Here is a 56,962-nt window from a genome sequence, read left to right on the forward strand (position 1 = left end):
CTTGCAGCCGGGGCGGGCGAAGCCGTCGGGGCCGGCGAGGGACTTGCCGATGCGGCCGGCGCCGGGCTCGCGGTCTGCGCCAGAGCGCCTGACAGCCCATGCGACAAGGCCGCAGCCGGGATCAGCGCGGCCAAAGCGAGGCGACGAAAAGTGTTCATTTTATTCTCCCCGAGGCCCGCTTCGTCGGGGCCTCAATTCATCAAGGCCTTACCCACCAAGGCCTTAACCCGTCCGCGCGTCCCGGTTCGCGCGAACCGCGCCGTTCTAACACGCGAGCGCCGAATTCGTCCCATGACAGATGCGTCATGGCAGGCAACTTGCCCGATGTCCCGACCCGGGTGGCAAATCACTGGCCAAGCAGCCGAGGATCGCCATATAAGGCAGGCGAAATTCGGGAATTTTCATGAGCGCGCTGGCCAACCACGCATTTGCCAAGATGAACGGCATCGGCAACGAGATCGTCGTTGTCGACTTGCGCGATTCGGCGGCCAAGGTCACGCCGGACGATGCCCGCGCCGTCGCGTCCGCGAACGGCGGCGTGGCTTACGACCAGCTCATGGTGCTGCAGAGGCCGCGGCTCGACGGCACCGAGGCCTTCATCAGCATCTACAACAATGACGGCTCGGAGGCCGGTGCCTGCGGCAACGGCATGCGCTGCGTCGTGCGCCGCATCTTCGAGAAGACCGGGCAGACCAGTGCGACCTTCGAGACGGCCGCCGGCCTGCTCAATGCCTGGCAGGGTCCGGCGCCCGACCTCTACACAGTGGATATGGGCGCGCCGAAATTCGGCTGGCAGGACATTCCGCTGGCGGAAGAGTTTCGCGACACCCGCTACATCGAATTGCAGATCGGGCCGATCGACAATCCCATTCTGCATTCGCCCTCAGTGGTGAGCATGGGCAATCCGCACGCGGTGTTCTGGGTCGACGACGTCAACGCCTACGATCTCGGCCGCTTCGGTCCGCTCTTGGAAAACCATCCGATCTTCCCCGAGCGCGCCAACATCACGCTGGCCCATATCGTCGATCGCGAGCACATCACGATCCGCACCTGGGAGCGCGGTGCCGGCCTGACCAAGGCGTGCGGGTCGGCGGCCTGCGCCACGGGGGTCGCCGCCGCGCGGCTGAAGCGCGCCGAGCGCAAGGTCGAGATCACATTGCCCGGCGGCAAGCTCGGCATCGAATGGCGCGAGCGCGACGACCACGTGCTGATGACGGGCACCGCGACCTTCGAATATGAGGGCAGCTTCGATCCGGCGCTGTTCGCGCCGGTCGCCTGATGGCCGTCGACATCGTCACCTTCGGCTGCCGCCTCAACGCCTTCGAGGCCGAGGTGATCCGCAGCAAGGCGGAAGTCGCAGGGCTTTCCGACACCATCGTCATCAACAGCTGCGCCGTCACCAACGAGGCGGTGGCGCAGGCGCGCCAGTCGATCCGCAAGTTGAAGCGCGAGCGCCCCGAGGCGCGCATCGTCGTCACCGGCTGCGCGGCGCAGACGCAGGCTGCGATCTTTGCGGGCATGGCCGAGGTCGATCGCGTCGTCGGCAATGACGACAAGATGCGCGGCGAAGCGTGGCGGGAGACGCGCCACGCTTTCGATCTTGGCGCCAGCGAGAAGATCGCCGTCAGCGACATCATGGCGGTGAAGGAGATGGCGCCGCACCTCGTCGATGGCTATGCGAGCGGCCTGCCGCGCGTCTTCGTGCAGGTGCAGAACGGCTGCGATCATCGCTGCACCTTCTGCATCATCCCGTTCGGCCGCGGCAATTCGCGCTCGGTGCCGATGGGCGCGGTGGTCGATCAGGTGCGCACCCTGGTCGAGCGCGGCCATGCCGAGATCGTGCTGACCGGCGTCGATCTCACGAGCTACGGCGCAGACCTGCCCGGCGCGCCCAAGCTCGGCCTGCTGACCAAGCAGATCCTGCGCCATGTGCCCGAGCTCAAGCGCCTGCGTATCTCCTCGATCGATTCGATCGAGGCGGATGACGACCTGCTCGATGCCATCGCGGAGGATGCGCGCCTGATGCCGCACCTGCACCTGTCGCTGCAGTCGGGCGACGACATGATCCTGAAGCGCATGAAGCGGCGGCATTCGCGGCAGGATGCGATTGGCTTCTGCGAGCAGGTACGCCGCCTACGCCCCGATGTCGTCTTCGGCGCCGACATCATCGCGGGCTTCCCGACCGAGACCGAGGACATGTTCTCGCGCTCGCTCGACCTCGTCGAGCAATGCGGACTGACCTTCCTGCACGTCTTCCCTTATTCGCCGCGGCCCGGCACGCCCGCCGCGCGGATGCCGCAGGTGGCGGGGCCGGTCATTAAAGAGCGTGCGAAGCGGCTGCGCGCGGTAGGAGAGGCGGCGCTGCAGCAGCGGCTGCAAGCCGAGATCGGCGCAAGGCGCGATGTGCTGATCGAGAGCGAGGGGCAGGGCCGCACGGAGCATTATCTGCCGGTGGCGATTGCGGGCGAGCGGGTGGGAAGCATCGTGCGGCTGAAGATTGCTGGCATTGATGGCGAGCGGCTCACGACGTAAGCAGCTGCTCTCTTCCTTCTCCCCTTGTGGGAGAAGGTGGCGCGAAGCGCCGGATGAGGGGTTGTATCCGCGCAATCGCATTGAGAGGTCATGCGCGGAGAGAGGCCCCTCACCCGTCTCGCCGCTCTCGCGGCGAGCCACCCTCTCCCGCAAGGGGAGAGGGAAAACTACGACGCCCTGACCTGCCAGAATCGCAGCGTGCGCTTGGCGTTCTCCGCCGTCATTCTCGCAAAATGCCCCTGTGTCCTCGCGATGTCCGCGGGCGTCATCGCGCCTGTCGCGAAACGGCATTCGAGCACGGCCATGGTGGTCTCCCAGCTGAGCTGTGCGGCCTTGCACGGCACCAGCAGGCCGTCCTCGCGGAGACTCTGCATCAGCGGTCGGATCACCTCGACCGTCGATCCCGACAACGCCGCCAGCGCCGCCACCGTCTCCTCATAGCGCCGCTGTGTGGCGAAGCCGAGCAACGTCGCCTCGTCGAGCTGGCCGGTGGCCTTGAGGCCGGCGATGGCGCGCTTGGCACCTTCGAAATCGCGCACCGCCGACATTTCGCGTTCGGCGCCGATGGCGACGGCGGCGATCGCGCTCTGGATCTCCTCGAACAGATGCGGCGGGGCGCGCGACAACAGGCGGGTGCGCACGGCGTCCGTCGCCGAGCGCAGCAATTGGCGGCGCAGCTCCAAGGGCAAGTCGACGCGGACGCCGACACTGACTGCGAGCTCCGGATCGCTTTCGGCCTGGCCGACGATGATGGCGAACCCTTTTCCGGAGACGCGCGCGCCGGGATTGGCCGCAAGCCGCCGGCTGACGCTGGGGTAGCGGCGCGCCAGCAGCGCGTCGGTGACGATCTCCTTCAGCCACCAGCGGCCGGCGACCGCGAGCAGATGCGGCTCGCCCTTAGCTGATGCGATCTTCACCAGCTCGCCGTCGTCGAGGCGCGCGGATTCCTGCAGCACGGGGCCGGCGATGCGGATCTCGTCATTGTTGGCGAGGCGGCGGATCACCGACGGCGGCGCCTGCGCGACCGGCGCCAGCTGCGCGCTGATCTCGGCCAGCGCCACGCGCGCTGCCACATCGGCGATGGCGCGCAGCTCGATGGTGCCGATCAGGCGCTCGAGCACGTCGTCGAACAGCGCGATCTGCTCGTCGTCGAAATTGCCCGCGGAGGAGAGGAACAGCTCGGTGACGCGCCGGGCCGTCGCCAGGCCCTTTTCCGGCGAGCCGATCCGCAGTGCGGATTCGACCTCGTCGATGATCGATAGCCCGGAATTGGTCATCGCGCGCGGCTCGTCCTGAGCGGTTACGGAAGCTTGTTCTAAGCAACCGTTATCATTAGAGGCGAGCGCTGAAGGTTTCGTAAACCATGGCACGGTAGCCGAGCACAGCCGCTTCTCGACCGACCACCGCTCCTCATCCCGAGGAGCCCCGCGAAGCGGGCGTCTCGAAGGATGGATACGACCGCGATGCGCCTGCGGGGCCTCTATGGTTCGAGACGGCGCTGACGCGCCTCCTCACCATGAGGGTCTAAGAGATTACTCCCCGTTCCACCCGCAGGCCCGGAGCTTCTCGTGCATATGCGGCGGGGCCGGCGCCACCACGCGGACCGGCTCCTTGTTCCGGGAGATCGGCACCACGATCTCGCGCGAATGCAGGTGCAGGCGCGGCTCGCCGAAGCGCGGACCGTTGCCGTAGATGTTGTCGCCGAAGATCGGCCAGCCGCTCGCGGCCGCATGCACCCGCAATTGATGGGTCCGGCCGGTCACCGGTTCCATGGCAAGCCAGGTGAAACCGTCGCCCCGGCCCATCACCTTCCAGTTCGTGATCGCCTTCTGCCCTTCCGGATCCGGCTTCTGCCACCAGCCGCGTTCGGCATTGAGTCGGCCGAGCGGCATGTCGATGGTGCCTTCGTCCTCGGCAGGGCCCCCTTCGACCACGGTCCAGTAGGTTTTGCCGATCTTGCCGTGCTTGAACAAAAGGCCCAGCGATGCCGTCGCCTTGCGGTGGCGGCCGAGCACGAGGCAGCCCGAGGTGTCCTTGTCCAGCCGGTGGGCCAGCACCGGCGGTCGCGGCAGGCCGAAACGCAGCGCGTCGAAGGAATCCTCCAGATTGGGGCCACCCTTGGGGCCGCGATGCACCGGCAGGCCGGCCGGCTTGTCGATGACCAGCATCAGGCCGTCGCGATGGAGCACGCGGCCTAAGATCTCATCGGCGGTCAATTGGGGAACATCGAGCAATCGCAGGACTTTCGGTCAAGGCTTTCGTTTACGGGCCGGAACGGCTAACACGCCACCATGAACGATACCACCTCCGAGACCCCCAAGCTGAGCTGGTGGCGCCGCCTGTCCAATGGGCTGAAGCGCACCTCGTCCTCGCTCGGGACCGCGGTCGCCGACCTCGTCACCAAGCGCAAGCTCGACCGCGCCATGCTCGACGACATCGAGGACGTGCTGCTGCGCGCCGACCTCGGCACGTCAGTCGCGGTGCGCATTGCCGATGCCGTCGGCACCGGCCGCTACGACAAGGCGATCTCGGCGGACGAGGTCAAGGACGTCGTCGCCACCGAGGTCGAGAAGGTGCTGTCGCCGGTGGCAAAGCCGCTCGTGATCGATGCGGCAAAAAAGCCGTTCGTCATTCTCGTGGTCGGCGTCAACGGTTCCGGCAAGACCACCACGATCGGCAAGCTGTCGCAGAAATTCGCCTCTGAAGGCCGCAAGGTGATGCTGGCCGCCGGCGACACGTTTCGCGCCGCCGCCATCGAGCAGCTCAAGGTCTGGGGCGAGCGGACGAAGACGCCCGTCATCGCAGGCGCGCAGGGCTCGGATTCCGCAAGCCTTGCCTTCAACGCGCTCACCGCGGCGAAGGAGCAGAATGTCGACGTGCTGCTGATCGACACCGCCGGCCGCCTGCAGAACAAGGCCGAGCTGATGAACGAGCTCGAGAAGGTCGTGCGCGTGATCCGCAAAGTGGATGACACTGCGCCGCATGCCGTGCTGCTGGTGCTGGATGCGACCGTCGGCCAGAATGCGCTGTCGCAGGTCGAGGCCTTCCATCGCACCGCCGGGGTCACCGGCCTCGTGATGACCAAGCTCGACGGCACCGCGCGCGGCGGCATCCTGGTGGCGCTCGCGGAGAAGTTCAAGCTGCCGGTGCACTTCATCGGCGTCGGCGAAGGCGTCGACGATCTCGCGCCCTTCACCGCGCGCGACTTCGCCCGCGCCATCGCCGGAATCGAATAGCGTCATCCTTCGAGACGCCGCTTGCGCGGCTCCTCAGGATGAGGTCGTGCCACACATGAGGTCCTCATCCTGAGGAGACCGCGAAGCGGTCGTCTCGAAGGATGGGAGATACGGAAGAGAGAATGGACAAGACCCAGCCGCATCCGCTGTTCAAGCTCGCGACCGAGCTCGGTCCGCTGCTCGTGTTCTTCTTCGTCAACGCGAAGTTCAATCTGTTCGCCGCGACCGGCGCCTTCATGGTGGCCATCGCGGTCGCGATGGCCGCCTCTTACATCGTGACGCGCCACATCCCGATCATGGCGATCGTCACGGGGGTGATCGTGCTGGTGTTCGGCACGCTGACCCTGGTGCTGCACGACGAGACCTTCATCAAGGTCAAGCCGACCATCATCTACGGCCTGTTCGCCGCGATCCTCGGCGGCGGCCTGTTGTTCGGCCGCTCCTTCATCGCCGTGATGTTCGACCAGGTGTTCAACCTGACGCCGCAGGGCTGGCGCATCCTCACCTTGCGCTGGGCGCTGTTCTTCGCCGGAATGGCGGTGCTGAACGAGATCGTCTGGCGCACCCAGAGCACGGATTTCTGGGTGAACTTCAAGGTATTCGGCGTCACCCCGATCACGATGATCTTCGCCATCGCACAGATGCCGCTGACCAAGCGCTATCATCTCGCGCCGGTCTCGCTGGAGAGAAGCGAGGCCGAGGCGGGGGATGTGAGCAAGGGTTAGGCGAAGGACAGGCGAAGCGTCGCTCCACATACCGCTGTCATGCCCCGGCTTGACCGGGGCATCCAGTACGCCGCAGCTTCTCCGTATACGACTGGCGTCTCTGGAATACTGGATCGCCCGATCAAGTCGGGCGATGACAGTTGAGCGTGTGGTACGAGCGCGGCATCAGCTTCCTGCCTTCAGCGCCTTCTCCAGCTCCGGCATCAGCACGGCCTTGAGATTTTGCGGCGTGATCGGCCCGACCAGCTTGTAGACGATGGTGCCCTCGCGCCCGACGACGAAGGTCTCCGGCACGCCATAGACGCCCCATTCGATCGACGCGCGGCCGTTGGCGTCGACGCCGACGTGGCCGAACGGGTTGCCGTAGCGGCCGAGGAAGCGCCGCGCATTGTCGGCGGCGTCCTTGTAGTTGATGCCGACCAGCTGGAAGCGCTTGTCTTTTGCCATTTCGGTCAAAAGCGGCGCTTCGTCATGGCAGGGCACGCACCAGGACGCCCAGACGTTGACGAGGCTGACCTTGCCCTTGAACGCAGCCGGATCGAGTCCCGGCACCTGCGTGCCATTCTCTTGCAATCCCTGGAGCGGCGGCAGCACGGTTTGCGGTGCGGGCCGGCCGATCAGCGCGGACGGAATCCGCGAGGGATCGCCACTCCCGAGCCGGAACCAGAACAAAAGCGCTAGGCCGATGAAGACGATCAGCGGCAGCATCACCAGGAAGGTGCGGCGCTGCGGCGAAGCGGAGGCAGGCTGATCGCTCATCGCAGCTCCGTCGCGCTGCGGCCCGACCGGCGGGTGATGCCGCGCTGCTCCAGCTCGCGCAGGCGCTGCGTCTGGCTGCGATAATCGAGCATGACCCAGCCGATCAGGATCGCGACCACGAGGGCGACAGCTGCGTAAGACGCCACGATGAAAGAGGCATAAGGACCGAGCGACATCGTCATGCAGCCCCAGCTTCTTTGGACGCGTTGTCTTCACGCGAACCGGCGGCCATGTCGCTCGAAAACGCCATGCGGCTGGCCTGCATCATCTGCAGCGAGCGGACACGGCGGCGCAAAATCTCGTTGCGCATCGCGGCCAGGTGCAGCGTGACGAACAGCAGCGTGAAGGCGACCGCCATCACCAGCAGCGGAATCAGGAACGACTTGTCCAGCGCCGAGCCGCCCATGCGCATCACCGAGGCGGGCTGGTGCAGCGTGTTCCACCAATCGACCGAGAACTTGATGATCGGCAGGTTGATCGCGCCGACCAAGGTCAGCACCGCGGCGGCGCGCGCTGCACGCGAGGGATCGTCGACGGCGCGCCACAGCGCCATCAGGCCGAGATACATCAGGAACAGGATCAGCACCGAGGTCAGCCGCGCGTCCCACTCCCAATAGGTGCCCCACATCGGCCGGCCCCAGAGCGAGCCCGTGAGCAGCGCGAGGAAGGTGAAGGCGGCGCCGATCGGAGCTGCGGCCTTGGCGGCGACGTCGGCGAGCGGATGCCGCCACACCAGCGTGCCCAACGATGCGATGCTCATCACGCCCCACACGAACATCGACAGCCAGGCATTGGGCACGTGGATGAACATGATCTTGACGGTCGCGCCCTGCTGATAGTCATCGGGCGCGAGCGCAGCTTGATAGAGACCGATCGTGAGCAGGATGATTGTCGCGGCCGCCAGCCACGGCAACACCCGCGCTGTCAGCGCGAGGAACCGCGTGGGGTTGGCGAGGTCGATCAGCGTCATGGTATCCTGATAATCACCGGGGGCCGCTCAGGCAATCAGCACGAAAGCCCGTCGCGAAAGTTGATCCGGGTCAAGGTCCGTCGAGCCCATCTCAGTCGAGGCCATGCCGCAGGCTTGCTGCGGCCGCGAACGGGCCGATCACGAGGCTGACCAGCGACAGCGCGCACAGGATCGAAAACGGCGCGCCGAAGGTCATGGGACCGACGATCACCGCCTGCGAGGCCGCAACGCCGAAAATCAGCACGGGAATCGACAGCGGCAGCACCAGCACCGCCATCAACAGCCCGCCGCGATGCAGCGTCACCGCCAGCGCCGCGCCGATCATGCCGGTGAAGGTCAGCGCCGGAGTGCCCGCCAGCAGCGTCAGCGCCACCGCGGCCGTGGCGATCATGTCGAGGTTGAGCAACAGGCCGAGCACGGGGGTTGCGACAATCAGCGGCAGGCCGGCGGCGAGCCAATGCGCCAGCGCCTTGGCGGCGCAGGCGAGTTCCAGCGGCGTCCGGCTCATCGTGATCAGGTCGAGCGAGCCGTCCTCATGGTCGGCCATGAACAGCCGGTCGAGGGTCAGCAGGCTGGCTAGGAGGGCGCCGAGCCAGAGGATCGCAGGTCCGAGCCGCGACAGCAGCGCCAGATCCGGCCCGACCGCGAACGGCATCAGCACCACCACGGTCAGGAAGAACAAGACCCCGATCAGCGCTCCGCCGCCGACGCGAAGCGCAATCCTGATGTCCCGGCGGATGAGGGCGGTGAGGGCGGTCATGAGAGGCTTCCAGCTTCTGGGAACGCATCCGACAGCCACAGGCACACTGCGCTCCCTTCCCCCTTGTGGGGGGAGGGAATGGATAGAGCCGAGCCCGGCCGCTTGGAAAACTGAGGGTGCCTGAACTTCACGCCACACCCCCGATCCGCAGCTCCCGCGATTCGATCCCGAGCGGGGCATGCGTCGCCGCGACGATCATGCCGCCGCCGGCCAGATGCTCGCGCATCAGGCCGGCGAACATGTCCTGACCGGCGACATCAAGCGCATTGGTCGGCTCGTCCAGGAGCCAGACCGGGCGGCGGACCGTCAGCAGCCGCGCCAGCGAGAGCCGGCGGCGCTGTCCCGCGGACAGGAATCCGGCGGGCAGATGGATGGCGTGGTCGAGCCCCACCTTGGCAAGGCTCTCGACGGCATCGAAAAGCTCGCCGCCGAGAAAGTCAGCCCAAAACGTCAGGTTTTCGGCCACGCTCAGCGCCGGCTTCAGGGCATCGCGATGGCCGAGATAGTGGCACTGCTCCGCCAGGGTCAGCTCACTATGGCCCCCCTCCAGCGCGATCGTCCCGCCGGCCGGAACGAGCAGGCCTGCGATCAGCCGCAGCAGCGAGGTCTTGCCCGATCCATTGCGCCCCATCACCGCCACGGCCTCGCCCGACCCGGCCGCGAAATCGAGCCCGGCGAACACCTCGCGCCCGCCCCGCACGCATCTCAGCCCGTGACCTGACAGCCGCATGTCGCCTTGGTTCAGTCCGCTCACAGCCGGGCCTCAGGAAATCTTGGGGTAGCGCATGGGAATTTTTGGCTCGCGAATTGCTGCGGCACGATAGTGGCTGTGGCGGCGCGGTTAGAAAGCTTCTATAAGCCCGGAACTACTTGATGCAGCAACTCAACCTGCCCCTGCAAGCGGCCCAGCCTGATACGCTGACGGTGTTAAAATACCCTGCCGGGTATAACTAGCAATTGGGATCTCCTACATGACCTCGCTCGACAGCTTCAAATGCAAAAAGACTCTCAAGGTCGGCGCCAAGACCTATGTCTATTACAGCCTGCCCACCGCCGAGAAGAATGGTCTGAAGGGCATTTCGAAACTTCCCTACTCGATGAAGGTCCTGCTCGAGAATTTGCTGCGCAACGAGGATGGCCGCTCGGTCAAGAAGGAAGACATCGTCGCGGTGTCGAAATGGCTGCGCAAGAAGTCGCTGGAGCATGAGATCGCCTTCCGCCCGGCGCGGGTGCTGATGCAGGACTTCACCGGCGTGCCCGCGGTGGTCGACCTCGCCGCGATGCGCAACGCGATGCAGAAGCTCGGTGGCGAGCCTGAGAAGATCAACCCCTTGGTGCCCGTCGATCTCGTCATCGACCATTCCGTGATCGTGAACTTCTTCGGCGACAACAAGGCTTTCGGCAAGAACGTCACCGAGGAATACAAGCAGAACCAGGAGCGCTACGAGTTCCTGAAGTGGGGCCAGAAGGCCTTCTCGAACTTCTCCGTCGTGCCGCCCGGCACCGGCATCTGCCACCAGGTCAATCTCGAATATCTGGCCCAGACGGTCTGGACCAAGAAGGAGAAGATGACCGTCGGCAAGAAGACCGGCACCTTCGAGGTGGCCTATCCCGATTCGCTGGTCGGCACCGATTCGCACACCACCATGGTCAACGGCCTTGCCGTGCTCGGCTGGGGCGTCGGCGGCATCGAGGCGGAAGCCTGCATGCTCGGCCAGCCGCTGTCGATGCTGCTGCCCAACGTCGTCGGCTTCAAGCTGAAGGGCGCGCTGAAGGAAGGCGTCACCGCGACCGACCTCGTGCTCACCGTGACGCAGATGCTGCGCAAGCTCGGCGTGGTCGGCAAGTTCGTCGAGTTCTTCGGCCCCGGCCTCGACCACCTCTCGGTCGCCGACAAGGCGACGATCGCCAACATGGCGCCCGAATACGGCGCGACCTGCGGCTTCTTCCCGGTCGATGCCGCCGCGCTCGATTATCTCAAGACCTCCGGCCGTGCCTCGGCCCGCGTCGCGCTGGTGCAGGCCTATGCCAAGGCGCAGGGCCTGTTCCGCACGGCCAAGTCGCCCGACCCCGTGTTCACGGAAACGCTGACCCTCGACCTCGGCGACGTCGTGCCGTCGATGGCCGGCCCGAAGCGTCCCGAAGGCCGCATCGCGCTGCCGACCGTCGCGGACGGCTTCTCGCTCGCGCTTGCCAGCGAGTACAAGAAGGCCGAGGAGCCGGCCAAGCGTTTCCCCGTCGACGGCAAGAACTTCGACATCGGCCATGGCGACGTCGTGATCGCCGCGATCACCTCCTGCACCAACACCTCGAACCCGAGCGTGCTCATCGGCGCCGGCCTGCTCGCGCGCAATGCGGCTGCGAAGGGCCTCAAGGCCAAGCCGTGGGTGAAGACCTCGCTCGCGCCGGGCAGCCAGGTGGTCGCGGAATATCTCGCCAATTCCGGTCTGCAGCCCGATCTCGACAAAGTCGGATTCAACCTGGTCGGCTTCGGCTGCACCACCTGCATCGGCAATTCCGGTCCGCTGCCTGAGGAGATCTCGAAGTCGATCAACGACAACGGCGTCGTCGCGGCCGCCGTGCTCTCCGGCAACCGCAACTTCGAAGGCCGCGTTTCGCCGGATGTGCAGGCGAACTACCTGGCCTCGCCGCCGCTGGTGGTCGCCTACGCGCTCGCGGGCAGCGTCACCAAGAACCTCGCCACCGAGCCGCTCGGCGAGGGCAAGGACGGCAAGCCGGTGTACCTGAAGGACATCTGGCCGACGACCAAGGAGATCAACGCCTTCATGAAGAAGTTCGTGACCGCGTCGATCTTCAAGAAGAAGTATGCCGACGTGTTCAAGGGCGACACCAACTGGCGCAAGATCAAGACAGTCGAGAGTGAGACCTATCGCTGGAACATGTCTTCGACCTATGTGCAGAACCCGCCCTACTTCGAAGGCATGAAGAAGGAGCCGGAGCCGGTCACCGACATCGTCGAGGCGCGCATCCTCGCCATGTTCGGCGACAAGATCACCACCGACCACATCTCGCCGGCCGGCTCGATCAAGCTCACCTCGCCCGCCGGCAAATATCTCAGCGAGCACCAGGTGCGTCCGGCCGACTTCAACCAGTACGGCACGCGTCGCGGCAACCATGAAGTGATGATGCGCGGCACCTTCGCCAACATCCGCATCAAGAACTTCATGCTGAAGGGCGCGGACGGAAACATCCCCGAGGGCGGCCTGACCAAGCACTGGCCCGACGGCGAGCAGATGTCGATCTACGACGCCGCGATGAAGTACCAGGAAGAGAAGGTGCCGCTGGTGGTGTTCGCCGGTGCCGAGTATGGCAACGGCTCCTCGCGCGACTGGGCCGCCAAGGGCACGCGCCTGCTCGGCGTGCGCGCCGTGATCTGCCAGAGCTTCGAGCGCATCCACCGCTCCAACCTGGTCGGCATGGGCGTGCTGCCGCTGACCTTCGAGGAAGGCACCTCCTGGCAGTCGCTTGGGCTGAAGGGCGACGAGAAGGTGACCATCCGCGGCCTCGTCGGCGACCTCAAGCCGCGCCAGAAGCTGACCGCGGAGATCGTCTCCGGCGACGGTTCGCTGCAGCGCGTTTCGCTGCTCTGCCGCATCGATACGCTGGACGAGCTCGACTACTACCGCAACGGCGGCATCCTGCACTACGTGCTGCGCAAGCTCGCGGCGTAAACGCGGATTTGTGAATGATGGCTCACTGCGAAGTGAGTAGAAGCCTTAACGAAGGCGGCCTATCAAAGGCCGCCTTCGCGCGTTTGCGGTACGCTTCAGATGGGCCCGCCCGGCGGAAAACCTCCCTTTGGACGGTGGCCCGGATGGATGAATGTACCGCGCCCCGTAAGACTACGGTGACCATCCGGCGATAAGATTTCCCTCTGAGAGCAACGGTGTGCGGCGTTCGACATGACGACAATGACGGCTTCCCATCTGATTCCACGTTGGTCCGGCGCCCTCTGGTCGGGAGCTCTCGGCATATGTGCGATCATCGCCGTCATTCGTCCTGCCGAAGCTGAACCCCGCGCCGTCGTCGAATTGTTCACCTCGCAGGGCTGCTCCTCCTGCCCGCCCGCCGACCAGATCATCGGCGATCTCTCCAAGGACCCCTCCGTCATCGCGCTGAGCATGCCGATCGATTATTGGGACTATCTCGGCTGGAAGGACACGCTGGCGGATTCGCGCTTCTCTGCACGGCAGCGTGCCTATTCGCGCATGCGCGGCGACCGCGAGGTCTACACGCCGCAGGTCGTGGTCAACGGCTCCACCCATGTCATCGGCAGCGATCGCACCGGCATCGAGAACGCGATCGGCAAGACCGACAAGGGCACTGGCGTGATGAGCGTGCCGGTGACGATGTCGCTCTCGGGCAAGCAGATCAACGTGTCGGTAGCCGCAAGCAAGGAGCCCACGGTCTCGCGCGGCGAGGTCTGGATCTGCTCGATCGCGAAGTCGGTGCCGATCGCGATCACCCGCGGCGAGAACAAGGGACAGCAGGTCACCTATCACAACGTGGTGCGCAGCCTGCTCAAGGTCGGCGACTGGACCGGCCGTCCGGAGAGCTGGACGGTGCCGATCGAGAACCTCACGCGCGACGGCGTCGACGGCGCGGTGGTCTACGTCCAGGACGGCAGCCGCGAGAGGCCGGGCCCGATGCTGGGTGCGGCCTACACGTCGCTGCATTGAAGCAGGCAGAACGTCTCAGCAATTGATGCTCGTCATTCCGGGGCGCGCCTCTTGGCGCGAACCCGGAATCCATTTCTCAGCTTGTGTGATGGTAAATGGATTCCGGGCTCGCGCTTCGCGCGCCCCGGAATGACGGCAGACCGGAAACATCTCGGCACAAACAAAAAAGGACCAACTTGCGTTGGCCCTCCTTGTCGTGCGTACAGACCCGATCCTGTTCGACCCCGGGGGGCTGGGGGCTGAGGAATCCGGAACCGAAAGGACCGGGTCAACGCACGTCACCCTTTTCGCAGTGCAGGGCGGCAGGCGGTTGGCGGAAAAGCGGCGATACTATGATTCCTGCTAACGATCCCGTGACGGTTTGCCGCGACGGAGTTCCACCCTTGCGTGTGCCCTGATGCGACGCCGATTCGATAGGTCGAGCCCCTTGCGATGCGGAACGGTTGGCGCAATCATGCAATTGTCACGAACGCGGTTCCGGGACGATCTTGGCGGACGCGGGTAGCCGTGCGATGAGGAGGCGCTTCCCATGAGTCTGACGTCGGAGGATGCCGATCCGAGCGAGCAGCGCGCGGCGGCGCGTCCTGCCGCGGCGCATGCGCAGCCGAACCGGGTGACGTTCAACCGGCTCGAGCTGCACCGGATTCTCAATCTCTACGGCCGCATGGTCGCCGACGGCGAATGGCGCGACTATGCCATCGACTTCCTGAAGGACCGCGCCGTGTTCTCGGTCTATCGCCGCGCCTCGGAAGTGCCGATCTATCGCATCGAGAAGGACCCGCGCCTGGCGCGCAAGCAGGGCATGTACAGCGTGATCTCGGCGACCGGCCTGATCCTGCGTCGCGGCCACGAGCTCGAGCGGGTGCTGCTGGTGATCGATCGCAAACTGGCGGTGGTGTAGACGAACCATCGATCGTCATTCCGGGGCGCGACGAAGTCGCGAGCTGGTGCGCAATTGCGCACCCGAGAATCCATCCCTCCACCGCCCCTGCCGTTCAATGGATTCCGGGTTCGATGCTGCGCATCGCCCCGGAATGACGGATGAACTACTTCCCCGGCACCGTGCTTGCGCCCTCGCCGAGGTCGCGTTGCATCATCACGGTGTCCAGCCAGCGGCCGAATTTCAGCCCGACACTGGGATGTGTGCCGATCATCTTGAAGCCGCACCTTGTGTGCACGCCGATCGACCCGGCATTGGCGGAATCGCCGATGACAGCGATCATCTGGCGAAAGCCGCGCGCTTCGCATTCGACGATCAGCCGTTCCAGCAGCATTGAGCCGACGCCGCGGCGGTGGAAGGACGGATCGAGATAGATCGAGTTCTCCACCGTGAAACGATAGGCGGGCCGCGGCCGGTAGGCGCCGGCATAGGCATAGCCGGCCACGCGGCCGTCCAGCATGGCGACGAAATAGGGATAGCCGCCGTCGATCAGCGCGCGATAGCGGCGCGTCATTTCCGAGAGGTCGGGCGGCTCCAGCTCGAACGTCGCCGTGCCCTCGCGGACGGCCTGCTGGTAGATGGCGGTGACGGCGGGGAGGTCGGCCTCGGTGGTGGGCCTGATATCGGGTGCGGACATGGGGGAAGGATAGAGCGTTCCCTGAGGGGCCGGAAGAGGCTGCGCTGCCTCCACACCCGTCATTGCGAGCGCAGCGAAGCAATCCAGAAATGCATCTGCGGAGGGGCTCTGGATTGCGTCGTCGCATCGGCGCAAAATTGCTGCGCAATTTTGTCGCGAGCTCCTCGCAATGACGGGGAGAGGCCGTACCCTCAAAACAAAAACCCCGGCCTTTCGGCCGGGGTTCGTGTCCGTTCTCTCGTCTCAGAGCTTACTCGCGCTGGCCGAGGAGCTGCAGCAGCAGCGTGAACAGGTTGATGAAGTTCAGGTACAGCGACAGTGCGCCGGTGATGGCCGAACGCTCTGCGACGTCACCGCCGGCCGAGGCATAGCCGTAGATGTAGTCGTTCTTCAGCCGCTGGGTATCCCAGGCGGTCAGGCCCGAGAACACCAGCACGCCGACCACCGACACGATGAACTGCAGCATCGAGCTGGCCAGGAACAGGTTCACCAGGCTGGCGAGAACGATGCCGATCAGGCCCATGAACAGGAACGAGCCCATGCCGGTCAGGTCACGCTTGGTGGTGTAGCCGTAGAGGCTCAGCGCACCGAAGGTCGCCGCGGTGATGAAGAACACCCGCACGATCGAGGTGTGCGTGAACACCAGGAAGATCGACGACAGCGAGATGCCCATCAGCGCCGCGAACACCCAGAACAGGATCTGGGCGGTCGAGGGTGCCAGACGGTTGATGCCCGCCGAGATCACGAACACCATCGCGAGCGGCGCCAGGATGAACAGCCACTTCAGGGGGCTGACGAACATGGCGTAGCCGAACGGTGTCAGGAACACCTTGCCGACGCGGACGGCGTCCGCCGTCGGAACGTCGGTCACGGCGGCCATGTAGACGCCGAGCGCGGCAAGGCCGGTGATGGCCAGGCCAATGCTCATGTAGTTGTAGATGCGCAGCATATAGGCGCGCAGGCCGGCATCGACCGTCGCGGCGTCAACACGCCCGGCGGCCCTGCCGAAAGGAGAAGCGTAGTTACGGTCTAGGTCCGACATGGTCGAATTCCCGTTGGTTGGTCCGGTCCGGCACGAGGGTCGCCATGCCGCCGGTTCGTCAAATTCTATCTCGGAGACCGCTGCCAGCCGACTGAATTTTGGCTCACAATCGGGACTCCGAACCCATCCGATATGTGGGAAACTAACACATTCGCCGCAACCTTCCACGCGCGGCTGAATGTCGCCCTCGGCGTCAATCCTGACGCGAAGTTGACGGGGTAGCGTGGTTAATCGCGGAAACCGGGCCGATTCCGGGCAGCTCGATCAGCCGCTACATTTTGTCACAAATTTCGCAACACCGTCGCGGGCTTTTTGTTCAATGCCAGCAGCGTGCCGGCAAGCCCGAGCCCGACGGTCACGACCAGCGCGGCGGCGACCACGCCGGCGGCGCTGCCGGCCTGCCAGACGAAGCTCAGCGTCATCAGCCGCGTCACGATCAGCCAGGCCGCGATGCTGCCCGCGATCACCCCGAACACCGCGGTGGCAAGGCCGATCAGCAGGTATTCGAGGGCATAGGCGCCGAGCAGCCGCAGCCGCGTCGCGCCGAGGGTCTTGAGGATTACCGCATCATAGACGCGGTGGCGGTGGCCGGCGGCGAGCGCCCCGCCCAGCACCAGGATCGCCGAGATCAGCGTCACGGCGCTGGCGCCGCGGATCGCCAGGGCCAGATTGGTCACCACAGAGCCGACCGTCTCCATCACCTCGCGCACGCGCACGCTCGTCACCATCGGATAGGCGTCGGCGACCTCCTTGATGATCCTGCCGTCGCCCGCCTTTCCGCCCGCTTCCGTCAGCGTCGCGATGTGGGTGTGCGGCGCGCCCTTGAAGGCGTTGGGCGAGAACACCAGGACGAAATTGATGCCGAGACCCTGCCAGTCGATCGTGCGCAGATTGCTGATCTTGGCCGGAATGTCGCGGCCGAGCACGTTGACCACGACCTCGTCGCCGAGCTTGAGGCCGAGCCCGTCGGCAATCTTCTTCTCCAACGAGACCAGCGGCGGGCCGGAATAATCGGCGCGCCACCATTCGCCCTCGACCACCTTGGAGCCCTTCGGCAGCTCGGCGGTGTAGGTCAGGCCGCGATCGCTCTGCAGCACCCATTCGGAATCCGTGGTCGGCTTGAGCTCCTCGGCGCGCACCCCGCGCGCGGCGACGATGCGTCCGCGCAGCATCGGCACGTCCTCGATCCTGGCGCCGGGGGCGATCTGGCGCAGATAGCCATCGAACTGCTCGGCCTGCGCGCTCGGAATGTCGATGAAGAAGAACGATGGCGCCTGGTCGGGGAGCGCCGCCAGGAACTGCCGGCGCAGATTGCCGTCGATCTGGGTGATGGTGACGAGCACGGCGAGCCCGAGCCCCAGCGACAGCACGACGGACGGCGTCAGCGCGCCCGGCCGGTGGATGTTGGCGATCGCAAGCCGCAGCATCGGCAGCCGCGTCCGTGGCAGCCGTCGTGCGATCGTCATCAGCAGGGCGGCGATGCCGCGCAGCAAGGCGAACACGACCACTGAGGAGGCCACGAACACCGCGGCGATGCGCCTGTCGAACGACAGGCCGATCACGACCGCGATGAGGAGTGCGATCACGACGGCCATGAACACGAGATAGCTCGCGCGTGGCCGGTGCCATTCGGAGCTGATGGTGTCGCGGAACAGCGCGGCCACCGGCACGTCGTGCACGCGCGCGAGCGGCCACAGGCCGAAGGCGAGCGCGGTGAGGAGGCCGTAGAGGAAGGACAGCGCGAGCTCGTCGGTGTGCACGGCCGGCACCACCGGCAGCGGCAACAGCTTGCCGAACAGGCCAACGATCGCAAAGGGCATCGCGGCGCCGAGCGCCAGGCCGATCACGGACCCGATCGCGGCCAGCAGGACCACTTGCGCCAGGTAGATGCCGAACACGTCCCGGCCGGTGGCCCCGACGGCCTTGAAGGCGGCGATCACCTCGAGCTTGCGGTCGATGTGACTCTTGACGGCATTGGCGACGCCGACGCCGCCGACTAGCAGCGCGGCAAGGCCGACCAGCGTCAGGAACTGCGTGAAGCGGTTGATGTTGCGCTCGAGCTGCGGCGAGGCGTTGGAGCGGCTGCGGATCTCCCAGCCGGCCTGCGGCGCGGCGCTGCGCGCATCCGCGATGAAGGCTTCGGTGGCGCGCTCGTTGTTAGCAGCCTCCGGCAGCTTGACCCGGTAGACCCAGCGCACCAGGCTGCCGGGCTGGATCAGGCCGGTGGCGCGCAAGGCCGCCTCGCTGATCAGAAAGCGCGGCCCGAAGCCGATGCCGCCGGCCAGCTTGTCGGGCTCGGCCTCGACGGTGGAGCGGATCTGGAACGTTGCGGACCCGATCGTGACGCGGTCGCCGGTCTTGAGCGAGAGCCGCGCCAGCAGCGTCGGATCGGCGGCGGCACCGAACGCGCCGTCGCGTTCCGCGAGCAGATCGGACATCTCCAGCTGCGGCGCAAGCTTCAACTTGCCGAGCATCGGATAGGTGTTATCGACCGCCTTCATCTCGACCAGCGCCAGCTTGCCGTCAGCCGAACGCGCCATGCCGCGCAAGGTCGCAGCCGCCGACAGCGTGCCGCGCGAACGCAGGAACGCGACCTCTTCCGGCTTGGCCTCGCGCTGGAACAGCACGAAAGAGACGTCGCCGCCAAGCAGCGTGCGGCCTTCGCGCGCGAGACCGTCGCTCAGGCTCGCGGACACCGAGCCGACGCCGGCAATCGCCATCACGCCGAGCGCGATGCAGGCGATGAAGACGTAGAAGCCGCGCAGGCCGCCGCGCAATTCACGCAAGGCGTAGCGCAGCGACAGCGCGACGGCGTTGGGCTTCGGGAACGATTCGGCCGCGGCGCTCATGCGGGCGCAGACTGCGTGTCGATGCGCCCGGAACGCAGGCGGATGACGCGATCGCAGCGATGCGCGAGCGAGGAATCGTGCGTCACCAGCACCAAGGTCATGCCGCGCTCGGCATGCTTGCTGAACAGCAGATCGACGATCTGCTTACCGGTTGCTTCGTCGAGATTGCCGGTCGGCTCGTCAGCGACCAGGATCGCGGGATCCGGCGCCAGCGCGCGGGCGAGCGCGACGCGCTGCTGCTCGCCGCCGGAGAGCTGGGTCGGATAATGATGCAGGCGGTCACCGAGCCCGACCGATTGCAGCTCCTCTGCCGCGCGCTTGGCGGCATCGGGATTGCCGGCAAGTTCGAGCGGCACAGCAACGTTCTCCAGCGCCGTCATGGTCGGGATCAGGTGAAAGGACTGGAAGACGATGCCGACCTGGCGGCCGCGGAAGCGCGCCAGCGCGTCCTCGTCGAGGGCATTGAAAGGCGTGCCATTCACCACCACCTCTCCGCTATCAGGACGTTCCAGCCCCGCCATAACCATCAGTAGCGTGGATTTGCCCGAGCCTGACGGGCCGATCAGTCCGATCGTCTCGCTCCGGCCGACCCGCAGGCTGATATCCTTGAGGATGTGAACGCGTGCCGCGCCCGTGCCCAATGAGAGGTTGACGTTGGAGATGGCGATGGTGTCCGCGGTAGCGGCGAGCGAAGAGGGGTCGATGCGAGTGTCCATGGTCCGGTCATATGGCAAGTCCGCACGCGGGGTCGAGAGGCGTTACGGATTGTTCATGCACATAGCCGTGTTGATGCTCGCCGTCATGACGATGGCGAACCCCGCTTGGGCGGGTGCGACAAAACCGGTCAAGCTGGTCGTCCTCGGCGATTCCCTAAGCGCGGGCCTTGGCCTTCCGGCCCAGGAGGCGTTCCCCCAAAAGCTTCAAAAAGCCTTGCGGGCCAAAGGCATAGAGGTCGACATGACCAATGCCGGGGTGTCCGGCGACACCACCTCGGGCGGCCGCGACCGGCTCGACTGGTCGGTGCCCGATGGAACTGACGGTGTCATCGTCGAGCTCGGCGCCAATGACGCGCTGCGCGGCATCGATCCCGACGTGGCGCGCGCCGCGCTGACCGACATCGTCCAGCGGCTCAAGGCGCGAAAGATTGCGGTCATGCTCTGCGGCATGCTGGCGCCGCCGAATTACGGCGCCGAATACGCCGCGCGCTTCAATTCGATTTATCCGGATCTGGCGAAGACATTCGACGTGCCGCTCTATCCGTTCTTCCTCGAAGGCGTCGCGGCCGAGGCCAAGCTCAACCAGGCCGACGGCATTCATCCGACCGCTGAAGGCGTCGACATCATCGTCGGCAGGATCATGCCCATGGTGGAGGCATTCATTGGCACGATCGCTGAGCAACGGCGTTGAAAACCAGGCAGCGCTAACCCTAATTCCCAGGGTTTTACCGGGGTGAGGCGCGGTGTGCTTCGCAGAGTCACACAACTGCGATAGGAATCAGGGTACCGGTGATTCGTCGCCGGCTCTAATTTGGATATGGTTCTCGCTGTTCGAGCACCGTACCCAAGCATCGGGAGTGCGAAACGATGCCGCGTTTGTTCACGGGTCTGGAAATTCCGGCCGAAATTGGCCAGTCGCTTTCCAACTTGAGAGGTGGCCTCCCCGGCGCCCGCTGGATCGATCCCGAAAATTATCACGTCACCCTGCGCTTCATCGGCGACATTGACGGGGCTTCCGCCAACGAGATCGCTTCGATGCTGTTTCGCGTCGACCGCAAGCCGTTCGAGGTGAAGGTGCAGGGGCTCACCAGCTTCGGCGGCCGCAAGCCCCGCGCGGTGGTCGCCACGATTGCGCCGAGCAAGCCGCTGATGGAATTGCAGGCCGAGCTCGAGCGCATGATGCAGCGGATCGGCCTCGACCCGGAGGGACGCAAGTTCATTCCGCACGTCACGCTTGCGAGGCTGCACGATGCCTCCGACCGCGACGTCGCCGATTATCTCTCGCTGCGCGGCTATTTCCCGAGCAAGGCGTTCATGGCCGAACGCTTCGTGCTGTTCTCCTCGCGCGCGTCCACCGGCGGCGGCCCGTATGTGGTCGAGGATGCCTACGAGCTGTGTGAGTAATTTCTTTCTTAACCTCTCCCCGCTTGCGGGGAGAGGTCGGATCGCTCTCGCGATCCGGGTGAGGGGGGCAGGTCTTTCGATGGATCTCATACGCGGATAGAGCCCCTCACCCCGACCCTCCCAGCGCGAGCGAAGCTCGTCGCGCCCCCGTAAGAACGGGGCGAGGGAGAAGAAACGCGCATACCTCTGACCCCATTTCACGGCTTGCAATTTCCGTCCGTCTCTGGCGGTAAAGAGCCATGCTCTCCACCCCAAATCCCTCATTCCGCGAGGCCTATCAGGCCGAGATCGCGTCCGGCGCGATCGAGCCGGATCCCGCGCAGGCCGAGGTCGCCGAGGCCTATGCGGCGCTGGACCTGCGGCTTTCGACCTACAAGCCCACCCGCAAGCAGGGCCTGCTCAGCCGCCTGTTCAGCTCTGGTGACAAGGACGAGGCGCCGCGCGGGCTTTACATCCACGGCGAGGTCGGCCGCGGCAAGACCATGCTGATGGACCTGTTCTTCCAGCACTCATCGGTCGAGCATAAGCGCCGCGCGCATTTCCACGAGTTCATGGCGGACGTGCACGAGCGCATCTACGATTATCGCCAGAGCATCGCGCGCGGCGAGATCGCCGACAGCGACGTCATCGCTCTGACGGCCAATGCGATCTTCGAGGAGAGCTGGCTGCTCTGCTTCGACGAATTCCACGTCACCGACATCGCGGACGCGATGATCCTGGGCCGCCTGTTCGCCAAATTGTTCGAGCTCGGCACCGTCGTGGTCGCGACCTCCAACGTCGCGCCCGACGATCTCTACAAGGGTGGCCTGAACCGCTCGCTGTTCCTGCCCTTCATCAAGCAGATCACCGACCACATGGACGTCGCGCGGCTCGATGCGCGCACCGACTTCCGCCTGGAGAAGCTGCAGGGCGTGCCGATGTGGCTGACACCGGCCGATGGCGATGCGGATGCCGCGCTCGACCGTGCCTGGAAGCGGATGACGGGCGGCGCCAAATGCCGCTCGCGTGACATTTCGATCAAGGGCCGCATTCTGCACGTGCCGTGCTCGGCCCATGGCGTGGCGCGATTCTCCTTCGCCGACCTCTGCGAGCAGCCGCTCGGTGCATCCGACTACCTCAGGCTGGCGCACGACTATCACACCCTCCTGGTCGACCATATTCCAGTGATGGACCTCTCCCAGCGCAACGCGGCCAAGCGCTTCATCACCCTGATCGATACGCTCTATGACAACGCCGTGAAGCTGATGGCCTCGGCCGACGCCAATCCGATCTCGCTCTACCTCGCGACCGATGGCACCGAGGCCATGGAGTTCAACCGGACCGCCTCGCGCCTGATCGAAATGAGCTCGGAATCCTATCTGGCGCTGCCTCACGGCCGCAAGGATTCCACCGCCAGCGGCTCGACCAAGGGCTTGGTCGAGACTTAAGTCCTATCCCCGCCGTCATTCCGGGGCGTCGCAAAGCGACGAGCCCGGAATCCATACTCCGGATGGTGGTTATGGATTCCGGGCTCGCGCTTCGCGCGCCCCGGAATGACGGCCGGGGTATGCTGGCTGCTATCTCGGCAAGCCCGACAATTGGGCATTGGGCGACTTGAACGGGGGAGACGAAAGGGATAACCACCCGTCTCAGTTTCCCCTCCTTACGTGTCTAAAGGACAGGTTCACATGGCGCGCGACAAGATTGCTTTGATTGGCTCCGGCCAGATCGGCGGAACGCTGGCTCACCTCATCGGCCTGAAAGAACTGGGCGACGTCGTGATGTTCGACATCGCCGAGGGCGTGCCGCAGGGCAAGGCGCTCGACATCGCGCAGTCCTCGCCGGTCGACGGCTTCGACGCCCACTATACCGGCGCGAACTCCTATGAGGCGCTCGACAACGCCAAAGTCTGCATCGTCACGGCCGGCGTGCCGCGCAAGCCCGGCATGAGCCGCGACGACCTCCTCTCCATCAACCTCAAGGTCATGGAGCAGGTCGGCGCCGGCATCAAGAAGTACGCCCCCGACGCCTTCGTCATCTGCATCACCAACCCGCTCGATGCCATGGTCTGGGCGCTGCAGAAGGCTTCGGGGCTGCCGCACAAGAAGGTCGTCGGCATGGCCGGCGTGCTGGATTCGGCCCGCTTCCGCTACTTCCTCGCCGACGAGTTCAACGTCTCGGTCGAGGACGTCACCGCCTTCGTGCTCGGCGGCCACGGCGACACCATGGTGCCGCTGGTGAAGTACTCCACCGTCGCCGGCATCCCGCTGCCCGACCTCGTCAAGATGGGCTGGACCTCACAGGCGCGCCTCGACGAGATCGTCGACCGCACCCGCAACGGCGGCGCCGAGATCGTCAACCTGCTCAAGACCGGCTCGGCCTTCTACGCCCCTGCCGCCTCCGCGATCGCGATGGCCGAGAGCTATCTGAAGGACAAGAAGCGCGTGCTGCCCTGCGCCGCCTATCTCAACGGCGAGTACAGCGTGAAGGACATGTATGTCGGCGTGCCCGTCGTGATCGGCGCCAAGGGCGTCGAGCGCGTGGTCGAGATCGAACTCGCCGGCAAGGACCGCGAGGCGTTTGACAAGTCGGTCGGTGCCGTGCAGGGCTTGGTCGATGCCTGCAAGAAGATCGCACCCGATCTTCTCGGCCGCTAAGGCAAAGCAATACCCGCCGAAGATCGAAACCCGGTCTTCGGCGGTTTCACTTCCGGACCCCGGCTGACCGGGGTGGGGTTCCGGTCTCGGCAGATCTCGATTGTCAAAGAATCCGGGTTGCAGTTCCTGTGGTATATGGTATGCCAGCCACAAGACTGAGGTGGGCCCATGAGGTCACCGCCCGCGGGTTCAGGGAGCGACCATATGAATATCCATGAATATCAGGCCAAAGCGCTGCTGCATGAATTCGGCGTTCCGATTTCGCGCGGCGTAGCGGTTCTCAAGGCCTCGGACTCCGACGCCGCCGCAAGACAGCTTCCCGGCCCGGTCTGGGTGGTGAAGAGCCAGATTCATGCCGGCGGGCGCGGCAAGGGCAAGTTCAAGGAGGCATCCGCCGGCGACAAAGGCGGCGTCCGCATCGCCAAGTCGGTGGAAGAGGTCAACGAATTCGCCAAGCAGATGCTGGGCGCGACGCTGGTCACCGTGCAGACGGGACCTGCCGGCAAGCAGGTCAACCGCCTCTACATCGAGGACGGCTCCGACATCGACAAGGAATTCTACCTCTCGATCCTGGTCGACCGCGAGACCTCGCGCGTCTCCTTCGTGGTGTCGACCGAGGGCGGCGTCAACATCGAGGACGTCGCGCACAACACGCCGGAGAAGATCGTGACCTTCTCGGTCGATCCGGCGACCGGCATCATGGGCCATCACGGCCGCACGGTCGCGAAGGCGCTGAATCTGTCCGGCGACCTCGCCAAGCAGGCCGAGAAGCTCACCGCGCAGCTCTACGCGGCCTTCGTCGCCAAGGACATGTCGATGCTGGAGATCAATCCGCTGGTCGTGACCAAGCAGGGCGAGCTCCGCGTGCTCGATGCCAAGGTGTCCTTCGACGACAACGCCCTGTTCCGCCATCCCGAGATCGCGGTGTCGTTGCGCGATCTGACCGAGGAAGACGCCAAGGAAATCGAGGCGTCGAAATACGATCTCAACTACGTCACGCTCGACGGCAATATCGGCTGCATGGTCAACGGCGCCGGTCTCGCCATGGCGACGATGGACATCATCAAGCTCTACGGCATGGCGCCGGCCAACTTCCTCGACGTCGGCGGCAGCGCCAGCAAGGAGAAGGTCGCGGCCGCGTTCAAGATCATCACCGCCGATCCCAACGTGAAGGGCATCCTGGTCAACATCTTCGGCGGCATCATGAAGTGCGACGTGATCGCCGAGGGCGTCACGGCTGCGGTTCGCGAGGTCGGCCTCAGCGTGCCGCTGGTGGTCCGCCTCGAAGGCACCAACGTCGAGCTCGGCAAGAAGATCATCCGTGAATCCGGACTGAACGTGGTGCCCGCCGACAATCTCGACGACGCCGCGCAGAAGATCGTGAAGGCCGTCAAGGGAGGCTAACGCCATGGCCCAGGACCATCTCGCCGCATCACCTCCGCTCCCCGAGCATGCGCGCCTCGCCGCGTTCGCCGGCGAATGGGATGGTGAGGAGATGGTCTTCCCGTCGCGCTGGACGGCGGGCGGGCCGGCGACCTCGCGCACCGTCGCGCGCATGGATCTCAACGGGTTCTATCTGATCCAAGACTCGATCCAGATGCGCGACGGTAAGCAGGTCTTCGCCACCCACGGCATCTTCACCTTCGACCGCGACGACCGGACCTACAAATTGTTCTGGTACGATTCGCTCGGCTACACGCCGCCATCGCCCGCCTCGGGCGGGTGGGCCGGCAAGACCCTGACGCTGGTGCGCGGCTCGCTCCGCGGCAATGCGCGCCACGTCTACGAGATCATCAACGAGGATTCCTACTCGTTGAAGATTCAATTCTCGCCGGACGCGGAAGGCTGGTCCGACGTCCTCACCGGCGTCTACCGCCGCATCCACTGACCCACTCACTCTGTTAGTTTCGCGAAAGCAGACCTCATGTCCATCCTGATCGACAAGAACACCAAGGTCATCTGCCAGGGCTTTACCGGCAAGAACGGCACCTTCCACTCGGAGGCCGCGATTGCCTACGGCACCAAGATGGTCGGCGGCACCTCGCCGGGCAAAGGCGGCTCGACGCATCTGGGCCTGCCGGTGTTCGACACCGTGCGCGAGGCGCGTGAGAAGACCGGCGCCGACGCGTCGGTGATCTACGTGCCGCCGCCGGGCGCAGCCGACGCGATCTGCGAAGCCATCGACGCCGAGGTCCCGCTGATCGTCTGCATCACCGAGGGCATTCCTGTGATCGACATGGTTCGCGTCAAGCGCTCGCTGCTCGGCTCCAAGTCGCGCCTGATCGGGCCGAACTGCCCGGGCGTCATGACCGCCGGCGAGTGCAAGATCGGCATCATGCCCGCCAACATCTTCAAGACCGGCTCGGTCGGCATCGTCTCCCGCTCGGGCACGCTGACCTATGAAGCCGTGTTCCAGACCTCCCAGGAAGGCCTCGGCCAGACCACCGCGGTCGGCATCGGCGGCGACCCGGTCAAGGGCACCGAGTTCATCGACGTGCTGGAGATGCTGCTCGCCGACCCCAAGACCGAATCGATCATCATGATCGGCGAGATCGGCGGTTCCGCCGAGGAGGACGCCGCCCAGTTCCTCAAGGACGAGGCCAAGCGTGGCCGCAAGAAGCCGATGGTCGGCTTCATCGCCGGCGTCACCGCCCCTCCCGGCCGCCGCATGGGTCATGCCGGCGCCATCATCTCCGGCGGCAAGGGCGATGCCGGTTCCAAGACCGAGGCGATGAAATCCGCAGGGATTACAGTGTCCCCGTCGCCCGCCCGCCTCGGCCACACGCTTGCCGAAAAATTGAAAGGCTAATTCAGTTCTTCGTGCTTTTCCGGGCGAAGTTTCGCAGCAAATAGGGTAAAGGGTGCCTGTCGCGTCGAGCCCTGTCGGGGGAGCTCGGCGCCAGCGCCGTTTGTTATGCGCGAATCGAAATCGCCAGGAACTCAAGTATGTCTCGCCAGGACGCGAACGCAGCCTTTGCCCTGTCATCCTTTTTGCAGGGCACCAACGCCACCTACATCGACGAAATCTACGCCCGCTACCAGAAGGACCCGTCCTCGGTCGATGCCGAGTGGCAGGAGTTCTTCAAGAGCCTGAACGACGCGCCGGCTGACATCAGCAAGAACGCGGAAGGCCCGTCCTGGGAGCGCGACAACTGGCCGCTGACCCCGAAGGACGATCTGACCTCCGCCCTCGACGGCAACTGGGCCGAGGTCGAGAAGACGGTCAGTGGCAAGATCGCCGCCAAGGCGCAGGCCAAGGGGGCCGACATCTCCTCCGCCGACCTGCTTCAGGCGACGCGCGATTCCGTCCGCGCCCTGATGCTGATCCGCTCCTACCGCATGCGCGGCCACTTCCACGCCAAGCTCGATCCGCTCGGCATCGAAGCCCAGCGTAACCGCGAAGAGCTCGATCCGCGCACCTACGGCTTCAGCGAAGCCGATTTCGACCGCAAGATCTTCCTCGATCACGTGCTCGGCCTCGAATACGGCACTCTGCGCGAGATCACCGCGATCTGCGAGCGCACCTACTGCCAGACGCTCGGCGTCGAGTTCATGCACATCAGCAACGCGGCGCAGAAGGCCTGGATCCAGGAGCGCATCGAGGGACCCGACAAGGAGATCTCGTTCACGCGCGAAGGCCGCAGGGCCATCCTGCAGAAGCTGATCGAAGCCGAGGGTTTCGAAAAGTTCTGCGACACCAAGTTCACCGGCACCAAGCGCTTCGGCCTCGACGGCGGTGAAGCCCTGATCCCCGCGCTCGAGCAGATCATCAAGCGCGGCGGCAATCTCGGCGTAAAGGAAATCGTGCTCGGCATGCCGCATCGCGGCCGCCTCAACGTGCTGACCCAGGTGTTGGGCAAGGCCCATCGCGCACTATTCCACGAGTTCAAGGGCGGCTCGGCCAATCCCGACGCGGTCGAAGGCTCCGGCGACGTCAAGTATCACCTCGGCGCCTCCTCGGACCGCGAGTTCGACGGCAACCGCATCCACCTGTCGCTGACCGCCAACCCCTCGCATCTCGAGATCGTCGATCCCGTCGTGCTCGGCAAGGTCCGCGCCAAGCAGGACCAGCACGGCGATCCCCCGGACATGCGCATCTCCGTGATGCCGCTCCTGATGCACGGCGACGCCGCGTTCGCCGGCCAGGGCGTGGTCGCGGAGTGTTTCGGCCTGTCTGACCTGAAGGGCTACCGCACCGGCGGCTCCGTGCACTTCATCGTCAACAACCAGATCGGCTTCACCACCTATCCGCGCTACTCGCGCTCCTCGCCCTATCCGTCGGATGTGGCGAAGATGATCGATGCGCCGATCTTCCACGTCAACGGCGACGATCCGGAAGCCGTCGTGTTCGCGGCCAAGGTCGCGACCGAATTCCGGCAGAAGTTCCACAAGCCCGTCGTCATCGACATGTGGTGCTACCGCCGCTACGGCCACAATGAGGGCGATGAGCCGGCCTTCACCCAGCCGGTGATGTACAAGCGGATCGCCGCCCATCCCTCGACGCTGACGCTCTACTCCAAGCGCCTGATCGCGGAAGGCGTCGTCACCGAGGGCGAGGTCGACAAGCTGAAGGCGGACTGGCGCGCCCGGCTCGATGCCGAGTTCGAGGCCGGCACCTCCTACAAGCCGAACAAGGCCGACTGGCTCGACGGCAAGTGGGCGGGCTTCAAGATCGCCGACCAGGAAGAGGATGCGCGGCGCGGCGTCACCGGCGTCGACATCGCCACGCTGAAGGACATCGGCCGCAAGATCACCAAGGTGCCGGACGGTTTCCGCGTTCACCGCACCATTCAGCGCTTCCTCGATAACCGCGCCAAGGCGATCGAGAGCGGCAACGGCATCGACTGGGCGACCGGCGAGGCGCTGGCGTTCTGCTCGCTGCTCAACGAAAACCACCACGTCCGCCTGTCCGGCCAGGATTCGGAACGCGGCACCTTCTCGCAGCGCCATTCGGTCCTGATCGATCAGGAGGACGAGAGCCGCTACACGCCGTTCAACCATCTCGGCCACGAGCAGGGCCATTACGAGGTCATCAACTCGCTGCTGTCGGAAGAAGCCGTGCTCGGTTTCGAATACGGCTATTCGCTCGCCGAGCCGAACACGCTGACGCTGTGGGAAGCCCAGTTCGGCGACTTCGCCAACGGCGCGCAGGTCGTGTTCGACCAGTTCATCTCCTCGGGCGAGCGCAAATGGCTGCGCATGTCCGGTCTCGTCTGCCTGTTGCCGCACGGCTATGAGGGCCAGGGGCCGGAGCACTCCTCGGCGCGCCTCGAGCGCTACTTGCAGATGTGCGCGGAAGACAACATGCAGGTGGTCTACCCGACCACGCCGGCGAACTACTTCCACGTGCTGCGCCGGCAGCTGCATCGCGAGATCCGCAAGCCGCTGATCATGATGACGCCGAAGTCGCTGCTGCGTCACAAGCGGGCGGTGTCGCGTCTGGACGAGCTCGCGAAGGGCACGACCTTCCACCGCATCCTCTACGATGACGCCCAGATGCTGCCGAACGAGGCGATCAAGCTCGTCCCTGACGAGAAGATCCGCCGCATCGTGCTGTGCTCCGGCAAGGTCTATTACGACCTCTACGAGGAGCGCGAGAAGCGCGGCATCGACGACATCTACCTGATGCGAGTCGAGCAGCTCTATCCGGTGCCGCTGAAGGCGCTGGTGGCCGAGCTGTCGCGCTTCAAGAAGGCCGAGATGGTGTGGTGCCAGGAAGAGCCCCGCAACATGGGTGCCTGGCACTTCATCGAGCCCTATCTGGAATGGGTGCTGAACCAGGTGAACGGCGCGAGCCGGCGTCCGCGTTATGTCGGCCGCGCCGCTTCCGCCGCGACCGCAACGGGTCTGATGTCCAAGCATCAGGCTCAGCTGAAGGCGTTCCTGGACGAAGCACTGAGCTGAGAAGTTTTTTTAGGACTCTGTCATGCCCCGCGAAGGCGGGGCATCCAGTACTCCGCGGCTTTCGTTCTGATCACGAAAGTCACGGCGTACTGGATTGCCCGTCTTCGCGGGCAATGACGTATGAATTCATGACCGCTACCTGCGATCCCTTGAGGAAGAGACCATGACTGAAATTCGTGTGCCGACGCTCGGCGAATCCGTCACCGAGGCCACCATCGGCCGCTGGTTCAAGAAGGCCGGCGACCCCGTCGCCGTCGACGAGCCCTTGGTGGAGCTCGAGACCGACAAGGTCACCATCGAAGTCCCCGCGCCGACCGCCGGCACGCTGAGCGAGATCATCGCTGCCGATGGTGCGACCGTTGCCGTGGGCGCGCTGCTCGGTCAGATCACCGATGGTGCCGGCGCAGCCAAGCCCGCCGCCGCGCCGGCCAAGGCTGCGGCGCCTGCAGCTGCTGCCGCCGCTCCCGCGCCGGCTCCCGCTGCCGCGAAGGCGCCGCCGGCCGATGCGCCGCTCGCGCCGTCGGTGCGCAAGCTCTCCGCCGAGACCGGCATCGACGCCTCGACCGTGCCGGGCTCCGGCAAGGACGGCCGCGTCACCAAGGGCGACATGCTGGCCGCCATCGAGCGCGCCGCCTCGGCGCCGACGCCGGTCAACCAGCCCGCCGCCGCCGTGCAGGTCCGCAGCCCCTCGCCGGCCGATGACGCCGCCCGCGAAGAGCGCGTCAAGATGACCCGGCTGCGCCAGACCATCGCGCGCCGGCTCAAGGACGTGCAGAACACCGCCGCCATGCTCACGACCTTCAACGAGGTCGACATGACCAACGTCATGGCGCTGCGCGCACACTACAAGGACGCGTTCGAGAAGAAGCACGGCGCCAAGCTCGGCTTCATGGGCTTCTTCACCAAGGCCGTCGTGCAGGCGCTGAAGGACATCCCGGCCGTCAACGCCGAGATCGACGGCAGCGACCTGATCTACAAGAACTACTACCACATCGGCGTCGCCGTCGGCACCGACAAGGGCCTGGTCGTGCCCGTGGTGCGCGACTGCGACCACAAGTCGATCTCCGACATCGAGAAGAGCATCGCCGATTTCGGCCGCCGCGCCCGTGACGGCCAGCTCAAGATCGACGAGATGCAGGGCGGCACCTTCACCATCACCAATGGCGGCATCTACGGCTCGCTGATGTCGACCCCGATTCTGAACGCGCCGCAGTCCGGCATCCTCGGCATGCACAAGATCCAGGAGCGGCCGATGGTCGTCGGCGGCAAGATCGAGGTCCGCCCGATGATGTATCTGGCGCTGTCCTACGATCACCGCGTCATCGACGGCAAGGAAGCCGTCACCTTCCTGGTCCGCGTCAAGGAGAGCCTGGAAGATCCGGCGCGCCTGGTGCTGGACCTCTAAGGGAGCCGACGATGGGGGAGCCGTCGCTCGCGCATGCGCTCATCTCCATGGTGCCGCTCCTGCTGACCACCCTTATCTTTTTCTTCTTTGCGATTCCGATTAGTCGCAGGAAAGGTAAGGGGGTCGGCTTCGCGGCCTTGTGCCTGATCCCGTTTCTCACGCCCTTCATTCTGTTCCATTTGATCAGCTTGACGGACAAGTCCGTGCTTGATCGCTTGGCGCCTCTTGAGGGCAGGACGTCGTAGTGCGCTCGAACTCGTGGGGATTGATGTGACGGATAAAGTCGTTGTCATCACCGGCGGCAGCCGCGGCATCGGGCGGGCGACCGCACTTGCGGCGGCCGCGCGCGGTTTTCGCGTCGTGGTTGGCTATGCCAGCAACAAGCAGGCGGCCGACGAGGTGGTCGCGCAGATCGCGGCCAGCAACGGCAAGGCCATCGCTGTGAAATGCGATGTCGCCGAGGAAAGCGACATCCTCAATCTGTTCGAGGAGGCCGACAAGTTCGGCACGCTCGGGGCGCTCGTCAACAATGGCGGCATCGTCGGCAAGAGCGGCGTGCGCGTCGACGAGATGTCGGCCGAGCGCATCCAGCGCGTGATGGCGGTGAACGTCACCGGCTCCATCCTCTGCGCGCGCGAGGCGGTGAAGCGGATGTCGACCAAGCACGGCGGCACGGGCGGCGTCATCGTCAACCTGTCGTCCGTCGCAGCGCGGCTCGGCGCACCCAACACCTATGTCGACTATGCCGCGTCCAAGGGCGCGGTCGATTCCTTCACCGTCGGCCTCGGCTATGAGGTCGCGGGCGAGGGCATCCGCGTCGCCGCGATCCGTCCCGGCCTGATCGACACCGACATCCACGCTACCGGTGGCGAGCCCGACCGCGCCCATCGCCTGGCCCATCTGGTGCCGATGAAGCGCGTCGGCACCGCCGATGAAATCGCCAATGCCATCGTCTGGCTGATCTCGGACGAGGCCTCCTACGTCACCTCAGCCATTCTCGATGTGTCCGGCGGACGCTGACGCGCCGCGCGGACGCTGAGCATCCTCACCACGCCTAACATTACGGGACTTTCTCTCATGGCTACCTACGATCTCGTCGTCATCGGCACCGGACCGGGCGGTTATGTCTGCGCGGTACGCGCGAGCCAGCTCGGCATGAAGGTCGCCGTGGTCGAAAAGAACGCGACCCTCGGCGGCACCTGCCTCAATGTCGGCTGCATGCCGTCGAAGGCGCTGCTGCACGCCTCCGAAATGTTCGAGGAAGCCGGCCATTCCTTCGCCAAGATGGGCGTCTCGGTCTCCTCGCCGAAGCTCGATCTGCCCGCGATGATGAACTTCAAGCAGCAGGGCATCGACGGCAACGTCAAGGGCGTCGAGTTCCTGATGAAGAAGAACAAGATCGACGTGCTCAAGGGCGCCGGCAAGATCTTGGGCACCGGCAAGGTCGAGGTCTCCGCCGACGGCAAGTCGCAGGTTGTCGAGACCAAGAACATCGTGATCGCCACCGGCTCCGACATCGCGCGCCTGAAGGGCATCGAGATCGACGAGAAGCGCATCGTGTCCTCGACCGGCGCGCTGTCGCTGGAGAAGGTGCCAGGCAGATTGCTGGTCATTGGCGCCGGCGTGATCGGGCTCGAACTCGGCTCCGTGTGGCGCCGGCTCGGATCCGAAGTCATGGTGGTTGAATTCCTCGATCGCATCCTGCCCGGCATGGACGGCGAGATCGCCAAGCAATTCCAGCGCATCCTTGAAAAGCAGGGATTTGCATTCAAGCTGGGCTCGAAGGTGACCGGCGTCGAGATGAACAGCAAGGCATTGCTTGCGAAAATCGAACCGGCTTCCGGCGGTGCCGCCGAGACCATCGAAGCCGACGTCGTGCTCGTCTGCATCGGCCGCGTGCCCTACACCGACGGTCTCGGCCTCAAGGAAGCCGGTGTCGCGCTGGACGCGCGCGGCCGGGTGCAGATCGATTCGCATTTCGCCACCAGCCTGAAGGGCGTCTATGCCATCGGCGACGTCGTCGCAGGCCCCATGCTCGCGCACAAGGCCGAGGACGAGGGCGTCGCGGTCGCCGAGATCATCGCAGGCCAAGCCGGCCACGTGAATTACGATGTGATCCCGGGCGTCGTGTATACCACGCCGGAAGTGTCCTCCGTCGGCAAGACCGAGGAGGAACTCAAGCAGGCGGGCGTGGCTTACACGGTCGGAAAGTTTCCGTTCACCGCCAACGGCCGCTCCAAGGTCAACCAGACCACTGACGGCTTTGTGAAGATTCTGGCGGATGCCAAGACCGATCGCGTGCTCGGCGTCCACATCATCGGCCGCGAAGCCGGCGAAATGATCCATGAAGCGTGTGTTCTGATGGAATTCGGCGGCAGTGCGGAAGATCTCGCGCGCACCTGCCACGCCCATCCGACCCGCTCGGAGGCCGTCAAGGAAGCCGCGCTTGCGGTCGGCAAGCGCGCCATCCATATGTAGCGAAGCGCCCAGCGCCGAACCGGGCGGGAAACACATGCTGCGCCGCCTACTTCAACCGGTCTGGGTCCTGCTCGCGATCGTCTTCCTGATCGAAGCCTGGCTGTGGGACCATCTCGAGCCGATCGTTGCCAGGATCGTCGCGGCCATCCCGCTGGCGCGCTTCAAGCATTGGCTGACGGAGCGCGTCGATGCGCTCTCGCCGGCCATGACGCTAGTCGTGTTCGCGGTGCCCGTCGTCCCGCTGTTTCCGCTCAAGCTGGTCGGGCTGTGGTTGCTCGCGCATGAATACTGGACCGGCGCGTTCGTCACGATCGTGTTCGGAAAGCTCGTCGGCGTCGGCGTCACCGCCTTCGTGTTCGACGTCACGCGCGCCAAGCTGCTGGAGATGCGCTGGTTCGAGCGGATCTACGCCCTGGTGCTGAGGGTGCGCGCCAAGGCCGCCGAGCTGGTCGAACCGATCAAGCGCCACATCCGCGAGCTGATCGCCGGCAACGGCGAAGGCTGGTCCTACCGCACGCTGCGTATGATCCAGCGCTTCAGGAAGAGCGTGCATCAGGCGCGGTGATCTTCGCCACCACAAGGACCGTCCGTAGCCCGGATGGAGCGCAGCGCAATCCGGGACAGGCGTCCCCGCTCTATCCTCCGTCATTGCGAGCGCAGCGAAGCAATCCAGTATCTTTCCCCGGAGGCAGTCTGGATTGCTTCGTCGCAAGGGCTCCTCGCAATGACGCGGTGAGAACCCGGCCTCAACACCTCAATGCAAATGCAACAGATGCGGCCACCACAGGCCGAGCGCGGTCATGAACAGGCCGGCGATCGTCAGCGCGCCGCCGACATAGGCGAGCGCGATCATGCCGGTGATGATGGTGGCGGACGCCAGCACGATGCCGATCTGGAAGGCGGCCGAGGCCAGCTCGAAATGATGGTATTTCGCGGTCGCCTCGTCGCGGGCGTGTTCGGCGTGCTTGGCCTTGTCCGCAAGCTGCTCGGTGCCTTCGCCGGTCTCGGGCTCGGAGCGGTAGCGCTGCGCGGTCTTGGTCCAGTCGTCGATCTGCTTCTGCACGGCGGGCTTCTGCGCCTCGGCCGCGGCGGCCAGTGTCAGCTTGCCCTGCTCCGCCGCGGTCACCACCACGGTGCGGCGGATGCTCTTGGCCTGGAAGAACGCCCAGAGATTGGCGGCCTCGACGTTCTTGCTGATCGATTCGGTCTGGGCACCCTTGCCGAGCGTCTCCGAGATCGCCAGGAACAGCGCCAGCACGGCGATCAGAAGGGCGATCTTCTTGTTCGAGCCGGACGCGTGTTCGGCGTGCTCGGCATGCTCCATGCTTTCATGTGCGCCCATAAATGTCTCCTGTGCTGGTTCCCACGATTTGACCGAACCGTGGGCGCTGCGCAAGAGGCACGCGAGCTATGACGAGAGTGTGTCAGCGCCGCGGATGGGCGCTGGCATACACCTCGAGCAGCCGCTCGGAATCGATGCCGGTATAGACCTGCGTGGTCGACAGCGAGGAATGGCCGAGCAACTCCTGGATCGCGCGCAGATCGCCGCCGCGCGAGAGCAGATGCGTGGCGAAGGAATGCCGCAGCGCGTGCGGCGTGGCGCTGTCGGGAAGTCCCAGCGCGCCGCGCAGCCGCTCCATCGCGAGCTGGATGATGCGCGGGCTCAAGGGGCCGCCGCGTGCGCCGACGAAGATCGGTCCTTCCGCCGGCAGCGGATACGGACACATCGCGACATATTCCTGCACCAGCGCGAGCACGTTCTGCAGCACGGGCACCATGCGGGTCTTGTTGCCTTTGCCTGTCACGACCAGCACGTCGCCTTCGCCGGGCTTCGGCACCTCGCGGCGCTTGAGACCCAGCGCCTCGGAGATGCGCAGGCCCGAGCCATAGAGCAGCGCCATCACCGCGGCGTCGCGTGCAAGGATCCAGGTCTCGCGCTCCTCGCCGGCGCGCTCGTCGGCATCGGCCAGACGTTTGGCCGAGGCCATCGGCAGCGGCTTCGGCAGGCTCTTGGCGACCTTCGGCGCGCGGATCGCCGACAATGCGCCGACCTTGCCCTTGCCCTCGCGCTCCAGAAAACGTCCGAACGAGCGCAGGCCCGCCAGGGCGCGCATCAGGCTGCGGCCGGCGATGTCGTCGGCGCGGCGCATCGCCATGAAGGCGCGCACGTCGGTGGCTTCCAGCGCTGCAAAGCGCTCGAGCGTGACGCGCTCGCCCCAATGGCCATAGAGGAAATCCAGGCATTGCCGCAGATCGCGGCCATAGGCCTCCAGCGTCTTCGGCGACAGCCGCCGCTCGGCGCCGAGATGCGACAGCCAGCGCGCCATCTCCTGCGCGATCGAGGGATCGGCGCTGGCGAGCTCGATGTGTGGGGCGGCCGCTTTGCTCATGCGCTCTGGACGTGGTGATTCCGCACAGTATATCGCATCACACTCGTTTATCGTTCGCTAAGGCCGCCGCGCGGCGCTAGCCTGAAGGCCTCAAGGTTCCGATTCCCCGCTCATGGACCAATCGCCGCGCAACGACACCGCCCCCGCCACCCGCATGGTCGATGTGCTGGTGCCGGTCGCGCTCGACCAGACCTATTCCTACAAGGTGCCGCGCGGCATGGAGCTGAAGGCTGGCGATCTCATCAGTGTGCCGCTCGGTCCGCGCGAGGTGCTGGCCGTGGTCTGGGGCGAGAACGCCAATCCCGATCCGCGCCTGCATAACCGCCTCAAGGAGGTCAGCGAGAAGCTCGACATTCCGCCGCTCAAGCCGGAGCTGCGCTCGGTGGTGGACTGGGTCGCAAACTACACGCTGAGCCCGCGCGGCATGGTGCTGCGCATGTGCCTGCGCATGGGCGAAAATCTCGGCCCGGAGCGGGTGCGCGCCGGCGTGCGCCTGACCGGCGATCCGCCGAAGCGCCTGACACCGGCGCGCCAGCGCGTTATCACGCTGCTGTCGGACCGGCTGCTGCACGGCAAGTCCGAGGCGGCCAAGGAGGCCGGCGTCTCCTCGGGCGTGATCGACGGCCTCGTCGATGAAGGCACGCTCACGGTTGAGCCAATGCCGCCGCCGCCTCCGCCGCCGGCACCCGATCCGGAATTCGGCCGGCCGGATTTTTCGCCGCTGCAGCGTGCCGGTGTGGATGCGATGCGCGCGCTCGCGGCCAACGGCACCTTCCATGTCGCGCTGCTCGACGGCGTCACCGGCTCGGGCAAGACCGAGGTCTATTTCGAAGCGGTCGCCGAGGTGATCCGCCGCGGCAAGCAGGCGCTGATCCTGATGCCGGAGATCGCGCTGACCGGCCAGTTCCTCGATCGCTTCGCGCAGCGTTTTGGCGTGCGGCCGATCGAATGGCATTCCGAGCTCACCCCGCGCACCCGCGCGCGCAATTGGGCCGCGATCTCCGAAGGTTCGGCGCCGGTCGTGGTCGGCGCGCGTTCGGCGCTGTTTCTCCCTTACGCCAATCTTGGCCTCATCGTCGTCGATGAGGAGCACGACCAGGCCTACAAGCAGGACGACGGCGTGCACTACCACGCCCGTGACATGGCGGTGGTGCGCGGACATATCGCAAAGATTCCGGTCGTGCTGGCCTCCGCGACGCCGTCGGTGGAATCCGAGGTCAATGCGCGCAAGAACCGCTATCAGCGCATCGCGCTGCCCTCGCGCTTCGGCGGCCAGCACATGCCGCATATCGAGGCCATCGATTTGCGCCGCGAGCCGCCCGCGCGCGGCCGCTTCATCTCGCCGCGGCTCGCCGGCGAGATCAGGACCGCGATCGAGCGGCGCGAGCAGGCGCTGCTCTTCCTCAATCGCCGCGGCTATGCGCCGCTGACGCTGTGCCGTGCCTGCGGCCATCGCTTCGCCTGCACCATCTGCGATGCCTGGCTGGTCGATCATCGCTTTCGCCAGCGCCTCGTCTGTCACCATTGCGGCTTCTCGATGCCGCGCCCGCATGTCTGCCCGAACTGTTCGGCCGAGGAATCGCTGGTCGCGGTCGGCCCCGGCGTGGAGCGCCTGCAGGAGGAGGCGGCCGCGGTGTTCCCGCAAGCGCGCACCATGGTGCTGTCGAGCGATCTCATCACCTCGATCGAGACGATGCGAAGCGAGCTCGCCGAGATCGCGGAGGGCCGCGTCGACATCATCATCGGCACGCAGCTCGTGGCCAAAGGGCACAACTTCCCGCGGCTCAATCTGGTCGGCGTGGTCGATGCCGATCTCGGCCTTTCCAACGGCGATCCGCGCGCGGCGGAGCGCACCTGGCAATTGCTCAACCAGGTGATCGGCCGCGCCGGCCGCGAGCAGGGCCGCGGCGTCGGCTATCTCCAGACCCATCAGCCCGACCATCCCGTGATGCGGGCGCTGATCGCCTGCGACCGCGAGGCCTTCTACGACAGCGAGATCGAGCTGCGCGAGAAGACGCTCTATCCGCCATTCGGCCGGCTCGCCAGCCTGATCATCTCCGCTGGCGATCGCCCGGGCGCCGAGGGCTTCGGCCGTAAGCTCGTCGCGCTCGCGCCGCGCGACGAGCGCGTCGTCGTGCTCGGCCCCGCCGAAGCGCCGCTCGCCGTCATCAAGGGCCGCTACCGCTTCCGCATCCTGGTGAAATCGGCGCGCGGTTTCGACCTGTCGGACTATTTGCGCAACTGGCTCGCGGTCTGCCCGAAGCCGACGGGCAACCTGAAGCTGGAAGTCGACGTCGATCCGCAGAGCTTTTTGTAGGGCCACCGCAGCCATAGCCTCCGCTGTCATTCCGGGGCGCGCGTAGCGCGAGCCCGGAATCCATCGGGCGGCAGAGTTTGTGGATGAATGGATTCCGGGTTCGCGCTCCGCGCGCCCCGGAATGACAAAACAAAAAAAGCCCGCGGTCCCCCAAGACCGCGGGCTTGTTTCACGTGCGCAGCAAACTGATGAAAACTGCGCGCTCGATCAGGCGCGGATCGCGCCTTTAGGAGACGACTTCCGCGGTGACGCGGCCAACGCCGCGACTGGTGAGGCCAATGGCGCGGGCGGCACCCGTGGAGAGGTCGAGCACGCGCCCGCGAATGAACGGGCCGCGGTCATTGATGGTGACGATGACGCTCTGGCTGCCATGGGTGACGCGCAGCTTGGTGCCGAAGGGCAGCGAACGGTGCGCCGCGGTCATGGCGTTCTGGTTGAAGCGCTGGCCCGAGGCGGTCTTGCTACCGGACTCATTGCCGTAAAAGGACGCGATGCCGGAGAAGCTGCGGCCCGTGCCGGAGGTCGGCGTCATCGACGCATTGGCATTGCGCCAATCGGAGGTCGCGTTGGCCTCGGTCTGGGCGTGGTGGCGATGGTGATGCCGATGCTTGGATTTGGCGGAAGCTTCGGTGGCAGTTCCACCGACGAGGAGAGTTGCGGCGACGAAAGCAATCGCCGTACGCGGCCGGGTCACAAAGCCCAGCGTCTTCAAAGACAGCATTTAATGGTCCCTAAGCTAGTATTGCCACATTTGTGGCAAGTGAAGCCCCCATCAGTTTGTGAGCGATTTGGCGTTTCGATTCCCAATGAGGCGTGAATTGGGCAGTAAATCCAGTATGTGTCGTCGTGAAATATCTTGTTACCGTCGCGAGATATTCATCCGATATCCCGTAATCTTCGCCTTTAACGATTTATTAACCTCTAATTTACTTGCGAATACTGTAAAGCGAAGTCATCGCCTCTAGCGTTTAGAATTCGATAAGTATTCGGGGGGTGGAACTGGCGGGAACGGATTCACGCTTCAGCGATCCGTGTTCATGGCCGCTATGCGCTGGGGGCAGGAACCAATGGGGGTGCCGCGGCAGGGCCGGCGCTGAATTCCGTGACGTGGCAGGTCGCCGCCTCGGTCGGCCCTCCCGCGCGCAATGTGTTGCGAGGCTGCGACGAACTGGCGATAGAACCTCATGCCTTTAGTTTGGCGTCATGTTGCACCTGCGCACCTGCTATGTTAGCAAAGCCGCGATTTTAACGAGCCCGGCACCTCCCGTGCTGGTCGGAAATCGAAGTCCCGCTTGAATTCCAAGGGCTTGGATCGCTAGGCGCCGCTTCGTGGCGACGGTTTTTCCCTTGCGAGTTTGACAGCAAAAAGAGCGCGTCTGTGGCTGCAGAAGATACGTCCGTTTCAGGTGTGTCCGGCCGTTATGCAACGGCCTTGTTCGAGCTGGCCCGCGACCAGAACGTGGTCGACGAGGTCAAAGCCGATCTTGATAAATTCGATGCCTTGCTGAACGAAAGCGCTGATCTCAAGCGCCTCGTCCGCAGCCCGGTGTTCGCCGCCGATGCCCAGTCCAAGGCCCTTTCGGCCGTGCTGGACAAGGCGGGCATCGCCGGCATCACCGCCAACTTTCTGAAAGTGCTGACCGCCAACCGCCGCCTGTTCGCGGTGGCCGACGTCAGCCGCGCCTACCGCGCCCTCGTGGCCCGGTTCAAGGGCGAGACGACGGCCGACGTCACGGTGGCGGAGGCGCTCTCAGACAAGAATCTCGATGCCCTCAAGGTTGCCCTGAAGTCGGTGACCGGCAAGGACGTCGCGCTGAACGTGAAAGTCGATCCCTCGATTATCGGTGGCCTCGTCGTCAAGCTGGGCAGCCGCATGGTGGATGGTTCGCTTCGCACCAAACTCAATTCGATCAAGCACGCGATGAAAGAGGCAGGCTGATGGACATCCGCGCCGCGGAAATTTCCGCGATCCTCAAGGACCAGATCAAGAATTTCGGCCAGGAAGCTGAAGTCTCCGAAGTCGGACAGGTGCTGTCCGTCGGCGACGGTATCGCCCGCGTCTACGGTCTGGACAACGTCCAGGCCGGTGAAATGGTCGAGTTCGAGAACGGCACCCGCGGCATGGCGCTGAACCTCGAAACCGACAACGTCGGTGTCGTTATTTTCGGTGCCGACCGCGAGATCAAGGAAGGCCAGACCGTCAAGCGCACCCGCGCCATCGTGGACGCGCCGGTCGGCAAGGGCCTGCTTGGCCGCGTGGTCGACGCGCTCGGCAACCCCATCGACGGCAAGGGCCCGATCCAGGCCGACAAGCGCATGCGCGTCGACGTCAAGGCGCCCGGCATCATTCCGCGCAAATCGGTGAACGAGCCGATGGCGACCGGCCTCAAGGCCATCGACGCCCTGATCCCGATCGGCCGCGGCCAGCGCGAGCTGATCATCGGCGACCGCCAGACCGGCAAGACCGCGATCGCGCTCGACACCATCCTGAACCAGAAGCCGCTCAACGCGCAGCCGGACGAGAACATCAAGCTGTACTGCGTCTACGTCGCGGTCGGCCAGAAGCGTTCGACCGTCGCCCAGTTCGTGAAGGTGCTGGAAGAGCAGGGCGCGCTCGAATACTCGATCGTCGTCGCCGCCACCGCCTCCGATCCGGCGCCGATGCAGTACATCGCGCCCTTTACCGGCTGCACCATGGGCGAGTACTTCCGCGACAACGGCATGCACGCGGTCATCATCTATGACGATCTGTCCAAGCAGGCCGTCGCCTACCGTCAGATGTCGCTGCTGCTGCGCCGCCCGCCGGGCCGCGAAGCCTATCCCGGCGACGTGTTCTATCTGCACTCCCGCCTGCTCGAGCGCGCGGCGAAGCTGAACAAGGACATGGGCTCGGGCTCGCTGACGGCGCTGCCTGTCATCGAAACCCAGGCCAACGACGTGTCGGCTTACATCCCGACCAACGTCATCTCGATCACCGACGGCCAGATCTTCCTGGAAACCGACCTGTTCTTCCAGGGCATCCGTCCTGCCGTGAACGTCGGTCTGTCGGTGTCGCGCGTCGGTTCGTCGGCGCAGACCAAGGCCACCAAGAAGGTCGCCGGCAAGATCAAGGGCGAGCTCGCGCAGTACCGCGAAATGGCGGCGTTCGCGCAGTTCGGCTCCGACCTCGACGCCTCGACCCAGCGCCTGCTCAACCGCGGCTCGCGCCTCACCGAGCTGCTCAAGCAGCCGCAGTTCTCGCCGCTGAAGATGGAAGAGCAGGTCTGCGTGATCTGGGCCGGCACCAACGGCTATCTCGATCCGCTCCCGCTCAACAAGGTGCGCGCGTTCGAGGACGGCCTGCTCTCGCTGCTGCGCGGCAAGCACGCCGACATCCTCAACGCGATTCGCGACAGCCGCGATCTCTCCGACGATACCGCTGCCAAGCTGAAGTCGGTGGTCGAGGGCTTCGCGAAGTCTTTCTCGTAAGAAGGCCGTCATGGCCGGGCCAAAGCGCGAAGCGCGTCTTCGCAACTGAAGTCCCGGCCATCCACGTCTTGTGCGTGGAAGACGGAGAACGTGGATGCCCGGGACACGCCCGGGTATGACGAAAGGATAGGGTCGCGGTCGAGCCGCAGGCTGATCGCTGGGGACGAAGAATGGCGTCACTTAAAGACATGCGCGTCCGCATCGCCTCCACCAAGGCGACGCAAAAGATCACCAAGGCCATGCAGATGGTCGCGGCCTCCAAGCTGCGCCGCGCGCAGACCGCCGCGGAAGCGGCGCGTCCCTATGCCGACAAGATGAGCGCGGTGATCTCCAACATCGCCAGCGCCGCGGTCGGCTCGCCCGGCGCACCGGTGCTGCTGGCCGGCACCGGCCGAGACCAGGTTCATCTGCTGCTGGTCTGCACCGGCGAGCGCGGCCTGTCCGGCGCCTTCAACTCCTCGATCGTGCGTCTCGCCCGCGAGCGCGCTCTGGCGCTCGCTGCGCAGGGCAAGGAGGTGAAATTCTTCTGCGTCGGCCGCAAGGGTTACGAGCAGCTCCGCCGCCAGTTCGACAAGCAGATCGTCGAGCACATGGACCTGCGCAGCGTCCGCCAGCTCGGCTTCGTCAACGCCGAGGAGATCGCCAAGAAGGTTCTGGCGCGCTTCGACAACGGCGAATTCGACGTCTGCACGCTGTTCTACTCGCAATTCAAGTCGGTGATCGCGCAGATCCCGACCGCCCAGCAGGTCATCCCGCTGGTCATCGAGGAGGGCGGTGCCGCCAACACGACGTCGTACGAATACGAGCCGGAAGAGGACGAGATCCTCACGCGGCTGTTGCCGCGCAATCTCGCCGTGCAGATCTTCCGCGCCCTGCTCGAGAACAACGCCTCGTTCTACGGCGCGCAGATGAGCGCGATGGACAACGCCACGCGCAACGCCGGCGAAATGATCCGCAAGCAGACGCTGGTCTACAACCGCACGCGTCAGGCTCAGATCACCAAGGAACTCATCGAAATCATCTCCGGCGCAGAAGCAGTCTGACCGGACACGAAATTCGGATCGAAGGAGACAGTAAATGGCTACAGTAGCCACACAGATCGGTCGCGTTACCCAGGTCATGGGCGCTGTCGTCGACGTGCAGTTCGAAGGCCACCTGCCGGCCATTCTCAACTCGCTCGAGACCAAGAACGGCAACAACCGCCTGGTGCTGGAAGTCGCGCAGCATCTCGGCGAGTCGACCGTCCGCACCATCGCGATGGACGCCACCGAAGGTCTGGTGCGCGGCCAGGAAGTGACCGACACCGGTCAGCCGATTTCGGTTCCCGTGGGTGACGGTACGCTGGGCCGCATCATGAACGTCATCGGCGAGCCGATCGACGAGGCCGGCCCGATCAAGTCGGAAGGCACGCGCGCCATCCACCAGGAAGCGCCGACCTATACCGACCAGTCGACCGAAGCCGAAATTCTCGTCACCGGCATCAAGGTCGTCGATCTGCTCGCTCCGTATGCGAAGGGCGGCAAGATCGGCCTGTTCGGCGGCGCCGGCGTGGGCAAGACCGTGCTGATTCAGGAGCTGATCAACAACGTCGCCAAGGCGCACGGCGGTTACTCCGTGTTCGCCGGCGTCGGCGAGCGTACCCGCGAGGGCAACGACCTCTACCACGAGTTCATCGAGTCCAAGGTCAACGCCGATCCGCACAATCCGGATCCGAGCGTGAAGTCGAAATGCGCTCTCGTGTTCGGTCAGATGAACGAGCCGCCGGGCGCCCGCGCCCGCGTCGGCCTGACCGGTCTGACCGTTGCCGAGCACTTCCGCGACCAGGGCCAGGACGTGCTGTTCTTCGTCGACAACATCTTCCGCTTCACGCAAGCGGGTTCGGAAGTGTCGGCGCTGCTCGGCCGTATTCCTTCGGCGGTGGGTTATCAGCCGACGCTCGCGACCGACATGGGCGCGCTGCAGGAGCGCATCACCACCACGCAAAAGGGCTCGATCACCTCGGTGCAGGCCATCTACGTGCCGGCCGACGACTTGACCGACCCGGCGCCCGCGACCTCGTTCGCGCACTTGGACGCCACCACGGTGCTGTCGCGCGCGATCTCGGAAAAGGGCATCTATCCGGCGGTGGACCCGCTCGACTCGACCTCGCGCATGCTCTCGCCGCTGGTCGTCGGCGAGGAGCACTACACCGTCGCCCGTCAGGTCCAGCAGGTGCTGCAGCGCTACAAGTCGCTCCAGGACATCATCGCCATTCTCGGCATGGACGAGCTTTCGGAAGAGGACAAGCTAACGGTGGCCCGCGCCCGCAAGATCGAGCGCTTCCTGTCGCAGCCGTTCCACGTCGCCGAAATCTTCACGGGTTCGCCGGGCAAGTTCGTGGACCTCGCCGACACCATCAAGGGCTTCAAGGGCCTCGTGGAAGGCAAGTACGACCACCTGCCGGAAGCTGCCTTCTACATGGTCGGCACCATCGAAGAAGCCGTCGAGAAGGGCAAGAAGCTGGCGGCGGAAGCGGCCTAAGGTGCGAATGGCGAATAGGGAGTAGCGAATAGACGCGCTGCTCTCTTCGCCACTCGCCATTCGCTACTCACCATTCGCAAGGTTTCCCATGGCCACCTTCCATTTCGATCTCGTCTCTCCGGAAAAGCTCGCCTTCTCGGGTGAGGTCGATCAGGTCGACATCCCCGGCGCCGAGGGTGATTTCGGCGTGCTGGCGGGGCATGCGCCGGTCGTGGCTGCGATCCGGCCCGGCATCCTCACCGTCACCACCGGCGGCCGCCACGAGAAGATCATCGTGCTCGGCGGCCTTGCCGAAGTCTCCGAAAAGGGCCTCACCGTGCTCGCCGACGTCGCGACCTCGCTGGACGAGCTCGACCGTGTCCAGTTCGCCGAGACGATCGCGGAGATGGAAGAGAACTTGAAGGAGCACGAAGGCACCGAGCTCGATCAGGCCATCGAGCGGCTCGACCACTTCAAGAGCATCCAGCATCAGCTCAACGCCACGGCTATGCACTAAGCCCCGGGGCACCGCTCCGGGGCTCGATCTCCAAATTCCTGAACAGTTTCAGCGCTCGTCACGGTCGTGGCGGGCGCTGAAACTTTATTGCGCTATCGCTGGCGCTGTCGCCTATTTTATCGCGGCGCGTCAGTCACTTCGCTACTGTGCATGGGGTTGTTTTCGAGAGTTCAGTCGGCGAGGTGCGCAAACTCCTGTGCCACCGCGCGGTAGACCTCGCGGCGGAACGGCACCACGAGGTCGGCGACACGGCCGAGGCGCTCCCAGCGCCAGGCGTCGAACTCGGCGGGCTGGCCGTTGCGCGGCGTCAGCGGATCGATCTCGTCGTCCGTGCCGGTGAAGCGCAGCGCGAACCATTTCTGGCGCTGGCCGCGAAATTTCGCCAGCCGGTGCGTCTGCGGTCCGTCGTAAGGCGGGAATTCATAGGTGAACCAGTCGGTCTCGCCGAGATAGTCGGCACTGACGACGTTGGTCTCCTCCCACAGCTCGCGCATCGCCGCATCACGCAGGTTCTCGCCCTCGTCGACGCCGCCCTGCGGCATCTGCCAGTCGAGCCCCGGCAGGATGATCTCGGGTCCGTCACCCTTGAAGCGATGGCCGATCAGCACGCGGCCGTCGGCGTTGAACAGCGCGATGCCGACGTTCGGGCGGTAGGGTTTGTGGGTCGTCACGCGTAACCTTCTCTCGTCATTCCGGGGCGCGCGAAGCGCGAGCTCTGGTGCGCAATTGCGCACCTGAGAATCCATAACCACAGGCCACAATGGGTTGAAAGGCCGTGGCTGCGATCCTTCGCACAGCTTCTGCCTGGGGCTATGGACCCCCGCCTTCGCGGGGGTGACGAGCGGAGCTTTAGGCGGGAGCGTCGCTATCCCTCCGCCAGCGCAGAAAATTCCTGCACCACGCGCTCATAGACTGGGCGCTTGAACGGGATGATCAACTCAGGGAGATTCTTCATCGACTCCCAGCGCCAGCTCACGAATTCCGCCTTGTGGCCGCCGCCGCCGGGATGCTCGACGTTGATCTCGCTGTCCTTGCCGGTGAAGCGCACCGCGTACCATTTCTGGCGCTGGCCGCGGTAGCGGCCCTTCCAGGCGCGCCCGGCAACGGTGCGCGGAATGTCATAGGTGAGCCAGTCCGGGACCTCGCCGAGCCGCTCGACCGAGCGCACGCTGGTCTCCTCGTAGAGCTCGCGCTTGGCCGCTTCCCAGGTGTCCTCGCCGGGATCGACCCCGCCCTGCGGCATCTGCCAGACATGGGTGTCGTCGACATGCTCGATGCCGCCGGCGCGGCGGCCGATGAACACCAGTCCCTTTGGATTGATCAGCATCACGCCGACACAGGTCCGGTAGGGCAGATCCTCGTAACGCGCCATTCCGCCAGACCTCTTGCCTGCTTCTTGGGAAGGCATGCCGGCCCCGCGAGACCCGCGCCGAACCAATTCGTTGATTTAGCTGGATTTTGATTTCAGCATCGCGGTTGTCAATGGCACCAAAAGGATACCTCGGTCGCCCAATGTCTTGGTCCAGGCGCTGATGCGCTCGATCGAGACGGGCAGGGCGGAGGCCGTGCCGACGGCGATGCCGCGCTCGCGCGCCGCCGATTCCAGCTTGTTGAGGGCGCGGTCGATCTCGGTCGCTGTCGGCACCGCGTCGATGGCGATATCGCCCTTGCCGAACGGCACGGCCTGGTTGGCCGCGGCCTGAGGCGCGATGCTGCGGGGCGAGGAGCCGTCGTCGAAGAAGCCGAGCCCGCGCTTGGCCGCCTCGCGGATGATCGGCTGCATCGCCGGCTCCGTGGCGATGAAGCGGGCGCCCATGAAATTGGTGAGGCCGGCATAGCCCTGCATCCGGCTGAGGTGCCAGTACAGGCGGTCCATGTTCTGGTCGGGGCTGAGCGAGGTCAGCAGCGTCTGCGGCCCCGGATCGTTGTCGGGGAAGTCGTAGGGCTCCATCGGGATCTGGAGGAAGATCTCGTGGCGCTGCGCCCGCGCCCGCTCGGCGAGCTTGCCGGGGTCGGAGCCGTAGGGCGTGAAGGCCAGCGTCACCGCCGGCGGCAGCTTCATGATGGCGTCCAGGGTCTTGGCGGCGCCGACGCCGAGGCCGCCGATCACGATCGCGACCACCGGCATCTTGGCGGCCTTGGCGCGGTCGGCGTCCGCCGCATAGACGTTGAACGGCCTCAGCCCGTCGGCGACCACAGGGATCATGCCGTAGCGCGATTTCTCCAGCAGCTTCGGATTGATCCCGGTCATGACGGGCGGCGGGGCGGATGCAGCCTCGCCCTTGTCGGCGGCATCGCCCCCGCCGATCACCACGTCGCGGCGGGCGCCGGTGGAGCCATCGATCATGGTGATGGTCTTCTGCTCGCCGGGCGCGGCCTGCTTCGGCGTTTCCTTGGTCTCGTGCTTGGTTTCCTGGCCTTGGCCGATGGCAGACTTGTCGTCCGTGGCCTTCTCGGCCGGCCTGAGCTGGTTGATCGCGATCCGGCTCATCGGCTCACCGCCGAGCGGGTCCTTGTTGAAGATGGCGAAGCCGGCAAAGGTAACCAGGAACAGGCCGAGCAGAACAGCGAGCAGCTGCATAGACGTGAACGGCAGCCGCAGCCGCCGTTTGCGGCGCGGCTTATCCTGTCCGAGCGGGGCGCTCAGATCATCGGCCGTTTCAGTCATGCGCGATCCCGAATCACTCCAGCCGACGATACCACGCCGAGGTCAAGCGGCGGCAGGCCGGGATAGGCCGGAGGCAGCAGCAGTTCCCAAGCAAAAAGGGCGGCTTCGGGAAGCCGCCCTTTCGCTGGATCGCGTGATACGCCGACCTAGTTCGCCGCTTTGGCCTTGTCGGTCGCCGCCTTGTTGTCGTTGCCGGGCGTCGGCGCCGCGGAGGCGCTGTTCTTGATGCCGTGGAGCAGGTCGCCGGCGAGCTTGAGCGCCTTGTCGTCCTTGGCGTCCGGCGGGACGTAGGACTGCGAGCCCGTCTTCTCGTCGCCGTCGTTCTTCAGGTGGCCGCGCAGCGAAGCCTCGCCCTTGGTGTCGGTGCGCGACTTCAGCTCGTCCGGCACGTCCTGCAGCACTTCGATATCGGGCACGATGCCCTTGGCCTGGATCGACTTGCCCGACGGCGTGTAATAGCGCGCGGTGGTCAGCCGCAGCGCGCCGTTGCCGCTGCCGAGCGGAATGATGGTCTGCACCGAGCCCTTGCCGAACGAGCGCGTGCCGACGATGGTCGCGCGCTTGTGGTCCTGCAGCGCGCCGGCGACGATTTCCGACGCCGAGGCCGAGCCGCCATTGACCAGCACGATGACCGGCCTGCCCTTGGTCAGGTCGCCCGTATGCGCGGCGCGGCGCTGGGTCTCCTCGGCATTGCGGCCGCGGGTCGAGACGATCTCGCCCTTCTCAAGGAACGAGTCGGAGACGGTGACCGCTTCCTCGAGCAGGCCGCCCGGATTGTTGCGGAGGTCGATGATGAAGCCCTTGAGCTTGTCGCCGCCGATCTGGTTCGTGAGGTTGCCGATCTCGCGCTTCAGGCCTTCGGTGGTCTGCTCGTTGAAGGTGGTGATGCGGATATAGCCGATGTCATCCTGCTCGACGCGCGCGCGCACCGAGCGGACGCGGATGTTGTCGCGCACCAGCGTGACGTCGAGCGGATTGTCCTGGCCCTTGCGGATGATCTTGAGCTTGATCTTGGTGTTGACTGGACCGCGCATCTTCTCGACCGCCTGGTTCAGGGTCAGGCCCTGCACCGCCTCGTCGTCGAGATTGGTGATGATGTCGTTGGCCATGACGCCGGCGCGCGAGGCGGGCGTGTCGTCGATCGGCGAGACCACCTTGATCAGGCCGTCCTCCATCGTGACCTCGATGCCGAGGCCGCCGAACTCGCCGCGGGTCTGCACCTGCATGTCGCGGAAGCTCTTCGCGTCCATGTAGCTCGAGTGCGGATCGAGGCCGGTAAGCATGCCGCTGATGGCGGATTCGATCAGCTTGGTGTCATCAGGCTTCTCGACATAGTCGGAGCGCACGCGCTCGAACACGTCGCCGAACAGGTTGAGCTGGCGATAGGTGTCCGCGGTGGCGGCTCGCGCGCTGGAGCCCATGAACACCGCGCGCGGCTGGGTCACGAACAGCGTCAGCGCTGCACCGGTGGCGGCGCTGAGGAGGATTACTGAAGTCTTGCGCATCATCCGCGAACCTTCTCGCCTTCATTTGCGGCCCACCATGGGCCTGGATCGATTGGAGTGCCGTCTTTACGGAACTCGACATACAGCACAGGTTGACTCGCATTGGTGGCGAGAATGGAAGCGACCTGAGAGGTCGACCCCATGGTCGCGACCGGCTCCCCCGTGAGCACAAACTGGCCGATGTTGACCGAAATGCGCTCCATCCCGGCGATCAGGACATGATACCCGCCCCCGGCGTTTAGGATCAAGAGTTGTCCATAGCTGCGGAATGGGCCGGCATACACAACCCAGCCATCACACGGCGTCGTGACCTGGGCGCCGGGCTTGGTCGCCAGCGAAATGCCCTTCTGGACGCCGCCGACCCCGTCGGAACCGCCAAAGTCCCTGATCTTGTTACCGTTAACCGGAAACGGCAGGAGGCCCTTGGCCGAAGCGAAGGCGATCGCCGGGGTGGTGCGGGACTTGTCCTTGAACGCGCCCGGGCCCTGTTTGGCGCTGGCGGCCGCGTTTGCCGCCGCCAGTTTGGCCTCCTTGGCCTCGGCCTGCCTTGCGGCCTCGGCAGCCTTCTCGGCCGCCCTGGCGGCGGTTTGCAGATCCTGCTCCATCTTGGCGATCAGCCCCTGGAGATCGCCGACCTGCCTTGACAGCGCGATCGCGCGCGCGCTTTCGGCGTCGAGGTCTTTTTCCCGCGCGGACTGCTGACGCTGCCGTTCCTCGATCAGGGCGGTGAGCCGGGTCTGGTCGCTCCTGACCTTGTCGCGGTCGGAGGCGAGCTGATCGCGCTCGGTGGCTATGGTCTTGCGCAAGGCCACGAGCTCGCCGAGCTCGCTTGCGATCTTCTCGGCGCGGCCGCGCAATTCCGGCACGACGGCGCCAAGCAGCATCGCGGTGCGCAAGGATTGCAGCGCATCTTCTGGCCGCACCAGCAGCGCCGGCGGCGTGCGCCGGCCGGCGCGCTGCAAGGCCGCCAGCACCTCGACGATGTCGGCACGGCGCGAATCCAGCGATGCGCGCATCTGCTGCTCGCGGCCGTTCAGCGTTCGCAGCCGCGCCTCGGCCTCGTCGATCTTGGTTTCCACGGCGCGCACATTGGCGGCGGTGTCGATCAGCTGCTGATTGAGCTGGGTGCGGTCCTGGCCGAGCGCGGTGATCTCGGCCTTCAGCTTGGCCTGCGCTTCTTCCGCGCTTCGTTGCCTCGCGCGCGCGGCCTCCAGCTCCTGCTCGCGCTGCTTGATCGCGTCGGGCGAGACGGCGGCAGTCTGCGGCGACGGCGCAACTGTCTGACCTTGCGTCTGAGCTTGCGCGAGGCTTTCTTCGGCGAAGAGGCTTGCTTCGGCGAAGAGGCTTGCGCCGGCAAGGCCGGTGATCAGCAGCAGGTTGAGGAGCGGCGCTCGCATCGTGTCGGCAAAGGTGCTCGTTGTGGCGCGCATCACGCGCGGTGATAGGGATGGCCGGCCAGGATGGTGGCGGCCCGATACAGCTGTTCCAGAAGCATGACGCGGACCATTTGGTGCGGCCAGGTCGCAGAGCCGAACGCGATCGCGAGCTTGGCCTTACGGCGCAATTCGGGCGAAAGTCCGTCCGCCCCTCCGATCACGAAAATAGTATGTCCGGCGCCCTCGTCGCGCCAGCGCGCCAGATGCCGTGCGAATACGGTGGACTCGAGATTCTGGCCGCGCTCGTCCAGCGCCACCAGGATCGCCTTGTCAGGAATATGCGCCGAGATCGCCGCGGCCTCTTCGGCCATCCGTGTCGCGGCGTCGCGCGCGCGGCTTTCGGGAATTTCGTGGATGCCGAGCTCGCGGAATCCAAGCTTGCGGCCAGCCTCCTCGAACCGCTCGAAATAGCGGTCTGCAAGCTCCCGTTCGGGGCCCTGCTTCAGCCGGCCCACCGCAATGACAGCAACACGCATGATTTTAGGAGTCGCGTTGACGAGACCGCGCGCAACAGGCGCGCGCACGACGCTAGCATGCGCGTCAGCCGATTCGAAATCGGCCTTCGAGCCTAGATCGCCTTCGCCGCCCCTGGGCCCTGCGTGTACAACCGCTCGAGGTTGTAGAACTCGCGGACCTCGGGTCTGAACACGTGCACGATCACGTCGCCGGAATCGATCAGCACCCAGTCGCAATTGGGCAAGCCCTCGACATGGATGTTCTTGATGCCGTTTTCCTTGAGGCTCTTGGTGACGTTTTCCGCGATCGCGCCGACGTGCCGGTTCACCCGGCCGGTGGTGACGATCATGTAGTCGGAGTACGCCGATTTGCCGCGAAGGTCGATGGTGACCGTCTCTTCCGCCTTCATGTCCTCGAGGCGGGAGAGGATCAGGCTCAGCGTCTTGTCGGCGTCGGGTTGCGCCTTCAAGGCCGCAGCTTTGGTCGATGTTTTACGCGTAGGCTTGGCAACCTTGGGTAAAACAGACTTGGACAATACAGATGCGGTCAGGGACCATTCCTTTCACTGTATCGCGAACGCCGAATCCGGGCGCCCACTGGTTACACTACATCATGTGGGGTTAAGGGTTTCAATATGCCAGAGAGACCGAAATCCCCACCAGGTCGGCACACTTCGTCTCACTTCGTACCTTTCCAGCTCCCGTCCGGGTTCCGTAGGCCGGTCGAGGACAGATTCAGCTTCAATCCGGTCAGGAACACCCAGGCCGGTGCCGGCCGATCTGCAAGCTGGACAGCCTTGTTCTCGGGCAGACGGTAGCGCGATAACGCCTGGGCCGCGGGCGAGCCGAGCGCGCGAAAACTCTGCGGGGGGCGATCGATCACGGCCATCGGCACCTGGGCGGCGATGCGCCGCCAGTCCTGCCAACGATGGAATTGAGCGAGATTGTCGGCGCCCATGATCCAGACGAAGCGCAAGCCAGGAAAGCGGCGGCGCAAGGTGTTGATCGTGTCGATAGTATAGCGGGTGCGAATGACGGATTCGAGACAGCTCACCTCGATGCGCGGATCATCGGCGACCTCGCGCGCGGCCTGCATGCGCTCGCCGAGCTCGTGCAGCGTGCCGTTCTCCTTGAGCGGATTGCCCGGCGTAACCAGCCACCAGACGCGATCGAGCTGCAATCGCTTCAGCGCGAAGCGGCTGATCGCGCGGTGCGCCTGATGCGGCGGGTTGAACGAGCCGCCGAGCAGGCCGATGCGCATGCCCGGCGTCGAGGGCGGAACCGCTTGCGCCACGAAGCGCGGCACGACGAGATTGTTGCTCAATGCCCGCGCCCCGCGACGTCTACGGCCGAGTCTGTCCGGTGCCGCGGACGCGATATTTGAAGCTCGTCAATTGCTCGGCGCCGACCGGGCCGCGGGCGTGGAAGCGGCCGGTGGCAATCCCGATCTCGGCGCCGAACCCGAACTCGCCGCCATCGGCAAACTGCGTCGAGGCGTTGTGGAGCACGATCGCGGAATCGACCTCGCTCAGGAACTTGCTCGCCGCAGCCTCATCCGCGCTCACGATGGCATCGGTGTGATGCGAGCCGTGGTCCTGGATGTGCGCGATCGCGCCGTCGACGCCGTCCACCACCTTCGCCGCGATGATCGCGTCGAGATATTCGGTGTCCCAATCCTCCTCGCTCGCCGGCTTGACGCGCGCATCGGCCTTCTGCACGGCCTCGTCACCGCGCACCTCGCAGCCGGCATCGAGCAGCATCTCCACCAGCGGCTTCAGGTTCTTGCCAGCGGCGGCACGATCGACCAGCAGCGTCTCGGCCGCGCCGCAGACGCCGGTGCGTCGCATCTTGGCATTGAGCACGATCGACTTCGCCATGGCGAGGTCGGCGCTGCCGTCGATATAGACGTGGTTGACGCCTTCGAGATGCGCGAAGACAGGCACGCGCGCCTCCTGCTCGACCCGCGCGACGAGGCTCTTGCCCCCGCGCGGCACGATGACGTCGATGGCTCCGTTGAGGCCCGACAGCATCATGCCGACCGCGGCGCGGTCGCGCGTCGGCACCAGCGTGATCGCAGCTTCCGGCAGGCCGGCTTCGCGCAGGCCCTGCACCAGGCACTCATGGATGGCGCGGCACGAGCGGAAACTGTCGGAGCCGCCGCGCAGGATCACGGCATTGCCCGACTTCAGGCACAGCACGCCGGCATCGGCCGCGACATTGGGCCGGCTCTCAAAAATCACGCCGACGACGCCGAGCGGCACGCGCACGCGCTCGATGGACATGCCGTTCGGCCGCTGCCAGCGCTCGGTGACGACGCCGATGGGATCGGCGATGCCGCGCACAATGCCGATGCCTTCGGCCATTCCTTCGACCCGTGCCGGCGTCAGCGTCAGGCGATCGATGAAGGAGGAGGTGGCATTGCCGGCGGCACGGGCCTCCGCGACGTCCTCCGCATTGGCGGCGAGGATCGCGGCCGAGTTGGCGCGGATTGCCCGCTCCATGGCTTCCAGCGCGCGGTTCTTCTGCTCCGGCGGCGCCAGCGCCAGCACGCGCGCGGCAGCGCGGGCACGGGTTCCAAGATCGGACATCAGCGCCTGAAGATCGGCATTGCCGTCAACGGCTTTGAGGGGGGCGGCCATGGGGTCAAAACCTTCTGCTAAGGCGGTGTCCTAGCACGGAAATCCCGCTTTTGCGAAGGGCGGGGAGGGTATGGCTGGTCTCCCGGCGGCGAGCGGGGCGGGGCCCTTACCCGCCCACCACCAGATCATCCCGGTGGATCATCTCCGCGCGGCCGCTGATGCCGAGGATGGTCATCACGTCGGGGGAGGAGCGGCCCTTGATCCGCTCGGCATCATCGGCGTCATAGGCGATCAGGCCGCGGCCGACCTCGCTGCCGTCGGGGCCGCGCACGATCACGGCATCGCCGCGGGCGAACTGGCCCTCGACCTTGTTCACGCCGGCCGGCAGCAGGCTGGCCCCGGCCCGTAGCGCGGTCACCGCGCCGGCGTCGATGGTCAGCGTGCCCTTCGGCTCCAGCGTGCCCGCGATCCAGCGCTTTCGCGAGGTGATGGGATTGGCCGGCGTCAGGAACCAGGTGCAGCGGCCGCCATCGGCGATCGCCTGCAAGGGATGCTCGATCTTGCCGGAGGAGATCAGCATATGCGTGCCTCCGGTCGTCGCGATCTTGGCGGCCTCGACCTTGGTGCGCATGCCACCGCGCGACAGCTCGGACTCGGCATCGCCGGCCACGGCCTCGATCTCCGATGAGATGCTGTCGACGACGGGAATAAGCTTAGCGTTCGGATTGTTCTTCGGCGGGGCGTCGTAGAGCCCGTCGATGTCGGACAGCAGCACCAGCAGGTCGGCGCTCGCCATGGTCGCGACGCGCGCGGCGAGGCGATCGTTGTCGCCGTAGCGGATCTCGGTGGTCGCCACCGTGTCGTTCTCGTTGATCACGGGGATCGCGCGCCATTCCAGCAGCTTGCCGATGGTGGAGCGCGCGTTGAGATAGCGGCGGCGCTCCTCGGTGTCCTGCAGCGTCACGAGGATCTGGCCGGCGCCGATACCGTGGGCGCCAAGCACCTCCGACCAGATTCGCGCCAGCGCGATCTGACCGACGGCGGCCGCGGCCTGGCTCTCTTCCAGCTTCAGCGGGCCGCGCGGCAATTTCAGCCGGCTGCGGCCGAGTGCGATCGAGCCGGAGGAGACGACCAGCACGTCGCGCCCTTCCTTGTGCAGCTTGGCCATGTCGTCGGCCAGTGCAGCCAGCCAGGACGCACGCACCTCGCCCCTGTCGGAATCCACCAGCAGCGCTGAGCCGACCTTGACGACGATGCGGCGGAATTGGCTGAGTTCGGGGCTGGCCATGTCTCTTGTGTGCTGGCGCTGGATGCGAATGACGGCGGAGCGACAGGCGGCGCCGATGAGCCCCTGCTTTTGCAGCAGGACGGTGACCGGCGCAAGTCAGCCGGGATGGTAAACGACGCATGTCGGCCTTGTGTCAGCCGTCCGTCTGGCTCTAATGGCGATCAACGATAAACGGGCCGAAAGAGGAAACGAATGGATCGCCGCAAATTCATGGCCGGATGCCTCGGCCTGCCGCTGTTCGCGCAGGCGGGTGGTGCGCGGGCGCAGGCCGGGCTGACGAAGATCATCTTCCCGTTTGCGGCCGGAGCCGGCGGCGACACGCTGTGCCGGCTGCTCGCGCAGGAGATGGCTCCGCTGCTGCAGCGGACCGTCGTGGTCGAGAACCGCACCGGCGGCGACGGCCTGATCGGCATCAAGGCGGTGAAAGGCGCGAGCCCCGACGGCAGCATGGTGCTGGTGACGACAGGGCCGACCATGTATCTGCTGCCAATGGTGGAGGCGACGCCGAGCTTCGACACGGCCAGGGATTTCATGCCGGTGTCGCTGCTGGCGCGCTTCGAGTTTGCGCTGGTGATCGGCCCGGGCATCGATGCTGCCGATTTCAAAGCGTTCGTAGCGTGGCTGAAATCGCATCCGGACAAGACCTCGTTCGGAGTGCCGAGCAACGGCACCATTCCGCATTTCACCGGCTCCAAGCTCGAGAAGGATCTCGGTATTCCCCTGACCCGCGTGCCCTATCGCGGCAGCGCGCCGATCCTTAACGACCTCGTCGGCGGCCACATTTCCTTCGGGATCACCACGCTGGCGGACGCGCTGCCGCAGCACCGCGCCAAGGGCGTGAAGATCATCGCGGTCGCGAGCGCGGAACGTTCACCCTTCGCGCCTGACGTGCCCACGCTGAAGGAGAGCGGCATCGATCTCGTTGCCGACGCCTGGTACGGCATGTGGCTTCCCGCCGGCAGCCCGCCGGAGTTCGCGAGCAAGCTCGGGGCGGCGGCGAGCGCGGCGCTTGCCAAGCCGGAGGTGAAGGAGAAGTTGACGGCGATCGGGCTGATTCCGATCGGCAGCAATGCGGACGCGCTATCCAAGGAGCTCGCCGCGAACACCGCGCTGTGGCAGCCGATCGTGAAGGCGACGGGCTACAAGATCACGAATTGAAGGCTGCCTCTTCTCCCTCCCCCCGTTCTTACGGGGAGAGGGTTGGGGTGAGGGGCTGTCTCCGCGAAAGCGCTGGCAATTGGACTCGCGGAGAGTCCCCCTCACCCGGAATTTGCTCTCGCAAATTCCGGCCTCTCCCCGCAAGCGGGGAGAGGCTGCTTCACATCTTCGCGCGCTGGGCGATGCCGTCCTTGATCGCCGCGAGCTCTTTCTCGTCCCAGATGCCGATCAGGATGCCACCCTTCACCTGGAGCTGACTATCCGCATAGGCGGCGATCTTCTCGCGTGGTGTGGTGATATGATCGTTCGGATGCAGCGCCCAGTCGAACAGCTCGGCCTGGAGCCGCGCGATGATGCCGGCGCATTCCGGATCGTCGCCGCGATCCAGATATTCGTCCGGATCGGTTTCGAGGTCGTACAGCATCGGGCGGAAGCCGGAGGCGTGGATGTATTTCCAGCGCCCGTCGAACACCATGAACAGGCGGCAGCGCTCGATCGGCTGGTTCAGCTTCAGCCGCACGTCCTGCATGGAATAGTCATATTCGGAGAACGCCACCTTGCGCCAATCTGATGGCGTGGGCCCGCGCAGCAGCGGCAGCAATGACCGCCCTTCGAGGATGTGGCCCGGCACCTTGCCGCCGAAATAATCGACGAAGGTCGGCGCGAGATCGATTCCCTCGACCAGCGCGTCGCTGCGCGTGCCGCGCGTGGCGTCGGCTTCCTTCGAGGGATCGATGATGATCAGCGGGATCTTCGCCGACTGCTCGTGGAACAGGTCCTTCTCGCCCATCCAGTGATCGCCGAGATAATCGCCATGATCGGAGGTGAACACGATCATGGTGGTGTCGAGCAGGCCGCGCGCCTCCAGAAACTTCATCAGCACGCCCATCTGGTCGTCGATCTGGGTGATCAGGCCCATATAGGTCGGGATCACCTTCTCGCGTGCATCATCGCGCGCCATGTTGCGGGAGTAGCGCATGTCCATGTAG

At 65.4% G+C, this 56,962-nt stretch carries 52 protein-coding genes (1 of these 52 cut by a window edge); 27 read left to right on the forward strand and 25 right to left on the reverse strand.

Annotation, left to right across the window (positions count from 1 at the left end; all coding sequences use genetic code 11):
* Positions 1–403 precede the first annotated feature (403 nt).
* Positions 404–1,279 carry a diaminopimelate epimerase gene (dapF, locus tag I6F20_RS35370; RefSeq protein WP_225130734.1) on the forward strand — a complete coding sequence of 292 codons (876 nt, stop codon included), beginning with the start codon at positions 404–406 and terminating at the stop codon, positions 1,277–1,279.
* Positions 1,279–2,532 carry a tRNA (N(6)-L-threonylcarbamoyladenosine(37)-C(2))-methylthiotransferase MtaB gene (gene mtaB / locus I6F20_RS35375; RefSeq protein ID WP_225130736.1) on the forward strand — a complete coding sequence of 418 codons (1,254 nt, stop codon included), beginning with the start codon at positions 1,279–1,281 and terminating at the stop codon, positions 2,530–2,532. Before dapF ends, mtaB begins: the two co-directional genes overlap by 1 nt.
* A 167-nt stretch (positions 2,533–2,699) precedes the next feature.
* Here mtaB and I6F20_RS35380 read toward each other — a convergent pair whose 3' ends face one another.
* Together I6F20_RS35380 and I6F20_RS35385 are read right to left on the reverse strand one after the other, a co-directional pair.
* Complete coding sequence (locus tag I6F20_RS35380; RefSeq protein WP_225130738.1) at positions 2,700–3,809, reverse strand: DUF2336 domain-containing protein; 1,110 nt, start codon at positions 3,807–3,809, stop codon at positions 2,700–2,702.
* Between the two features lie 255 nt (positions 3,810–4,064).
* Complete coding sequence (locus tag I6F20_RS35385; RefSeq protein WP_225130740.1) at positions 4,065–4,766, reverse strand: RluA family pseudouridine synthase; 702 nt, start codon at positions 4,764–4,766, stop codon at positions 4,065–4,067.
* 57 nt (positions 4,767–4,823) lie between these two features.
* On the opposite strand from I6F20_RS35385, the gene ftsY reads away from it, so the two are divergent.
* Positions 4,824–5,768 (forward strand): signal recognition particle-docking protein FtsY, encoded by a 945-nt coding sequence (ftsY, locus tag I6F20_RS35390; RefSeq protein WP_036008849.1) that lies wholly within the window; start codon positions 4,824–4,826, stop codon positions 5,766–5,768.
* 122 nt (positions 5,769–5,890) lie between these two features.
* Entirely contained in the window at positions 5,891–6,493 is a 603-nt protein-coding gene (locus I6F20_RS35395; RefSeq protein ID WP_036008846.1) for a septation protein A, read from the forward strand.
* Positions 6,494–6,658: 165 nt separating this feature from the next.
* Here I6F20_RS35395 and I6F20_RS35400 read toward each other — a convergent pair whose 3' ends face one another.
* From I6F20_RS35400 to ccmA, 5 genes are all read right to left on the reverse strand, one after another.
* Positions 6,659–7,252 (reverse strand): DsbE family thiol:disulfide interchange protein, encoded by a 594-nt coding sequence (locus I6F20_RS35400; protein ID WP_036008843.1) that lies wholly within the window; start codon positions 7,250–7,252, stop codon positions 6,659–6,661.
* Positions 7,249–7,434 (reverse strand): heme exporter protein CcmD, encoded by a 186-nt coding sequence (ccmD, locus tag I6F20_RS35405; RefSeq protein WP_109141829.1) that lies wholly within the window; start codon positions 7,432–7,434, stop codon positions 7,249–7,251. Before ccmD ends, I6F20_RS35400 begins: the two co-directional genes overlap by 4 nt.
* Positions 7,431–8,222, reverse strand: coding sequence for a heme ABC transporter permease (locus I6F20_RS35410; RefSeq protein ID WP_036008837.1), 792 nt, complete (start codon positions 8,220–8,222; stop codon positions 7,431–7,433). The genes ccmD and I6F20_RS35410 overlap by 4 nt, the downstream gene beginning before the upstream one ends.
* Positions 8,223–8,313: 91 nt before the next feature.
* Positions 8,314–8,982, reverse strand: a complete 669-nt coding sequence (gene ccmB, locus I6F20_RS35415) for a heme exporter protein CcmB (RefSeq protein ID WP_225130742.1) — start codon at positions 8,980–8,982, stop codon at positions 8,314–8,316.
* A 127-nt stretch (positions 8,983–9,109) separates the two neighbouring features.
* A complete protein-coding gene (gene ccmA, locus I6F20_RS35420; protein WP_225130820.1) occupies positions 9,110–9,712 on the reverse strand; it encodes a heme ABC exporter ATP-binding protein CcmA in 603 nt (200 codons plus the stop codon).
* A 241-nt stretch (positions 9,713–9,953) separates the two neighbouring features.
* Here ccmA and acnA point away from each other — a divergent pair, with 241 nt between their 5' ends.
* The 3 genes from acnA to I6F20_RS35435 all read left to right on the forward strand — a co-directional run bounded on the left by acnA (position 9,954) and on the right by I6F20_RS35435 (position 14,583).
* Positions 9,954–12,674, forward strand: a complete 2,721-nt coding sequence (gene acnA / locus I6F20_RS35425; protein ID WP_036040732.1) for an aconitate hydratase AcnA — start codon at positions 9,954–9,956, stop codon at positions 12,672–12,674.
* A 231-nt stretch (positions 12,675–12,905) separates the two neighbouring features.
* Positions 12,906–13,682, forward strand: a complete 777-nt coding sequence (locus I6F20_RS35430) for a DUF1223 domain-containing protein (protein WP_057026569.1) — start codon at positions 12,906–12,908, stop codon at positions 13,680–13,682.
* Between the two features lie 529 nt (positions 13,683–14,211).
* Positions 14,212–14,583 (forward strand): DUF2794 domain-containing protein, encoded by a 372-nt coding sequence (locus tag I6F20_RS35435; RefSeq protein WP_036008814.1) that lies wholly within the window; start codon positions 14,212–14,214, stop codon positions 14,581–14,583.
* Positions 14,584–14,728: 145 nt separating this feature from the next.
* Here the strand turns inward: I6F20_RS35435 and I6F20_RS35440 are convergent, their stop codons facing one another.
* The 4 genes from I6F20_RS35440 to I6F20_RS35455 form a co-directional block, all read right to left on the reverse strand.
* Complete coding sequence (locus tag I6F20_RS35440; RefSeq protein WP_036008811.1) at positions 14,729–15,259, reverse strand: GNAT family N-acetyltransferase; 531 nt, start codon at positions 15,257–15,259, stop codon at positions 14,729–14,731.
* 250 nt (positions 15,260–15,509) lie between these two features.
* A complete protein-coding gene (locus I6F20_RS35445) occupies positions 15,510–16,301 on the reverse strand; it encodes a Bax inhibitor-1/YccA family protein (RefSeq protein ID WP_036008808.1) in 792 nt (263 codons plus the stop codon).
* A 281-nt stretch (positions 16,302–16,582) separates the two neighbouring features.
* Positions 16,583–19,150, reverse strand: coding sequence for an ABC transporter permease (locus tag I6F20_RS35450; protein ID WP_225130744.1), 2,568 nt, complete (start codon positions 19,148–19,150; stop codon positions 16,583–16,585).
* Entirely contained in the window at positions 19,147–19,866 is a 720-nt protein-coding gene (locus tag I6F20_RS35455; protein ID WP_057026565.1) for an ABC transporter ATP-binding protein, read from the reverse strand. The genes I6F20_RS35450 and I6F20_RS35455 overlap by 4 nt, the downstream gene beginning before the upstream one ends.
* A 55-nt stretch (positions 19,867–19,921) precedes the next feature.
* Between I6F20_RS35455 and I6F20_RS35460 the strand changes: the two genes are divergently transcribed.
* The 13 genes from I6F20_RS35460 to I6F20_RS35520 all read left to right on the forward strand — a co-directional run bounded on the left by I6F20_RS35460 (position 19,922) and on the right by I6F20_RS35520 (position 34,258).
* Positions 19,922–20,557 (forward strand): arylesterase, encoded by a 636-nt coding sequence (locus I6F20_RS35460; protein WP_036008792.1) that lies wholly within the window; start codon positions 19,922–19,924, stop codon positions 20,555–20,557.
* 176 nt (positions 20,558–20,733) lie between these two features.
* On the forward strand, positions 20,734–21,270 hold the full coding sequence (thpR, locus tag I6F20_RS35465) for an RNA 2',3'-cyclic phosphodiesterase (RefSeq protein WP_027572985.1): 537 nt from the start codon (positions 20,734–20,736) through the stop codon (positions 21,268–21,270).
* A gap of 239 nt (positions 21,271–21,509) precedes the next feature.
* On the forward strand, positions 21,510–22,697 hold the full coding sequence (zapE, locus tag I6F20_RS35470) for a cell division protein ZapE (RefSeq protein ID WP_036024610.1): 1,188 nt from the start codon (positions 21,510–21,512) through the stop codon (positions 22,695–22,697).
* 240 nt (positions 22,698–22,937) lie between these two features.
* A complete protein-coding gene (mdh, locus tag I6F20_RS35475; RefSeq protein WP_025032846.1) occupies positions 22,938–23,906 on the forward strand; it encodes a malate dehydrogenase in 969 nt (322 codons plus the stop codon).
* A gap of 204 nt (positions 23,907–24,110) precedes the next feature.
* Positions 24,111–25,310: an ADP-forming succinate--CoA ligase subunit beta gene (sucC, locus tag I6F20_RS35480; RefSeq protein ID WP_036008785.1), complete on the forward strand. Its 1,200-nt coding sequence runs from the start codon at positions 24,111–24,113 to the stop codon at positions 25,308–25,310.
* Positions 25,311–25,314: 4 nt separating this feature from the next.
* Positions 25,315–25,794, forward strand: coding sequence for a DUF1579 family protein (locus I6F20_RS35485; RefSeq protein WP_225130747.1), 480 nt, complete (start codon positions 25,315–25,317; stop codon positions 25,792–25,794).
* Between the two features lie 36 nt (positions 25,795–25,830).
* A complete protein-coding gene (sucD, locus tag I6F20_RS35490) occupies positions 25,831–26,715 on the forward strand; it encodes a succinate--CoA ligase subunit alpha (protein ID WP_036008780.1) in 885 nt (294 codons plus the stop codon).
* Between the two features lie 137 nt (positions 26,716–26,852).
* Positions 26,853–29,810, forward strand: a complete 2,958-nt coding sequence (locus I6F20_RS35495; RefSeq protein ID WP_036008777.1) for a 2-oxoglutarate dehydrogenase E1 component — start codon at positions 26,853–26,855, stop codon at positions 29,808–29,810.
* Between the two features lie 163 nt (positions 29,811–29,973).
* Positions 29,974–31,215 carry a 2-oxoglutarate dehydrogenase complex dihydrolipoyllysine-residue succinyltransferase gene (gene odhB / locus I6F20_RS35500; protein WP_036008775.1) on the forward strand — a complete coding sequence of 414 codons (1,242 nt, stop codon included), beginning with the start codon at positions 29,974–29,976 and terminating at the stop codon, positions 31,213–31,215.
* An 11-nt stretch (positions 31,216–31,226) separates the two neighbouring features.
* Positions 31,227–31,460 (forward strand): hypothetical protein, encoded by a 234-nt coding sequence (locus I6F20_RS35505; protein WP_225130748.1) that lies wholly within the window; start codon positions 31,227–31,229, stop codon positions 31,458–31,460.
* 25 nt (positions 31,461–31,485) lie between these two features.
* Positions 31,486–32,235: an SDR family oxidoreductase gene (locus I6F20_RS35510; protein ID WP_225130751.1), complete on the forward strand. Its 750-nt coding sequence runs from the start codon at positions 31,486–31,488 to the stop codon at positions 32,233–32,235.
* A 57-nt stretch (positions 32,236–32,292) separates the two neighbouring features.
* A complete protein-coding gene (gene lpdA, locus I6F20_RS35515; RefSeq protein ID WP_225130753.1) occupies positions 32,293–33,693 on the forward strand; it encodes a dihydrolipoyl dehydrogenase in 1,401 nt (466 codons plus the stop codon).
* A gap of 34 nt (positions 33,694–33,727) precedes the next feature.
* Entirely contained in the window at positions 33,728–34,258 is a 531-nt protein-coding gene (locus I6F20_RS35520) for a hypothetical protein (protein WP_225130755.1), read from the forward strand.
* A gap of 189 nt (positions 34,259–34,447) precedes the next feature.
* Here the strand turns inward: I6F20_RS35520 and I6F20_RS35525 are convergent, their stop codons facing one another.
* Positions 34,448–35,035: a DUF4337 domain-containing protein gene (locus tag I6F20_RS35525; protein WP_036008765.1), complete on the reverse strand. Its 588-nt coding sequence runs from the start codon at positions 35,033–35,035 to the stop codon at positions 34,448–34,450.
* 82 nt (positions 35,036–35,117) lie between these two features.
* Positions 35,118–36,083: a tyrosine recombinase XerC gene (locus I6F20_RS35530; protein ID WP_225130756.1), complete on the reverse strand. Its 966-nt coding sequence runs from the start codon at positions 36,081–36,083 to the stop codon at positions 35,118–35,120.
* Between the two features lie 112 nt (positions 36,084–36,195).
* Between I6F20_RS35530 and I6F20_RS35535 the strand changes: the two genes are divergently transcribed.
* Entirely contained in the window at positions 36,196–38,400 is a 2,205-nt protein-coding gene (locus I6F20_RS35535; protein WP_225130758.1) for a primosomal protein N', read from the forward strand.
* Positions 38,401–38,626: 226 nt separating this feature from the next.
* Here the strand turns inward: I6F20_RS35535 and I6F20_RS35540 are convergent, their stop codons facing one another.
* Complete coding sequence (locus I6F20_RS35540; RefSeq protein ID WP_036008760.1) at positions 38,627–39,121, reverse strand: septal ring lytic transglycosylase RlpA family protein; 495 nt, start codon at positions 39,119–39,121, stop codon at positions 38,627–38,629.
* 657 nt (positions 39,122–39,778) lie between these two features.
* Between I6F20_RS35540 and I6F20_RS35545 the strand changes: the two genes are divergently transcribed.
* The 5 genes from I6F20_RS35545 to I6F20_RS35565 all read left to right on the forward strand — a co-directional run bounded on the left by I6F20_RS35545 (position 39,779) and on the right by I6F20_RS35565 (position 44,884).
* Positions 39,779–40,339, forward strand: a complete 561-nt coding sequence (locus tag I6F20_RS35545) for a F0F1 ATP synthase subunit delta (protein ID WP_109141817.1) — start codon at positions 39,779–39,781, stop codon at positions 40,337–40,339.
* Complete coding sequence (atpA, locus tag I6F20_RS35550) at positions 40,339–41,868, forward strand: F0F1 ATP synthase subunit alpha (RefSeq protein ID WP_057026554.1); 1,530 nt, start codon at positions 40,339–40,341, stop codon at positions 41,866–41,868. The genes I6F20_RS35545 and atpA overlap by 1 nt, the downstream gene beginning before the upstream one ends.
* 170 nt (positions 41,869–42,038) lie before the next feature.
* A complete protein-coding gene (locus I6F20_RS35555) occupies positions 42,039–42,911 on the forward strand; it encodes a F0F1 ATP synthase subunit gamma (RefSeq protein ID WP_225114554.1) in 873 nt (290 codons plus the stop codon).
* A gap of 34 nt (positions 42,912–42,945) precedes the next feature.
* Positions 42,946–44,388 carry a F0F1 ATP synthase subunit beta gene (gene atpD / locus I6F20_RS35560; protein ID WP_225130761.1) on the forward strand — a complete coding sequence of 481 codons (1,443 nt, stop codon included), beginning with the start codon at positions 42,946–42,948 and terminating at the stop codon, positions 44,386–44,388.
* An 88-nt stretch (positions 44,389–44,476) separates the two neighbouring features.
* Positions 44,477–44,884 (forward strand): F0F1 ATP synthase subunit epsilon, encoded by a 408-nt coding sequence (locus I6F20_RS35565; protein WP_036008748.1) that lies wholly within the window; start codon positions 44,477–44,479, stop codon positions 44,882–44,884.
* Between the two features lie 170 nt (positions 44,885–45,054).
* Here I6F20_RS35565 and I6F20_RS35570 read toward each other — a convergent pair whose 3' ends face one another.
* The 10 genes from I6F20_RS35570 to proB form a co-directional block, all read right to left on the reverse strand.
* Positions 45,055–45,555: an RNA pyrophosphohydrolase gene (locus I6F20_RS35570; protein ID WP_036024643.1), complete on the reverse strand. Its 501-nt coding sequence runs from the start codon at positions 45,553–45,555 to the stop codon at positions 45,055–45,057.
* Positions 45,556–45,749: 194 nt separating this feature from the next.
* Positions 45,750–46,256, reverse strand: a complete 507-nt coding sequence (locus tag I6F20_RS35575) for an RNA pyrophosphohydrolase (protein ID WP_036024645.1) — start codon at positions 46,254–46,256, stop codon at positions 45,750–45,752.
* A 75-nt stretch (positions 46,257–46,331) separates the two neighbouring features.
* Complete coding sequence (locus I6F20_RS35580; RefSeq protein ID WP_128265204.1) at positions 46,332–47,552, reverse strand: divergent polysaccharide deacetylase family protein; 1,221 nt, start codon at positions 47,550–47,552, stop codon at positions 46,332–46,334.
* A 146-nt stretch (positions 47,553–47,698) separates the two neighbouring features.
* Positions 47,699–49,060, reverse strand: coding sequence for a S41 family peptidase (locus I6F20_RS35585; RefSeq protein WP_036008736.1), 1,362 nt, complete (start codon positions 49,058–49,060; stop codon positions 47,699–47,701).
* The gene (locus tag I6F20_RS35590; protein WP_036024669.1) at positions 49,057–50,454 is read right to left on the reverse strand and encodes a murein hydrolase activator EnvC family protein; all 1,398 of its coding nucleotides are present in this window, start codon (positions 50,452–50,454) and stop codon (positions 49,057–49,059) included. The genes I6F20_RS35585 and I6F20_RS35590 overlap by 4 nt, the downstream gene beginning before the upstream one ends.
* 32 nt (positions 50,455–50,486) lie before the next feature.
* Positions 50,487–50,969: a 23S rRNA (pseudouridine(1915)-N(3))-methyltransferase RlmH gene (gene rlmH / locus I6F20_RS35595; protein ID WP_036008734.1), complete on the reverse strand. Its 483-nt coding sequence runs from the start codon at positions 50,967–50,969 to the stop codon at positions 50,487–50,489.
* A gap of 92 nt (positions 50,970–51,061) precedes the next feature.
* Positions 51,062–51,418: a ribosome silencing factor gene (rsfS, locus tag I6F20_RS35600; RefSeq protein WP_024338888.1), complete on the reverse strand. Its 357-nt coding sequence runs from the start codon at positions 51,416–51,418 to the stop codon at positions 51,062–51,064.
* Between the two features lie 209 nt (positions 51,419–51,627).
* A complete protein-coding gene (locus I6F20_RS35605; RefSeq protein ID WP_036024650.1) occupies positions 51,628–52,272 on the reverse strand; it encodes a nicotinate-nucleotide adenylyltransferase in 645 nt (214 codons plus the stop codon).
* 19 nt (positions 52,273–52,291) lie between these two features.
* The gene (locus tag I6F20_RS35610) at positions 52,292–53,587 is read right to left on the reverse strand and encodes a glutamate-5-semialdehyde dehydrogenase (RefSeq protein WP_225130763.1); all 1,296 of its coding nucleotides are present in this window, start codon (positions 53,585–53,587) and stop codon (positions 52,292–52,294) included.
* A gap of 106 nt (positions 53,588–53,693) precedes the next feature.
* Complete coding sequence (gene proB, locus I6F20_RS35615; RefSeq protein ID WP_225130765.1) at positions 53,694–54,815, reverse strand: glutamate 5-kinase; 1,122 nt, start codon at positions 54,813–54,815, stop codon at positions 53,694–53,696.
* 192 nt (positions 54,816–55,007) lie between these two features.
* Here proB and I6F20_RS35620 point away from each other — a divergent pair, with 192 nt between their 5' ends.
* On the forward strand, positions 55,008–55,973 hold the full coding sequence (locus tag I6F20_RS35620) for a Bug family tripartite tricarboxylate transporter substrate binding protein (protein ID WP_036024653.1): 966 nt from the start codon (positions 55,008–55,010) through the stop codon (positions 55,971–55,973).
* Positions 55,974–56,133: 160 nt separating this feature from the next.
* Here I6F20_RS35620 and I6F20_RS35625 read toward each other — a convergent pair whose 3' ends face one another.
* Positions 56,134–56,962, reverse strand: the 3' portion of a protein-coding gene (locus I6F20_RS35625) for an alkaline phosphatase family protein (RefSeq protein ID WP_225130767.1). It continues 806 nt past the right edge of the window; 829 of the gene's 1,635 nt are visible here — the last part of the coding sequence; the start codon falls outside the window, past its right edge; its stop codon occupies positions 56,134–56,136.

Origin of the sequence: Bradyrhizobium sp. IC3123 (genome assembly GCF_020193625.1) — a bacterium.
In the GTDB taxonomy this organism is placed as follows: Bacteria; Pseudomonadota; Alphaproteobacteria; order Rhizobiales; family Xanthobacteraceae; genus Bradyrhizobium; species Bradyrhizobium yuanmingense.

Excerpts from the sequence above, each read along its gene's own strand:
- dapF (WP_225130734.1), top strand. The coding sequence starts at position 404 with ATGAGCGCGCTGGCCAACCACGCATTTGCCAAGATGAACGGCATCGGC.
- mtaB (WP_225130736.1), top strand. The coding sequence starts at position 1,279 with ATGGCCGTCGACATCGTCACCTTCGGCTGCCGCCTCAACGCCTTCGAG.
- I6F20_RS35380 (WP_225130738.1), bottom strand. The coding sequence starts at position 3,809 with ATGACCAATTCCGGGCTATCGATCATCGACGAGGTCGAATCCGCACTG.
- ftsY (WP_036008849.1), top strand. The coding sequence starts at position 4,824 with ATGAACGATACCACCTCCGAGACCCCCAAGCTGAGCTGGTGGCGCCGC.
- I6F20_RS35395 (WP_036008846.1), top strand. The coding sequence starts at position 5,891 with ATGGACAAGACCCAGCCGCATCCGCTGTTCAAGCTCGCGACCGAGCTC.
- I6F20_RS35400 (WP_036008843.1), bottom strand. The coding sequence starts at position 7,252 with ATGAGCGATCAGCCTGCCTCCGCTTCGCCGCAGCGCCGCACCTTCCTG.
- ccmD (WP_109141829.1), bottom strand. The coding sequence starts at position 7,434 with ATGACGATGTCGCTCGGTCCTTATGCCTCTTTCATCGTGGCGTCTTAC.
- I6F20_RS35410 (WP_036008837.1), bottom strand. The coding sequence starts at position 8,222 with ATGACGCTGATCGACCTCGCCAACCCCACGCGGTTCCTCGCGCTGACA.
- ccmB (WP_225130742.1), bottom strand. The coding sequence starts at position 8,982 with ATGACCGCCCTCACCGCCCTCATCCGCCGGGACATCAGGATTGCGCTT.
- ccmA (WP_225130820.1), bottom strand. The coding sequence starts at position 9,712 with ATGCGGCTGTCAGGTCACGGGCTGAGATGCGTGCGGGGCGGGCGCGAG.
- acnA (WP_036040732.1), top strand. The coding sequence starts at position 9,954 with ATGACCTCGCTCGACAGCTTCAAATGCAAAAAGACTCTCAAGGTCGGC.
- I6F20_RS35430 (WP_057026569.1), top strand. The coding sequence starts at position 12,906 with ATGACGACAATGACGGCTTCCCATCTGATTCCACGTTGGTCCGGCGCC.
- I6F20_RS35435 (WP_036008814.1), top strand. The coding sequence starts at position 14,212 with ATGAGTCTGACGTCGGAGGATGCCGATCCGAGCGAGCAGCGCGCGGCG.
- I6F20_RS35440 (WP_036008811.1), bottom strand. The coding sequence starts at position 15,259 with ATGTCCGCACCCGATATCAGGCCCACCACCGAGGCCGACCTCCCCGCC.
- I6F20_RS35445 (WP_036008808.1), bottom strand. The coding sequence starts at position 16,301 with ATGTCGGACCTAGACCGTAACTACGCTTCTCCTTTCGGCAGGGCCGCC.
- I6F20_RS35450 (WP_225130744.1), bottom strand. The coding sequence starts at position 19,150 with ATGAGCGCCGCGGCCGAATCGTTCCCGAAGCCCAACGCCGTCGCGCTG.
- I6F20_RS35455 (WP_057026565.1), bottom strand. The coding sequence starts at position 19,866 with ATGGACACTCGCATCGACCCCTCTTCGCTCGCCGCTACCGCGGACACC.
- I6F20_RS35460 (WP_036008792.1), top strand. The coding sequence starts at position 19,922 with ATGCACATAGCCGTGTTGATGCTCGCCGTCATGACGATGGCGAACCCC.
- thpR (WP_027572985.1), top strand. The coding sequence starts at position 20,734 with ATGCCGCGTTTGTTCACGGGTCTGGAAATTCCGGCCGAAATTGGCCAG.
- zapE (WP_036024610.1), top strand. The coding sequence starts at position 21,510 with ATGCTCTCCACCCCAAATCCCTCATTCCGCGAGGCCTATCAGGCCGAG.
- mdh (WP_025032846.1), top strand. The coding sequence starts at position 22,938 with ATGGCGCGCGACAAGATTGCTTTGATTGGCTCCGGCCAGATCGGCGGA.
- sucC (WP_036008785.1), top strand. The coding sequence starts at position 24,111 with ATGAATATCCATGAATATCAGGCCAAAGCGCTGCTGCATGAATTCGGC.
- I6F20_RS35485 (WP_225130747.1), top strand. The coding sequence starts at position 25,315 with ATGGCCCAGGACCATCTCGCCGCATCACCTCCGCTCCCCGAGCATGCG.
- sucD (WP_036008780.1), top strand. The coding sequence starts at position 25,831 with ATGTCCATCCTGATCGACAAGAACACCAAGGTCATCTGCCAGGGCTTT.
- I6F20_RS35495 (WP_036008777.1), top strand. The coding sequence starts at position 26,853 with ATGTCTCGCCAGGACGCGAACGCAGCCTTTGCCCTGTCATCCTTTTTG.
- odhB (WP_036008775.1), top strand. The coding sequence starts at position 29,974 with ATGACTGAAATTCGTGTGCCGACGCTCGGCGAATCCGTCACCGAGGCC.
- I6F20_RS35505 (WP_225130748.1), top strand. The coding sequence starts at position 31,227 with ATGGGGGAGCCGTCGCTCGCGCATGCGCTCATCTCCATGGTGCCGCTC.
- lpdA (WP_225130753.1), top strand. The coding sequence starts at position 32,293 with ATGGCTACCTACGATCTCGTCGTCATCGGCACCGGACCGGGCGGTTAT.
- I6F20_RS35520 (WP_225130755.1), top strand. The coding sequence starts at position 33,728 with ATGCTGCGCCGCCTACTTCAACCGGTCTGGGTCCTGCTCGCGATCGTC.
- I6F20_RS35525 (WP_036008765.1), bottom strand. The coding sequence starts at position 35,035 with ATGGGCGCACATGAAAGCATGGAGCATGCCGAGCACGCCGAACACGCG.
- I6F20_RS35530 (WP_225130756.1), bottom strand. The coding sequence starts at position 36,083 with ATGAGCAAAGCGGCCGCCCCACACATCGAGCTCGCCAGCGCCGATCCC.
- I6F20_RS35535 (WP_225130758.1), top strand. The coding sequence starts at position 36,196 with ATGGACCAATCGCCGCGCAACGACACCGCCCCCGCCACCCGCATGGTC.
- I6F20_RS35540 (WP_036008760.1), bottom strand. The coding sequence starts at position 39,121 with ATGCTGTCTTTGAAGACGCTGGGCTTTGTGACCCGGCCGCGTACGGCG.
- atpA (WP_057026554.1), top strand. The coding sequence starts at position 40,339 with ATGGACATCCGCGCCGCGGAAATTTCCGCGATCCTCAAGGACCAGATC.
- I6F20_RS35555 (WP_225114554.1), top strand. The coding sequence starts at position 42,039 with ATGGCGTCACTTAAAGACATGCGCGTCCGCATCGCCTCCACCAAGGCG.
- atpD (WP_225130761.1), top strand. The coding sequence starts at position 42,946 with ATGGCTACAGTAGCCACACAGATCGGTCGCGTTACCCAGGTCATGGGC.
- I6F20_RS35565 (WP_036008748.1), top strand. The coding sequence starts at position 44,477 with ATGGCCACCTTCCATTTCGATCTCGTCTCTCCGGAAAAGCTCGCCTTC.
- I6F20_RS35575 (WP_036024645.1), bottom strand. The coding sequence starts at position 46,256 with ATGGCGCGTTACGAGGATCTGCCCTACCGGACCTGTGTCGGCGTGATG.
- I6F20_RS35580 (WP_128265204.1), bottom strand. The coding sequence starts at position 47,552 with ATGACTGAAACGGCCGATGATCTGAGCGCCCCGCTCGGACAGGATAAG.
- I6F20_RS35585 (WP_036008736.1), bottom strand. The coding sequence starts at position 49,060 with ATGATGCGCAAGACTTCAGTAATCCTCCTCAGCGCCGCCACCGGTGCA.
- I6F20_RS35590 (WP_036024669.1), bottom strand. The coding sequence starts at position 50,454 with ATGCGAGCGCCGCTCCTCAACCTGCTGCTGATCACCGGCCTTGCCGGC.
- rlmH (WP_036008734.1), bottom strand. The coding sequence starts at position 50,969 with ATGCGTGTTGCTGTCATTGCGGTGGGCCGGCTGAAGCAGGGCCCCGAA.
- I6F20_RS35610 (WP_225130763.1), bottom strand. The coding sequence starts at position 53,587 with ATGGCCGCCCCCCTCAAAGCCGTTGACGGCAATGCCGATCTTCAGGCG.
- proB (WP_225130765.1), bottom strand. The coding sequence starts at position 54,815 with ATGGCCAGCCCCGAACTCAGCCAATTCCGCCGCATCGTCGTCAAGGTC.
- I6F20_RS35620 (WP_036024653.1), top strand. The coding sequence starts at position 55,008 with ATGGATCGCCGCAAATTCATGGCCGGATGCCTCGGCCTGCCGCTGTTC.